The following is a 57671-nucleotide window of genomic DNA, read 5'->3' on the forward strand; positions in this document are numbered from 1 at the left end:
TTGCATAGGTTGCTTTTTTTCCGGTTTGGGTACCGCTGGCCTGTATTTCAGATGAGATTTTTCCTTCGTTCCAGGTATTGGTTTGGTTGCGGCGATAAGTAACTTTAAAGCTCAGATCGTTGTTGATTTTGTATTGTAAATAAATGTTTCCATACAAACGATCGCGGGTATTAAGGTTTTGCCATTGTTTTTGCCACATGTAAGGGTTGTACCAATAGTTACCGCCATAAAATGCACCCGGATTAGATGGATCATATGAGTTAGGGTTTTGGTGGTTCCAGCTTACATAAGTACCATCAGGCGATTGCAGATCCTGTAGTTCTTTCATGATGCCCATATCCAGGTCACGGTGGAACCATGAGTTGAATGAACCGCTTGATGCGCTTCCGTAAAGGTCATCAATTTGACCGTGAAGCTGCGTGCCCGAAAAGTTAACACTTGCACCTGCTGTGAGGTGTTTGTTAAGATCGAAGTTGGCGTTTAATGTAAAGTTGTTTTTGTTTATCCAGGTTTCAGGAACTATACCTGTAGTGTGCTGGTTATTGTATGACATCCTGATATTGTAGTCGTCAGATGCCTTAGTAAAGGCCACACTATTGTTTAAACTAACACCAGTGCGGAAGAAATCCTTAGCATTGTCTGGCTCTGGGGTCCATTTTGCTGTTTTAAATGAATATTTGGTACCCGGAACCCATGCATACCATGGAATATACTCCTGACCAACCATTTTAGGTCCCCAGCTGCTATCATCAGTATAATCAGGATAGAATTTACCATCTAAAGCTTTCCAGCCTTCAGGATCACCTGCTTTATAGTGATATTGGATGAAATCGGCAGATGCACCACCGCCGTAAGTGTTTTGGTAGTTAGGCAGGATATAAGCCTTGTCAAAATTTGCACCAAGGTTCAGCTCAACACCAACACCTTTTGTTTTTTTGCCTTTTTTGGTTGAGATTACGATTGCACCATATGCACCTTGTGAACCAAACTGTGCAGATGCTGCAGGTCCATTCAGGATACTGATGTTGTCGATGTCGTCATTGCTTAAATCGTCGGCGTTTGTTGTTATCGTACCGTCAATAACATACAGGGGGTTGTTGCCGCTTCCAAATCCTGTAGCACCACGCAGCCTGATGTTGGTGGCGCGGCCTAAAGCAGCAGATGATTGGCTTCGTACCTGAACACCGGCTACTTTACCTGCCAGTGCGTTGTTAACGTTAGGCTGGCGGATGGTGTTAAGTGCATCTGACTTTACAACCTGCGCAGCATAAGAAGCCGAACGTGATGACTGTTTGGTACCGTAAGCACCTGTAATTACTACCTCCGATAATTTATTAGCACTGCTTGCTAATTTAACATCTAATGGGGCTGAAGTAATTTCGACAGTTGAGGATGTAAAACCAATAAAGCTAAAGCCCAGAGATTTTGCGGAGGCGGGAACAGATAGAGAGAATTTGCCATCTGCATTTGTTTGCGTACCCACTGTGGTACCTACAACTCTTACCGACACGCCTGGCAGCGGTAGTCCATCGTCTTTTGAAGTTACCCGGCCGGTAACCGTTTTGTTTTGTGCTTGTACCACACTAATAAATAGCATGAACAAACACCAGCTTGCGAGTAGGAGTTTTTTCATTGTTAAAAAATCAGTTTTAGTTAATACCCAAAACTACAATTTTTGTAATAAAATGAAAAAAAAGTTGAAAAAAGTTTAAAGTTTTATGTATATATTAAAATATTTATAAAAAATCTGATAAAACGTTGTTGCAAATTCGATAAAATGCAATGTTTTTTAAATTCTTCATATAAAATTCACATAAATTTTATGTGAATTTTAATTTTTATAGTATTTGGATCAAAGCCTAAGCAAAAAACCTTTAAAATATTAATTATAAGTACCTGTTATGAGAAAATATTTGTGTAATAAGGCCCAATTTGCGTATATGTATTAAAAATTTGAGCTGGATCCATAACTAAAAGAACTAACCGCGATTCGATTTTTTAAAAATAATAATATTTTTGTAAAAAAAATGTGACAAATGTCTTTTTTGGTTATTTATTTCTGATTAGTATTTTTTAATAATAATATTAAATCGATTACTTTTAATTTAAATTATTGATTTTGAGCTGTTTGTGATTATTGTTATTTTTTATTTATATTATGATAGTGCTTTTATGTTTTTATATAAGTATAATAAAAGGTTAATAATAGAGTTGTCGATGATCAAAGGCTTAATTTAATAAAAATTAACCGGGATTTTTTCTAAAAAAAATCAGGTGAATTTTTTTAGAAAGCTTTAATTGATGGCAGTATAGTAATAGCTGCAGTTGTAAAATTGTTATCTCCTGATTTTGAAACTCCTTAAACTGTTGTTTATAACGGGCAATGGAAGGGCAAACAAGTTTAAATTACATTGTGAGCAAAAAATGTCTGCATAGTCGGCAGTTTTTTCAGTATTTGAATGAATATTGGGGTTCTGTGGGGTTATTACCACCGTCTTTCGGTTTAAGATTGAATGATTGACGTCTGCTTCCTTTAATAAAGCAGCTAATGCCTCCGTTTGAGCTTCATCTTCGGTGGCAATTAACTGAGGCTGGATTTTCGACGCTAAATAAGTTGATCGGTTGCATTTGTGTAATTGATTGTTTCTGGAGTAGGACGGCCTGGTTTGAGGCCTCGGTAAAATTACGCCGCTGTCATAAGATTTATCCTGTAATAATGCGATTATACAAATCAGCATTATTATAAATGTGCTAATAAAGTATTGCATTACTTTTTGGAGTTAATGAGTTTCGGTAAATATTGGCGTAGCATTCTTCTGCGAAGATTAATTTACATGCATAAGAAGTGTAACAGATTTTCATTTATTTAAGTTTGTTTTGGTAAACAATTTTATAAACAGAAGCCTGTTTGCACAATACAAAGCAGTTGGTATTTTTTTAAATAAAGATAAACTATAGATTTATCGCCAACCTTTAACGTAAAGAACACTGTGGAAAAACTATCGGTAATAATAGCAGATGATCATAATTTATTCATAAACGGATTGCGCATGTTGTTGGAGGGCGAGCCGGATATTGAGGTTGCAAACGTGGCTGCCAATGGTAAAGAAATGCTGCACCTGTTACATACCCACACTCCAAGCATGGTATTGCTTGACATAAATATGCCCGGCATAAACGGATTTGAAGTTCTTAAGCGAATAAAGGATTATTATCCTAAAATAAAAGTGATTATGCTGTCTACTTATAATGAAGTACACCTGATTGAAAAGGCTAAAGCAGAAGGGGCAGATGGTTATTTATTCAAAAATGCAGAAAAGGCCGAATTATTAGAGGTTATGCGGGCTGTAGGGCAGGGGCAATTGTGTTTTCCGCATAAACAAAGTGCGGTTAACGGAGTGCTTAATGAGCCGGACCCTTTTTTGAAGCAATTTCAGCTCACCAAAAGAGAAATTGAGCTGTTGCAGTTTATAAAACAGAATTTTACTAACCAGCAGATGGCCGATCATCTTCACCTGAGCATTTATACGGTGGAAACGCACCGCAAAAATATTATGCAAAAATTAAACCTGAAAAATCCGGTGGAGCTTAGCCGGTTTATATTACAGTATAATTTATAAGGGCTTATTGGTAAGCGGAATATAGATTGACACAAGGGTGCCCCTGTTAACCTGCGAATCGAATTCAACTTTGCCTTTTAAAAAGTTAATCCGCGAACGAAGGTTGTTTAGCCCCATTCCTTTAAAAACTTCAGGATTGGTTGTATCAAAACCTTTGCCATTGTCTTCAATAGTGAGGCTGATGTTTTCTTCGCTTCTGATAAGTGAAATATCAACCCTGTTTGCATTGGCGTGCTTCATTACATTATTTACACTCTCCTGTAATACCCGGTACAAAATGATTTCGATGGTATCATCAAATGGCGAGTCGAAGCCTCTGCTAAAAAGGTTTATTGCAATATTATCGTTCTTTATATTTTCAATAAATTGTTTAATTACCTGCTCCAGGCCGGTTTTATGCAGGGCCCAGGGCATCATGTTATGTGATATTGTCCTTACTTCTTTAAAACCGTAATCAACAAGGTTAATTACTTTCTCAAAACGAATTCTTTGATCGTCATTTATAAAAGGGAGTTCACCACCTATAACTGCCAGGTTAATTTTTGCTGCCGACATAGTTTGGCTCACACTGTCATGTAAATCCCGGGCAATTCTTCTTCTTTCGCTTTCTTCGGCGGCAATGATAGCTTGCATAGCAATATTGCGCTGTTTTAACTGGGTTTGTTTATAATAAAAAAAGCCTGTAAATAGCGTCAGCAGTAAAAAAATGCCAATGCCGGCCATCCAGTAGTTGCGTTTTGTTATTTCAAACTGTTGTTGCAGCACCTGATCTTCACGTTGTTTTATTTCGTATTTGGCCTGAAGTTCATCAATTGTATTGCTGCCCGATGATTTAACATTGGCATGTTGTTTTAAATAAACCAGGGATTGACGGTAATTTCCCATCTGTTCGTACAAGTCGGCCAATTCATTGGTGGCACTTCTTTGCATATCTGCATAATTTATTTGAATAGCGAACTGAAGGGAATTTTTTAGCGCGTCGAGTGATTGCTCATATTGTCGTTTGTTTTTATAAAGCACACCCAGGTTAAAATAATTGATTGAAAGCGCCAGCGTATCATTTAATGATTTCTTAATATCGATGGCTTTTAAAATCTCCTCAACCGATAGGCTTTGTTTAATACTCCCCATAACATCCCCCATAAACTGATGGCTATATGCTTCAGAAGTATTTTCGCTTGTTTGCCGGGCAAGTTTTAAAGAGTCTTTAATATCAAAAGCCTGCCTGAAGTAGTTTAAGGCTTGCCGGTAGTTATTTTTTGCCTCATATAATGATCCGGCCTGGTTTAGGGCATCTATCAGTTCTGTACGCTCGCCGGTTTGGGGAGCATATGAAATTGCCAGCTTGTTAAACTCAATTGCTTTATCGTAATTTTTTAATTGAAGATATGCCTTGGCCAACCTGTTGTAGTCACCTGTTAAAACATGCTGTTGGTTTGTTTTATTAAGTATATCTGCGGCTACGTTATAATAATGAGCCGCAGAATCATACTGGTTGTTTTCGTAATAGGCTTTTCCTAAAGTTTGCGATAACAAAGCAGTAGCTTTTTTATCGTTTAGCCTGTATGCAAGGTTCAAGCCCGCTTTTGCTACTGCAATAACTTTATCCGGATTTTGTTTGCCTGCGAACCCGGCTGCCCGGGTAGCGGCTGTTAAACGCTTTTGAGATGATGCTTTGCCAAAAACAATTTGTTTTAAACTGTCAATGTTTTGCCCGGCACAAGGAATTTTAGTAAAAATAAGCAGAAGAAACAAAAGGTACTTCATATCCGGTTTCTGGTCCCGGTTAAAGATAATGATTTGATACTTATTAACTATTGGAAGATTAATATTGACAACGCCGATGCAACCGCCAATACAAGAAATACAATTTGCTTGTTTTTTGCGCTTATAATGCTTGGTATGCGGCCGGTTCCCTGCAGCTTGTTGAATTTGAGTTTGTACATGGCGGATAATCCCATAAAGGTTAGGGAAATAAAGCCCACAACGTAATTTAAATAGCTCTCCATGATTTTTTAGTTTTTAGGTGAAATATGACGAATTAAAATATTCAAGGCAGCCCCGGAATTGTTGGTATTGTTTAACCGTTGTGCTTGATTGGTACAATTTTATGGAGTTGTTATAACGGGCACAATACAAAGCAGTTGGTATTTTGACGCATAACAATAAAGCCTATTTTTACAGATGTTTATTAATGATTGCACCAATACGCTATATTAAATGACGCAGGTACTCAATTAATAAAAAGGGTTAACTTTAATGGCTGCTTTGTCCGTATAAGTTGCCTGGGAAATTTTATTGGCAATTGATAAAGGTTCAATTAAAATCAAAGGAAATATTATTCACTAAATAAAAACTTACTGATTGTCTTGTTACGATAATCGCTTTCTGCAGAAAGATAATTAAATGGAAATGTCATACATCGTCCAAAAAAAGAAGAAAAACCGGCGACGGAGCAGGTTTATACCTGGTCTTGTTTGGCTAATAGTTATATCGGGCTGTTTGGATCATGCAGCAGCCCAGAACCGCAGTAACCAATCTGATTGGAATGTGCCGCCGCCGTTAACACCAGGCACAATAACTAAAGGTAACACACAGGGCGGTGCTACGGCAACTAAGCCGGTAGTACTTACACTTACAGATATTCCTATGGTTTCGCAGCCGTTTGTTTCGGCAACGCAAATGCCCGTTCTGGCCGCAATCGGATCAACGCCGCCGGTAGTTGATGCGCCCAGCCAACCCAATATCAACGGGGAAACCGTGGGATTGCCCGAAATTCCCTCACCCGAAACGCCTGAAACCCCTCAGCTACCAAAACAAACAATCCATGACTTTCAGTTTTCAGCTGTCGTGGACCTTCCTTTGCCCGAATCGCCAGAATTGCCTCCGGCACCTGTTGAGCCAACTGTATCGGGGCAGGTAACTATTGTAAAAGGCCCAATTCCGGTAATGCCCGATATAACAGGCACTGTGCCGCTTTTACAACCTAACGAAAGCCTGATTCCGTGGTCTATCCCGGAGGTTCCGGAAAACGAAAGTTTTAAAATGATATCGCCTGCCGGAACAAAGGACGATAAGTTGAAAGGCAAACCCCATTCAAACAGGAAAAAACAGTAGCTGTGACATAATGCCAAATTATGCGGCATTATAACAAGAATACCAAAATGAAAAGTACCCCAACTGAGTTAAAATATATATTAGTTATTGTAATAGCCTTTGCAAGCAGTTTTGCTTGCGCACAGGTGAAGTTTAAGCAGGGAGATGAGTTTCAGCGGCAGGTAGTTACCAAATCAAATTGTGTTTTACAGCGTGGCAGCCAAACACTGCACGTTGGTTCGGTTTCAACGGTTGTGAAAACTTATAAGATAACTGCGGTTTCTGAAAAGGGGGCCTCTTTAACTATTACCACCGATAAGCTCATTGACACTATAAACGCGATGAACCAAAACCTGGTATATAATTCAGGCAAGCCGGCAGATCCAAATTCTGTTATCCAGGTTGGTTTGCAAAAGATGGTAAATAGTCAGTCAATAGTTTCAATAAACAATAAAGGAGAGATCTTAAATTTAAAACGCCCCGTTGTTGCCAATGATACGCTTTTGTCGTTTGCAGGTATTCAGCCGGAGCATTTATCGCCCGGCACTAACCTGCAGTTAATGGTCGACTTTCCTGTTAGCCTCACAGTAAAAAAAGGCTATTCATGGAAAGTTGCTACGTCATCGGCCGAAACCAACTATACGGTTTACGCTATAAATGGGCCAACTACGGTTATTACCTATAAAACATCTGTTTTAGGTGGCAGTTTAAACAGCCGGATAAACGGATCAATACTTATTGATAACAACACCGGCGTAATATTAAAGCGATATGCGCAAAGTGTTTCAACCGGCTATGAAATGGTGAATGGAGTAGTTTACACAGCTACGCGCCGCACAGCTGTTACCGAAATCTGTAATAAGAAATAAGCCTATGGTTAAGCAGCCGATGATGCGCTGATAAAGTATTAGCTGGCTTTTGTGTTTATATAATTAGGCTAAAGACAGGAGAAGGAAAAGGGAGTGCGTTATAAATACGGCTATCAATATCACCTCAAAGCAGTTTCATCAAGTAATTACATACGTTCATGTAAAATACTATAGTAAAGGTTATTGTTTGTGTTGTTTAGTGATGTAATTCATTAAAATACAAACAATAACGTTATGAAGAATCACTTTCATGCTGATGAAAAAATAAATCACGATACCGGTAATGATGGAATAGACCGCCGTGGTTTCCTTGAATGTATGGCCTGGGCAGGCACCGGCGTACTTTGGATGATGACAGGTGGCGTGCTTAAATCATATGGTATGAGCCAAATGATTGACAGGGCTACCGGCGGGCTTAAGAAAGGGTTGATAGTGCCCAAATCTGATTTTAGCTTCGTGCAGATCAGCGATAGTCATATCGGGTTTAACAAGGCTGCCAATCCGGATGTTGTTGGTACGCTAAATGCCGCTATCGCTAAAATTAATGGTATGCCCAGCGCACCATCATTTGTATTGCACACGGGCGATCTCTCGCACCTGGCACAGGCAGATGAGTTTGATACACTTGAGCAATCGCTGAAAAGTATAAAAACCGAAAAGATTTTTTATGTACCCGGCGAACACGATGTGACGGATAATGGCAAACTATATCTGGAACGTTTTGGTAAAGGAACCTTAGGCGACGGCTGGTACAGTTTTGATTCAAATGGCGTTCATTTCATAGGCCTGGTAAATGTAACCAATCATGTTGATGGCGGCTTAGGATACATTGGCCCGGCGCAGTTAAAATGGCTGGAAAACGATTTAAAGCCGCTATCAAACAGCACGCCTATCGTGGTGTTTGCTCATATCCCGCTTTGGGCTATTTATCCGCAATGGGGTTGGGGTACCGACGATAGTGCACAGGCTTTAGCTTTGCTTAAGCGTTTTGGATCGGTATCGGTATTAAACGGGCATATCCACCAAACTATTCAAAAGGTAGAGGGTAATATTACATTCCACACGGCCAATTCAACAGCTTTTCCTCAGCCCGCTCCTGGTAGCGCGCCATCGCCGGGGCCGATGAAAGTTCCTGCAGAAAAGCTTCGTGGCTTTTTGGGGCTAACCAGCGTAAATTATGTTGAGCATGATCATTCGCTTGCTATTACTGATACCCCTTTGATAGAACCTGACAAAACTATAGAGCAGAAATAAAAATGATGGAACGCGATATGAAAAGAATGTTGTTATTGCTGATGATAGTTTGTTATGCAGCAATAAGTAAAGCTCAGTATAAACCGGTTGAACTGGGCTCAACTTTGAAGTTTACAATTAAAAACCTGGGGTTTGATGTTGGTGGGGTATTTACCGGTTTTGAGGGGAGTATCAATTTCGATCCGCAAAATGTGGCAGGGAGCAACTTTGATGTAGCTATCAATGCATCGACAGTAAATACTGATAATAGCTTGCGCGATGAGCATTTGCGTGGAGAAAATTATTTTGATATAAAGGATTATCCCAAAATCAGGTTGGTTTCGGGAAAAGTGGCCGTATTAAACAAAAGTGGAATGTACCAGCTAACGGGAGTGCTAACTATGAAAGGTAAGGCAAAGCAGGTATCATTCCCTTTTTCGGCCACGCCTGTTGATGATGGCTATATTTTTAAGGGGGCTTTTAAAGTAAACCGGAAAGATTTTGGCATAGGCGGCACAAGCACCATTGCCGACGAGCTTGAGGTAGCTATCAATGTAACGGTAAAAAAAGGCTAAGTGCGCCGTAAACTAAAAAGATATGAGGATGATAAACAGAAAGCTAACCGTTGTCATAGCATTATTGGCATCTGTAACGGCCACGGCAGCAACAGCTATTAACAAAGCTGACGTGGTACATTATGAAAATTTGAAAGTATTGCCAAAGGATATCAGCTCGCACGATTTGCAAAGTATTATGGCCGATGATTTTGACGATGGGCTTGGTGTTACCTGTGGCTTTTGCCATGCAAATGCAAAAAACGGACATGGGCTTGATTTTGCAAGTGATGCTAAACCTGAAAAAGAAATTGCCCGGCAAATGATGCGCATGACCATGGGTATCAATAAAAAATATTTTAAGCTTAAACATCCCCGGATTGGCAACCAGGCACTGGTGGTTTTGTGTACTACCTGTCATAAGGGACAGGCATTCCCCGATGGTGCTGCGGGTGATAATTAATTGTAAATTGCTTTGTAAATCGATGTTTAATAAACTAATTAAATAATCCTGAAATTGAAATTCAACAAAGTAGTATATCACATAGCGTTTTGGCTGCTGGCGTACCTTTTCTGGATTTTTATTTTCAGGAACGGTACGCTGGTGTTAACACACGCCATAACCATCCAGTTTTGTTACCTGGTGTTCATTTCGGCAAATTATTACCTTAATACATCCTACGCTATTCCGCATTTGCTTAACAAAAAGCGGTATATCACATTTGGTGCTGTTTTTTTGACGGGGATATTGATAACAGCTTTGCTGAGGGTGCCGGTATCAGCTTGGGTTACAGTTCATATATTTAAAACAAATGCCCGGTTCAACACAGTTTCTGTTTTTGCTGATTCGTTTGTTAATATCCTCTTTTGGGTGATTTGTATCCTTGGTGCCCAGATGATTGTTGAAAAAATGCGGTCGCAGGTTTATATTGAACAGATAGAAAAAGAGAAAGCTACCAACGAGCTTAATTTTTTAAGGGCCCAGTTTAATCCTCACTTTCTCTTTAACTCCATTAATTCAATTTATGGTCATATTGATAAATCAAATAAAGATGCACGGGATATGTTGCTGGTATTTTCGGAGATGCTGCGCTATCAGTTATATGAATGTAATGTTGAGCAAATTGACTTGAACCGCGAGATTAATTATATCCGCAATTATATAGCCATTCAAAAGGGGAGGATAGATGAAAGGATCATAGTGAATTTATGCGCAGATGATATTCATGGCCAGGTTTATGTGGCCCCCTTGCTGTTTATAGCTTTTGTGGAGAATGCCTTTAAATATGTTGGCTTTAACGAAGGACGGCTAAATAAAGTAGACATAAGCCTGAAGAAAGAAGAGGATAGCCTCTTTTTTAGGGTTTATAATACTAAAGACAATTTTGTTGGCCGGGATGAACGTTCTTCGGGTTTAGGAATTGTTAATACAAAACGACGGCTTGAGATCCTCTATCCCCAAAAACACAGGCTTCAGGTAACTGACAGCGGCGATAGCTTTGAAATAAATTTAGTACTGCAGGTATGATACTTAAATGCCTTATTATAGATGATGAACCTATAGCACGAAAACTGCTGCAGGAATATATTGAAGAAACCGACTTTTTGGTGTTATCGGGCACTGCCGAAAATCCGCTCAAAGCTACAGGCTTGATCAATAAGTTGGATATTGATCTTATATTCCTTGATGTAAATATGCCTAAGATGAATGGTTTTCAGTTTCTTAGGTCGGCAGTAAAATTGCCCATGGTGATCATGACAACGGCTTACGGCGAATACGCGCTTGAAGGGTTTGAAATGGCTGTGGTTGATTACCTGGTAAAGCCGTTCCCGCTTGCGCGTTTTTTGAAAGCGTCGCAAAAAGCACTGGAATTAAAAGCGTTAAGAGAAAAAGCCTCGCCTGAAAAAAATGAGGCCGATCACTTTTATGTTAAATGCAACGGCAAAATTGAGCGGGTGTTATACGATGAATTGGTTTATATCGAAGCTATGGCCAACTATGTAACACTGTATACCATTCATAGCAAACTGGTTGTTTATCTCACTATCAAGGGCCTGCAGGATAAATTACCTGCTGAAAAATTTATCCAGGTACACAAAAGCTACGTGGTTAATACAGGTATGATCAACAATATTGAAGGCAATATGCTTAATCTCAACGGTACTAAAATTAGTATAGGGTTAAGCTTTTATGACGATGTGATGGATAAGGTGCTAAAAGGCAGGCTATTCAAAAGATGATTATAGCCTGCCTTTAAAACTTAATTATTTTTTAGCCCGATTTGGTGGTTGCCGTAATCGGTTAAATATTCGTTGCTGATGAAAAAATCAAGACTGAAAATGGTACGGTAATCGCCCGTGTTATTGGGGTTTTGTACTTCTGTCAGGTTTCCGGTGCTTGATGTTGTATAGGTATATACAAAACCCTTGTTGGTAGTTATAGTTACGGTTGAATTTGCTGGAAGACTGCCAACTGCGTTGGTGGCAAGATGATCTTCGATAACGGTAGTTGATGGTGTACCGGTATCAAACAGGATCTGGCCGGAAATAGTGTTGCCATTGTATGTAATTGTTGCCGGGATATTAGGCGAATACCCGCCATTGTTTGAATAGGTAAGCGGGTGCATGATAAATCCCGACGATGAAAGGTCGCTGTTGTTTAACCCGATAGTTAAAAGATCGGTGACATAGGTGCCGCTGGTTGAAAACAAGCTTTTGTTTAATGTGGCCAGTTTAAAGCCGCTTGTAAGATTGGTGCCGGTGTTAAAATTCCTTAACGGACTTTGAATTAAGCTGGTTACATAACTTGTGCCCGGGCCAACACCAAAAACATCGCTGGCATGTGCCGGCAACTTTGCGCCGGTTTCGTCAACTATTTTGTAATACAAAAAGAATGGTACTCTTTTTAATGCAAGGTTGCCCTGGCTGTCGCCAATGGTGATATTGGCGTAGGCTAAATTGCCATATTCTTTGGTCGAACTTAATTGATCGCCAAAGCTAATTGTGCCTTTAGTACTGGTTACGGTAATGCCGTTTACTACTACCGAATCGCCGGTAAACTGGAAGCCTGATGATGTGATCATGGAGGCAGGCAGGATATCTGTTGCATCAAGCGTCATGCCCGATGACCCGGTATCAAATACAGTATAATAGGTTACCGCTTTTGTGCCAACTTGGGTAACAGGTAAAAAGATCCGTTTGTTTATTCCGCTGGCATATTCATATAAACCGAGTGTAACAGGTGATATTTGCGGAGTTGTTATTTTCTCTTTTTTACAGGAAAAAAATACAACAGTTATTGTTAAACAACCAATAATTTTGGATGTGAGGAGTAAATGTTTTATAGTCATATATATCCGTTGTAAAAGCGGTTGGTAATAATTACGATAAAAGAGCTGTTTTAGTTGGCTTTAAAATTAGAATAACAATTTGACAAGCCGGGCTAATGAATCGATAAATCAGAATGTTGAACCGATTAATTATCCGGACGTATAAACGGATTATGAACGCTGCTATTGTATCAGCTAAAGCAAATGATTGGTTTCTTTAATAATATCCATAACAAAAGTGCTTTTTGAATGGCCGATACCATCTACCTCGCTTAGCTTGTTAACAAAAAACGAATGGTAGCTATCCATGCTTTCGGATACAATTTTTAGCATAAAATCAAAATCGCCCGATATGTTATAGCATTCTATCACCTCATCAAATTCAAGTACGGCGTTAATAAAATGAGCACCTGCTTTGCGGGTATGTTCACGCAGGGTTACCATGCAAATAACCATGATGCGCTTGTTTAGCATTCGCTTATCTAAAATGGCGGTATAGTTTTTAATAACCCCGTTTTTTTCAAGGCGTTTAATGCGCTCATGCGTGGGGGTAGGGCTTAAATTGATCTTAACCGCAATTTCCCTTACGGTAAGCTTTGCATTCCGTTCAATCAGCCGTAATATTTCGTAATCCTTTTCATCAAGTTGGATGCCTGCTTTTTCTTGTTCTGTTTGAGATGGCATAATTAGGCGCTAATTGTGTAATTGTTCTGTTTAAATGTTTGGATTTTGATTTTTGTTCTAAAATTATAATAAATAATATTATTAATCTCTTCTTATATAATTTTGAAAGGACAAAATTTACAATTATGTCCTTTCAAAAGAACAAGATCCTCATTATTGCCTCGATGGCTATCTTTGTTGAAGCGCTGGATATTGCTATCATCAACCTTAGCATACCGGCAATACAAAAACAATTTTTGGTAAGCAACAACCAGGTTCAATGGCTGCAAACGCTTTATGTATTGCTTTACGGCGGTTTCCTGATTATAGGAGGTAAGCTATCCGATGTTTTTGGGCCTAAAAAGGTTTTTATTGCCGGGGCGGGCTTGTTCCTGCTAACATCACTGGGTGCCGGTTTGGCAGGCACTTTTGCATTTCTTAGTTTATCAAGGGCGATGCAGGGTTTAGCGGCGGCGTTGATCATGCCATCGGCTTTTTCTATCATAACTCACACGTTCACCAAAGAGCGGGAGCGGAGCAAAGCCATTGGTATCTTCAGCTCGTTTGCAGCGGTTGGTTCTGGAACCGGCCTTTCTGCCGGCGGAATCATCAGCACTTACATGGGCTGGCACTGGGTATTTTTGATCAACGTACCTGTACTTGCCATAGTTATTGTGGTGGGTTGGTTTTACCTGGCCAGCGATACGCCTGAACAAAAGCATCCCGCTCCTGATTTGTTTTCAGGTATTTTAGTAGTGATGAGCCTGCTGATGCTAAGTTATGGCGTACATCAACTGGCGGATATTAAACAACAATTTTCAATTATCATGCTTTGTGTTTTAGGTGTGGTGATTAGTGTCAGGTTATTATATGTTCGCTTAACACGCCGCTCAAATCCGCTTATTGACCTTTCAGTTTTTAAAGCTCCATCGGTTATTACAGCTAATGGTGTATTTGTTTTATTGGGGGGCTTTTTTACCGGGTATTTGTTTATTATATCTCAATTGCTGCAAAAAGATATGCATTACAGCGCTGCAAAAGCCGGGTTGCTGCTGGTGCCTTTTAGTTTATTATCGGCCCTGGTAGCTAAGTTTATATTGCCGGGCATCATGAAGCGTTTAACAACCGGACAAACGGGCGTACTGGGCATGAGCTTTATGTTAACCGGGGGATTGATTTTAATTTGTACCGTGTTTGTTGGTTACTCGCTTCCCTTAGTGCTTTTATCTGCCGCCTTTATTTCTGGTTTGGGTATGACTATCTGTTTCACAAGCTTATCTGTACTTGGTGTAAAAAACATTCCTAAACAGCACTATGGCCTGGCCTCAAGCCTTGGTAACACTACTTACTTTTTAGGTGCCGGTGTTGGCTTATCTATTCTCACCCTGTTTATGGAAAAGGGCAATGAAAAAGCTTCTGTTAGCAGTTTATCTCTTTTTATACTCAGCATATATGCTTTAATTGGTTTAGTATGGCTTATTGTTTATGTTGTAAATTCAACAAACAAAAATGCACCGGTGCCATTGCCGAAATCACAAAGACTGCCAGAGGTTTTTTAACTGGTGGATATGCTTTTGAGTATGATAACAAATAAGGTACAACCATTCCAGGCGGGTGAGTTCACCAAAAAATGGAACAACCAGCTCGGTACTGATTAGGTAAAGGTCTTTTGTATTAATGACTTCTCTAACCCCGGTAATGGCTGTTTGTAGCAAAGCAATTACTTCAGATTTATCATGTGGCCCGTTTGATGGCAATATGTTTGGAGCAGATTTAAATTTTGCCTCAAAATCAAGAAACAGGTCTTTGATCATTTTTACCTTTTCGGTGGCATCCCGTTTGGCTGGTTTTCCGGCTCCGTTAAGTACCGGAATGAGTTGTGTATTTGATTTAAACACATGTTCGGCTATTTGCCCGGCTGTCCAACTGTCATCAGATAGTGCAATGTTAATTTGCTGGTCATTAAATAAAGCAATGGTTGATAGCAGGTTATTGGCGGTATCTTCAAATACTGCCAATAAAGTGATACGCGAATCGTTTTGATGGGTGCTGGTTTGATTTTCCATGATGTTTTGGCGATTTATTTATACAAATCTCCATTCAAAATCAAATTTTGCACCTTGTCGTTTGCGCCATAATAAGGGTGCTTTTGCGCCAGGTTGGTGCGGTTTAAAACTTAGTTCCTGATTATTCGGCTCAGGTATAATATCAGTTTGTTATTTAACTACTTTACCTGTCAAAGCTGAATAACCGGGCATGATCGTTCTTTTTGCCGGTGATAAGATCATGGATAATATCGGCCGCAATAACACTAAAAGTAATACCGTTACCGCCAAATCCGAGCGCAAAATAGGTGTCCGGTCTTTCGGGGATGCAACCGATATAAGGCAAGCCATCTTTAGTGCTTGCAAAAGCCCCGGCCCAGCTAAAATCAATTTTTAACGGAATATGTGGCATCTTTTTTAGAAATGCGTGCTGTAACATTGCAGTCTTACGTTTAATAACGGATGGCAGTATGTGCGGATGATGAAATGGATCATCCCGGCCGCCTACCAATATCCTGTTTTCACTTACAGCCCTGAAGTACATATAAGGGACGGCCGTTTCCCAGATAAGGCTATCCTTATACCAAAAATGTATATCGGGTAAGGGCTCTGAAACCAGTGCGTAAGTTGAATTAATTTCGGCTACTTTTTTGGGTATGTATTTTAAGCTTTCGTAACCGCAGGCGATAACTAATTTTTTTGCATTGATAACAAAACCATTATCGGTGTGAAGCGTAATGCCATGTTTGCTATGCCCGATGGTTTTAATGCCTGTGTTATTATAAACCTTATGGCCTGCTTCGCCAAAGCTTTTAAATAAAGCGTGGGTAAGCAAATAGGCATCAACCTCACCGCCATCAGCAGAAAAAATTGCTCCGGAGGCTTCAAAACCGAACTTCTTTTCGATTTCATCAGCTTCAAGCCATTGTATCTCAAAACCGTGCTTTTTACGCAGGTCATATTCCTGCTTCAGCGTTTTTGTATGTGTTTTGAAACTGGCGTGCTGAAGGCTTGGCTTCAGGCTAAAATCAAAAGCTGGTTTCAATGACTTACACAGACCGGCGATATGATAAATGGCCTCGCGGCAAAGCTGATAGCTTTTTACTGCATTAATTTCGCCAACTAAATTTGTTAAAGATGTAAGCGGTGTATCAATTTCATATTGTAAGAAAGCCGTGCTGGCTGCAGTGCTCCCCATGCCAACGTGACGCCTGTCAAAAACGGCTATACTTAAACCCGCATTGCGAAGGTGCCATGCTGTTAAAGCTGCGCTAATCCCTCCGCCAATAACGGCTACATCCAGCTTCAAATTTTTTTGAAGAGAAGGGTAGGATGTAACTATGCCATTTTTCATTAGCCAGTAAGGCTGCTGTTCATATAAATTCATGAAATTGAACCAATGTAACAGAACAACGCGAAATCCACTTTTAAGTTTTTAACAGCAAATGAGGTGTGGTAACAGGTTTTGAAAAATCATGAAGAATTTATTTTAAGGCAATATTTTGTTAATGAGTAGATTATATGAATACTTGAAAAATCTTTCAAAAAAAATTTTGCAACTTGATTTAAAATCCTACTTTTGCACACCCAATCAGGGAGACGGGATGTAGCGTAGCCCGGTATCGCGCCACATTTGGGATGTGGAGGCCGCAGGTTCGAATCCTGCCATCCCGACAAAAAGCGATACCAAGCATCAAAACCCTCTAAATTGAAAGTTTAGAGGGTTTTCTTTTCTGATTGGGAACAATGCCATCTCAGCGCAGGCTGAGTTAATTTACGGGATGTAGCGTAGCCCGGTATCGCGCCACATTTGGGATGTGGAGGCCGCAGGTTCGAATCCTGCCATCCCGACGCCGGAAAATCAGAAGCCCTTGACTATAGTCAGGGGCTTTTTTTGTTTTTAGCTTAAGTTAATGCATCGGGCTAAGCCATTATATTATTTCTTAACATTGGCGGCTTGGTAGTCTTTCCAAAGCCACTCTAATGCTTCAGGAAGTGTTTGTTCTTTTACTTTATAATCAACGTGGCGGGCGTTGCGGGCAAAAACAAACTGATACTGATATTTTTTAGCAGCAAGCACCTTTGCCATATTTTCATTTGCAATTACCCAATCATGCATATTATCACGCATTATGTTGGGATTAAAAAGGTCCTGATCGCCCACTTCCATCCATATACGTATTGGTTTTTGAGGGTTTCCTGAAATCAGGTTGTCATGAAAGCCCCAGGCACCTTGTGGGGTTTTTGGATTGTATGGCCATTGCTGATTAATGTAAGTCCCCGAATAAGTGAGCACACGATGATATAATTCGGGGTGGTACCATGCCATAATCAAGGCGCATGATCCGCCCGAACTGCCGCCCATGGTAGCGCGGCTATCGGGGTTGTTGGTTAGTTTCACTCCGCATTTGGCTTCAACCAACGGCAATACTTCCTTTTCAACAAATTCTGCATACAAGCCGCTCATGGTATCATATTCCAGGCCCCGCTCGCTGCCTTGTGCATCGCCACTACCGTTACCAATAGATATGGCAACCATTGCCGGCACCTTGCCTGCAGCAATTAAGTTATCCAATACGGTGAAAAGTAATTTGTCGGGACCATCGGCACCAACTATGAACGGTGCTGCAGTACCAGGAACGTATTGCTTCGGGACATATACAGCCACCTGGCGGGTGTACGGAGCCGGATGGCTTGTGGTGACAATTAACCTGGCAGGGTTCGCAGGGTCGGCTGTGCCAAACGTATTTGGTTCCCGCGCAATGCCCGGATAAATTTTACTGTCACGGGAGTCCATAGTTAAATGGTATATGGTGCCTTGTGGTACGTTTGCCTGTATTGTTGATTCAGGCACAGGGCTATGTGTGGGGCCTATGATAAAATTTCCGTCAAGGCTGGGTGAAGGATTGGTTCCGTCCGGTAATTCGGTAGCTGTTACATAACCAGCAGTGTGCGGGTCGCGGATTGGTATTTGAGCCATAGCAGGCCTTGTATTTAATATGGTAAGAAACAACAGGCCGAGTGCCGCAATGTGATTGATTTTAATTGGTTTCATTTGGTTTTATTAAGCAAAATGATGTCAAAACCGGCTTACATAATCATACATAGCCTGTTCACAAGCAATATCGGCAATGATCCTGATATAACCTCCCATACCCTTCAAAAAACATAAGACCAAGGCCTGATTACTTTTGGTAACTTAAAAACGGAAGGTATTATAACTAAATTGCCGACCGGAAGAAAAATCTAAATTTGAATATGCAAATTATACCTTATAACAAAAATGGTATTCAAATAGCTGAGCTGGTTTCAGACAGTTTACTCATTTCAACAGCCGAAGATGGGGCACAGCTATTGGTCGATCTGTATTATCAAGGCTTTGACCAGGTAATTATACATGCCGGGCAACTTATCCCTTCATTTTTTGAATTAAAGAGTGGCCTGGCTGGAGAGGTTTTGCAAAAATGCTCTAATTGGCGGATGCGGATGGCTATTGTAGGCGATTTTAATGAGATCACATCCAAAAGCTTCCGCGATTTTATTTATGAAAGTAACAAGGGTAAAATGGTCAATTTTGTTGATTCGGTAGATACCGCTATTGCGCGTGCTTAGCGATCGTATCGTTTTTTAGTAACCGCTTAAGAAACTCTAAATTTCAACTTCTATCATTAAAAATAGCCTGCAATGCTTTCAAGCTTTTGATACAATTATATCATTGGCCGGAAGCTTTTATTTAAAGCTCATCTAAAATATCTGGCACAGCAGGTTCGTTAGCAATGCCTGTAATCATGTCAATATCGGCCAGGGTGTATTATAAATAAGTCTTCTGTGTTATCAAAAGCCTTCGGTTTTTGATTCTTTAGTCCCTGACTCAACAAAAAATATCAGGAACTGCAACATTTCGTTATCAGGTGCGTCTAATAGTAAATCTTACCCGTGAAAAAACTGATTTTGTTAATTGCTCCCTATTCAACAAACCGCTCGTTTGTTATAAGAGGCATTTGCTGGTAGCCCATGTTAAAACAGTTGGCATGCCTGTAATGGTCGATCAAATTTGCCATCTACATACCATTGGCTATTTAGTTTAAACCCGGGAGGTTTGCATTGCAATCAACGTTCTTTACAGAAGGTTTTTCCAACCTTTTCAATAATATTTCCCTATAGTTCTTTAGTATGTGTTTTTTTATTAAAAAATGCAGTTTTAGTTAATAAATAATGCGCCGGCCAGGGACGGTGCATTATTTAATCCATATAAAGCTGAAGATGTTAATTTCCTGGCGTTATGATACAAAAAAGCCTGATACATATTGTACCAGGCCGTTAATTAAATCAGGATAGCTCTTAATTGTTTCTATTATTTAGTATCAATTTTATTTAAGGAAGCAGTGCTCCCTGTTTTAAGCATTCCGTTTAAAATGCGTTGATTTATGTAAGCCGAATACCTTGACGCCCCCTTAAAATTCAAATGTCCCAAATCAGCAAATTCATCAGGGTTTAGTGGGAAATTATTGAAATCAAGAAATTCTACATCACTGAAATTTTGTTTCCGGACGGATGAAAACGTGGCCTCGTTGTCCAGGTATTCATATAAAGGGTGCTGCGGGCTTCTGATGAGGAAAATATTTTTGTGCTTACTTTTACAATAATCTACTATTTTTCTGAGGTATTGAATGTTGACAGTTGAGATGCTGTCTTTTCCTGCCATGGTTTGGGGCTTCATATTAGCAACATCACTTGCCCGTATATGTTTGTCGGTATCTATTTTGAGATAGCCTCCGGTTTTCCCTGTAAAATCATAATTAAATGAAAATGTTCTTCCCAAATTAGTACGTGCAGCTATACCTACACAATTCATAAAATATTTTGAATTATGCCTGGCCAATACCTCCCAATCAGATACGTCCATAAAAGATGCATATTGTGGAAACATGTTTGACATGTATGTATATCCCCATGTCCAGTCGTCCATTTTAGTGGCTATCTGGTTATTTGAAAATTCAACTAACACGGTTGAGATCTGCGGGTTTTGTGATAAGTACATTTTTACTTTTTGAAAAGTATAAAAATAAGACTCGGCCGAATGGGACAAATTAATGGACTGAGATATAAGGCTATCGTTGTAAGCACATTCAGAATGTGAATGACCAAAAATTGCGATAGTATTATTCTTGTTTATACGAAATTTTGAAAACTTGTTTATCACCAGGCCCGGAACCAAAACTACAACCGCTATAAGCAGGCAGCTTATCAAGGTGAACGATAGGGTTTTAATTAAAAAGCGATGCATAGCTTAAAACTGAAAATAAATGAACTGCTGTTCTTTACCTATAAATAAAAAGATCACCATTACCAGCATATAGTAAAATGCCAGTCTGTATCCTCGTTTTCTTAGCCAGATTAGTTTTTCTATGGCATACTGGTTTTCCCGTCCCTGCCACTCTACTATTATAAAGGCGATGATGAGTAGCATCACCTCAAGCAACTGGGCTCTGTTAACATCTAATTCGGGTATTGAGAAAAGGGATCTTGAAAAGATCCGGCCAATGTATTTAAAGGCTTGAGTAACACTATCAGACCTGAAAAAGATCCATGCAAAAACTACCTGAGTAAACGTTACTACCATCTGTATAAATTCGGTAGGCGTTGGCAAGGCCCTGCCTTTTGCTACAATTTCGAGATGGTTACGGTTTGTTTTTAACAGCATAGACGGCAGTATGAACAGCGCATTTAACAATCCCCAGATGATGAAGGTCCAGTTTGCCCCGTGCCAGAAGCCGCTAACTAAAAAAATTATTAAAGTGTTGCGTATTTTGAGCCAGATACCTGTTTTGCTGCCTCCAAGGGGAATGTAAAGATAATCCCTGAACCATGATGACAGCGAGATATGCCACCGGCGCCAAAACTCAGCCATATCCCTTGAAAAATAGGGGAACGCGAAATTTCTTAACAGCTCAAACCCAAAAAGTTTTGCCACCCCTAAAGCTATGTCTGAATATCCTGAAAAATCGCAATAAATCTGGAATGCAAATAATACGGCACCCAAAACCAGGGTGCTGCCTGCAGCGTGGGCGCTGTTTGCAAATATCATATTTGCATAGTCGGCACATTGATCGGCAATGACAGCTTTTTTAAACAAACCCCATAGAATTTGCCTTAAGCCGTTACTTGCTTCATAATAATCAAATTTTCTTGTTGTTTTTACCTGCGGCAGCAAGTGAGTTGCCCGCTCAATAGGCCCTGCAACCAAAAGTGGGAAGAAACTTACAAACAATGAATAATCAGTAAAGTTCCGCTCGGCCTTGATCCGGTTTTTATAAACATCAATTACATAAGATAAGCCATGAAACGTATAAAACGAGATGCCGACAGGAAGGATAACATTTAGCGTAAATGCGCTTAAATGGATACCCATACTTGCCCCTAAAGCAACCAGCGATGATGCAAAGAAGTTGTAATATTTAAAAACACCTAAAAAACCAAGGTTTATGGATATACTTAGCCAAAGCCAGAACGTTTTTAAGCCCTGGGTTTTTGCCTGATACATTTTTAGCCCGGTAAAATAGTCCAATAATGTTGAAAATATTAACAAAAGCAGGAAACGCCAGTCCCAGCAGGCGTAAAAGAAGTAGCTTGCAGCAAGCAGCAATAAATTTTGCAGTTGAAGCTTACGGTTAAAAACAAACCAATAAAGCACAAAAACTACTATCAGAAATATTCCGAACCCAAGTGAATTGAAAAGCATGGCAAGTATGATTACAAGAACGGCTAAAGCCGGTTCGACCTAAGAAAATTCGGTAAATGCAGATGTGGGAGGTAGGTAGATGTATAACTAAATACAATAATAAGTCAACCGCTTTTTTTGAAGCAGTTAACCTATTAGACGTACTAAAATGGAGTACAGTTTTTTATCAAAATTTAAGTTTGATGATTGGCAGGTAATTATTATTCGGGTTTTAATGTGTTTTCATTACGTAATGCTTCGTTGAATTTTTCAAGCAGTTTTATGTACTTGTCCATCCAATAATAAATGGCATCAAGCGGGGCATCTTTTGCTTCATGGGGTTCAACATCCTTATCAGGGTTAGGAGAGTTAAACCTTAATGCAAATTCATTTGGGAATTCTTTTGAAAAATCATGCTCTATGACTATACCAATCTGGCAAATGATATCAAAGCTAAGCTTTTTGGTATTGAACCAGTTGTATAAGGTTCTTCGGCTTACGTTTAGCTTCCGGGCGATTTCACTTATCCCCATATGGTCACGTCTAACAATTCGCTCTACAATTTTACCGAAATGTAAATCTTGTGTGTCGTTAATACCAACAGATCTCTGATCATTATTGATATATGAGCTAATAGGGTAATAAACTTTGCTGTGCATAAGATTAGATTGAAATTAGGTTGTCAATTTTAATTGGTTAGCATAAATTAAATTTAGGTTATAGTATAATGCAGGTTATTTATGGGATACTTAAGACCATAAATATCCTGTTAGGTTTTTTAGTCATGAGTTTAGATTTAGGCTGTTCATTGATTTTAATATTTCTTACCCTACGTTTCTATATCTGTAAACAAAATGTATTTTTTTGAAACCTTTAATTTCGTGTTTACGTAATAAAATTATACATACTTCCGTGTTATTTCAACCTATAAAAGGCCAAATTATACCTGTAAAGGGTGCCGATTGACGCTTGTTTAGAATGAATAAAAATATTGCGATTTTTTAGGCATCCATTTTGTTCATTTTTTGTGAGTGATAGTTAACTTATTCAACCTTTACCCTTGTAGTATAGTTTAGTTTCAATGGTATGTTGTTTAGGTGTAAAATTTTTCAAAATAAGATAAATTTAAAACTGCTCATCACCCCCGTAATTTAATTCGTAAGATGTCCCTGACCCTGATTTTTTTTAAAGGCCGGTAAGTAAGTTTTAGGATTGGAGGCCATATACATGGAAGAATTTCGGAAAGCAAGCGACTTTTTAGATTAAACAGGAGTAACATCAAAAAGGATTCCGGATAGTTTTTTGCACTTATTGTTTTGAAGTTCCGGGTACCCAATTATTCTTATTCGTTTTAAATTGCCTGCGGCCGTTATCATTTCAACTTCAATATCAAAGGGATTGCCGTGTTTCAAAGAGTTTTTTAGCGCCTTTTTTACTATGCCCTGGTTTTTGCCCTCTTTAACAGATTTCCAGATAGCCTTCATGTTGGGTATAAAATGATCAGGCACTTCGAGTATGTTTTGTATAATCCTGTCCCATTGCGTTGTATGGGTAATCATATCCCGTGTCCAGGTACCAACTTTAGAAATAGTATCTGCTTTTTTCAGGAGTTTAACCGCACGCTCGTTCTCTTTCTCGATTGCTTTGATTTTGGACATATCCTCTGTGTGAACACACAAGCCGCCAATTTCTCCTGATGGCGTAAACCAGGGGTAAATATTCCATTTCAACCAGCAGCGTATACCGTTGTTTTTTCTAAGCAATAACCCATCACATTGATATATATTCCCTTTTAAGCAATGAAGGTGCAGCTTTTCGCATTTCTTTTTGGTGGATGGTAATATTTCGTATACGCTTTTTCCTATAAAATTTGTGTTGTGAAGGTTGTATTCAGTTACCCAGCTTTTTGAAACAGTAACAAACTGCATCTGGGTGTTAAACATAGCTATAGTAATAGGAGCTTCTTCAATAAGGGTTTTGTAATGGTTTACATTTTCTTTTTGAGTCTGCTCTGTTTCTTTAACAGCTGATTTTTCTTCTAAATATTTATGGTAGCATGCCGAAAAGTTGGATGGATTGGAAAAATTGAGCATTACTGCCATTTGGTTTTTATTGCAGCGCTTTTCCCGGATATACCTGTCGGCTATTTCCATTTGCAGGTATCGGTAATATGAAAAAATTGTTCTTCCGAAATTTTGCTTAAAATCCCTTTTTAATTTTGATTCGGATACAAAGTGTTTTTTTGAAAGGGCAGCAATGCTTGGAAATCCGATAAACAGGTTTTCATTCAGCGTTTTAGCAACATTTTCAAGTAATAGGTCATTTTGCGTTAAAAATTCAGGCAGTTCTTCAATTCGTGGTGCGTCATCAATTACTTTTGAGTTCAGCGGACTTATGTCCGCCATATGTGCGTAAAACCCTTTTATATCACTGTTAATGTAATCGGGATGGTAAGTAACGCGCACGTTTTTTGCCTTGCCCGAATACAAGTGGATTACCTGGTCAAACACTTGTATCTTACCGGTCAGTGCGCCATTAATGTATGGAAGCTGTACATCAAACAAGGTTCCTAAAATATCCGAAAGATGAGATTTATTGATCATTTGGTCTGGCGTTATTCCAAACCAATCGGCCGTAGCTTTATTAGCATACCTGCAAATGAGGTTTTTATCCCAATATGCAAGCATAGCCTCCGTGTGCTCCGTGACATTGAACGCTATTTCAAAAAAATCAGAATTCAGGTTAAAGGACATCGGATCTCCTCTTAAAAAAATTATTTATCGGCGTTACCCATCGTAGGGGGAGATGAGTTTTTAGGTTATAATTTGCTTAAATCTGCAAATTATTATTGATAACATATAAGATAGCTCATATAAAAATTACAAAAAAAATTAGTTTGCCAATTGTTTGTCTATCAATTTGATGTCGAGTTTTTCATATTGCGAATTGTTACTAATGTAGTCGGGCAGTATGGTTTTCATTTTTGATACCATCAAATCAACTTCATTATGCAAATTAAGCTCTAAAAGGTCCTTTATTAAATTGTTGATCTTTGAGTAGCTAACAGGGATGTTTTTTGAAATTTTGATGTCTTTATTATAAGTTGGTATAACTTCCTCTTCGGCGTTCAGCAACTCTTCGTAAAGCTTTTCGCCGGGACGCAGGCCTGTATAAACAATTTGTATATCTTTTCCCGGAACAAGGCCGGCCATTTTGATCATATTGGCCGCCAGATCGGCAATTTTTACAGGTTCGCCCATATCAAATAAAAATATTTCGCCGCCTTTGCCCATCACCTCCGCTTCAAGTACCAGTTGTACTGCTTCGGGGATTGTCATAAAATACCTGGTAATATCAGGATGGGTAACGGTGACAGGGCCGCCTTTTTCAATTTGAGCTTTAAAACGGGGGATCACTGAGCCGTTTGACCCCAGAACGTTGCCAAATCGGGTTGTGATAAACCGTGTTTGACTGCCTTTTGACGGATCAGAATTGAAAAAATGTTCTTCAAACAGCAGGTTGTTTAACGATTGAATATACATTTCGGCAATACGTTTTGATGCTCCCATGATGTTTGTTGGGCGTACTGCTTTATCTGTTGATATCATTACAAATTTTTCAACATTAAATTCAATTGAGATATCAGCCAGGTTTTTTGTGCCCCATACGTTGGTTAAAATAGCCTCGGTTGGGTTATTTTCCATCATGGGTACGTGTTTATAAGCAGCCGCATGAAAAACTATTTGAGGCTTATACAAGTTAAACAATGTTTTTATACGTCCTGAATTTTGGATATCGGCAATAAATACCCGGGTACGGTTGCCGTACAGCCCATCTTCAATTTCCATTTGAATATCGTGCAGCGGGGTTTCGGCCCTGTCACATAATACCACAAACTCGGGGCTGTACATTAATACTTGTCTAACCAGTTCTGACCCTATTGAGCCTGCGGCTCCTGTAATCAAAATCCTTTTACCCTTAATTTCATCCAGGATATGTTCGTTAGAAATTTTTATGGGCTTTCGCTCAAGCAGGTCTTCTATTTTTAAGTCTTTAAACTGATTTAAATTTGGTTTGCCATTTATCCATTGGTCTGATGAGGGTACAACAATCACCTTTATGCCAAGCTCGATACATTTTTCAACAGCTTTTCTCTTTCCGTCGATTTTTATATCTTCAGATGTTATCAGCATTGACTTTATATCGTAGCGTTTTTTCAATGCATCAATTGATTTGATAGGGTAAACCTGCTTTTGCTCAATGCATTTTGATATTCTGTCAACCCCGGTATCAATAAACCCCTGAACATTGAGCATAAAACCTTTTTGTGCTTCAAGCGCATTTTTAATGAGGATAGAAGGTTCATTGGATCCGTATATTAATACATTTTCCATTTCAACTTTATAAGTTGTTGCCTCAATATATTTAAAAACATCTTTGATGATAATGCGCATGCACATTAGCATAGATGAAGTAATAAAGAAGTTAATCAGCAACACATCCACCAGCCCTTTAACATCTATTTTTAGATTGAATGCAAAAAACATATAATAAAAAAGCAAAAACGTAACGTTGCTTGCCAATACAGTTATTAAAATGCGCATCATATCCCTTGTATTGGAATATCTGATAATACAAGTGTGAATTTTCATGATCATGAAAATCAACACCGCATTAGCGCAGTAAAATAACATGTAATAAACACTGATGGGATCAAACTGAAGCCGGTTTTTAAAATATAGTGATGTCCACAACGATAACAAAACTACCATCAGGTCAATTACCAGGATCAGCCATCTTGAATGGAATTTATCCTGGAACAACAAATTTTTCAGGTATATCATAACTGGTGTATTTAGGTTATTATCTTAAGCGTATCTGTATAAGGGGAAGAAATCCACCTCTGTATTTTCTTCAATGCCTTTATCCTGTAAAAGCCTTTGGTATACCTCGGGGTTGGCTATGTACCTCCATGTCTGAAAATCAAAATGGAGATCGGAGAATGCACATTTCCAATCAAAGAGTTTGTCGTTTTTAAAGCCGAGACCACCTCCCAGGTTGTAATATTTCATGCCTTTTTCCCGTCCTATCTGGGTTATTGAATCGGCCAGGAATTTGGTTGGGCTATGATGCAGGAACTCTGCGCGGGTACCTACCAAATGGGCCTGAATAATGCCGTTGGTAAATGTTATTATGGTGCTTGAAATGGCAATATCCTTGTAGTAAACAGTTAATAAACGAGCTTCATATTCGGAAGTGTTTAATATTTCGGAAAAGTATTTTTCGTTAAATAAATAGTAATTGCTGGCACCTACACGCTTCATATTTTCTGTGTAAATCTCAACGAAGGTTTTTATGCCGGCCGGGTTGGTTTCGTCTTCTACTCTGAACCCTTTTTTCCAGGCATGCTTAACAGCATCCATGGTTGATTGCCTGTATTTTTTACGCTGCTCGTCAATAGTAAGTGAAAGATCAAGCACCACGGTTTTTCCGTTTTCATGAATACCCCCAAATTTTTCCAGCAGTTTTTGCTGTTTATAAAAAGGGTGTAACCTAACGAAAACAGATACGTACTTTTCATCTACCAGGAAATTACTGAAGGCAACTTTGAAGTTTTCCATCACACCTTCATCTATCTCATCAATCCTTTCGTTTGAAAAAGGGCCCGAAAAACCGTAAACACAGGTCAGGTCACTATAATCAGATCCAGGTATTTTTCGCTGCAGTAAAGGGAAGCCAATGTAGGTACCTAACTCCTCATATACGAACAGAACAGGATTGCCGGCTGTTTCAAGCGAGTGGTAATGCCACGTGTGATAAAAATCATATTCGGCCGAATTACCTACGTAAGAAATCCATTCCTCTTTATTGAGGAGCGTAAAGATCTTAATCATTGAATGAAATTTAGGGTGTAGATGGATTATGCCTCTTGCTTTTCAATACAAACAAATTTACTTTTTGTAATGGTCATCAAGATGCGGTCGTTTTTTTTGCCTGTAATTTCAAATCCAGCCTTTTCGTAAACGGTAATAGCTGAGATGTTTGCCGGGTGTACTTTTAAATAAATTTCATCCAGGTCTTTAATCAAAAAGCCGTGGCGTATCATTTGCACTGTTGCCTGGTACCCAATTCCTTTACCCCAGTAAAGTTTGTTACCGATAAACAGGTGCAGTTCGGCATCGCGATCAGTAATATCCAGTAACTGAATATTTCCTATATATGTGTTAAGTTCTTTAACGCAAATGGCAAATCTGAGTTGGTCGGGCTTTGCAAGTTTTTCGCGTAGCCAGGCCGTTTCAATATCTGAACTGATGTAATGGGTAGGTTTATAGTCGGTATATACCCATATAAGGGGGTCATTGCGCCATGCGTAAGATGTGGACGCATCTTCTATTACAAGGGGGCGTATGTAAACTGAAATGGTCATAAAAAAAGTCTTAGCGTATTTAACATATTGAACATATCCTGAAGGTCGTAACGTTGGTCTATTGGTAACGGAACCAGGCACTGGGCCAGGTAATTTTCGTCGGTGTTTTTTTTGGTCCATTTAAATACGTTTGGCCAATAGGTTGCAACATATATTTTTTTCTGTATCAAGTGAACCTTGAGGTGTCTGTCATTAGTTAAAAAAGGATAAACCATCGGAACAGTATGTTCATCTGTGGCTTCAAGCTTTAGCAGGTTATATTCGGCAAGGTGCTTGTGCAAAAAATTGAAATTTCGTTGGCGTACAAATACACATTCATTATAATTAATGCTTGAAAGTAGTTTACGGGTCAGCAATGACATCGACCGGATCTCGTTATTTTCAAGATCTTTATTATTGGTCATGTAATCTGAGTATCCGGATTCAATGCCTGATTCTATACTTTTAATCAGGTGCGAAAACCGGTGTACTGAGTTATCTACCGGTAGTTTTTTTACAAGCTTTCTTTTAATACTTAAATATGCGCCATCCGGGACACCAAAAAACTTACGGCAAGAGTAAAATGTATCAATGCCTGGAAGCGGTTCTGAAAAAAAAGCTTGCGAATTATCAATTACCAGATTTTTGATTTTACCGCTAAGCTCTAATATTTTTGCTTGTTTTATACCGAAATAGTTGGTGTATAAAAAGCAGGCATCCGGCTCGATCTCAAAATCGATAATGGGATCTAACTGGCGGTCAACATGGTAAAACTGATATTGAGTTCCTGTTTTTGTAATTGGTTCAAGCAACACATCGCAGGTAAAATAGGGGATGTGGATTTTTTTGTATTTTTTTTGTAAAAGTATGTATTCTAACGCGTTACGCCCCGTGTTTAAGTGAACCAGGTCGGGGTAATATTCGTTTCCTTTGGGCAGTTCCAGCTCTAAATACCCACCTATGGGTTTTACAGCGGCTTTATTTTTTTGCATGACTTGAAATTGAGAGTGAAAAATAAAGTTGTTATCCCTGGTCGCTTTTATACATTCTTAAATGAATGGGCTGATAATATTCATCCAGGCTTTCAGGGATACGCGCATTATAACCCAATACCTGCCGCTGATCAGCACTAAGCTTATCAATAAAATCGTATCCTAATACCCTGGGATAGTCCATCTGTGGTTTAATAAAGGGGCGGGTGAATCCCAGCGTTAATGCCCGTCGGGGTTTTATTGTTTTGTTCTCGCCGGCAGCGTGCCATATATTCGAGTCGAAAAGAATAATACTTCCTTTCGGAGTTACAGCCCTGTCGGCAGTTTCATAAAAATAGGATTCGTTGGGTTTGATATCCGTTTTGTGGGAGCCCGATAAAAAATAGGTAGCACCATTTTCCTCGGTAAAATCATCGAGCGTGACTATCATTTGCACCAATAATTTGGTATCGCCCATAAAAGTGCGCACATCACGATGCATGTTACTTAAATAAGGATGTTGCTGTTGCGTGTGTATCACAGCATTAAGGCCATTCAGTATGTAGTTCCCACTCAAAAAATAAGCTATCTCATCGGCACAATACATTTTTTGGATAAACGGCAGGCTGAAATTGTCTTTTTCAACGAGGTGATGAAGCGTACCGGCCATGTTTGCACTTATGCCATTTTTTTCCTGTATGGCTCGTCGTTTAACATAACCTTCCTTTAAGTCATCATTGATAGTTGCTACAAAATCGCTGTCTAAGGCGTTCTCAAAAATAACCCATCCGTAATCACGCATGGCAACGCGGAAATCTTCAAAATGCCTGTCTCCGTAATTAAGTTTATTTCTCATGTTGTATTATTGGTTTTCCGGTAATCAATTCAGCTCCATTATCTGCATCATTCTGGCGTTTACTTTGTGTACATCAAATTTTTCCTTCGCCAACGCCAACCCGTTAAGGCCGAAACGGCTGATAGCCTGGTTATTGGTTATGAAGTATTCCATTTTATCCACAAGCTCGGCTGCGTTTTTTACGGGTATCAAAAATCCATTGGCATTAGGCGTTGTTTCAACAGTTTCCCGGCAGCCGATAGAATCGCAGGTGATAATTGCGCGGCCCATGGCCATGGCTTCAAGTAAACACCGTGGAATTCCCTCCCTGTAATATGAAGGTAATACAACAACCGATGAACCACTGATATATGGCCTTACATCGTCAACGGCCCCCAGGTAATTGATCACACTCCTGTGCTTTATTTCCGAAAATAAGTCGGGATGAATGGCGTCAACATTATCATCGTAAGATCCTATGAGCTTAAAAGTTACCTGCGGGTGTTTTAAGAACACAATTTGCGCAGCTTCAAAATACTCGCGGATCCCCTTGGCGTTGATAAGCCTCGATACCATAATAAAGCTTACATTATCAATATCAGGCAGGGTTGGCGTATAATGGCTTAAATCAACTCCCGAACCGTTAACAACTGCTGTTTTATGTTTTGCAGATATTATTTTAGAATCAAGGAGTGTTTGAACATCATCTTTATTTTGAAATATAACAGATAACCCCGATTTGTTTCGGAGGCTGAACTTAAGGAGCATACGGGTAATTTTACTTGTTAAAGATGTATTACCTGTTACAAAGTTGTAACCAAGCCCCGAGAGCATAGGGGTTATCGTTTTTACGCCGTTTAACTTGGCCGCAATTGTTCCGTATATTACCGGTTTGAGTGTGTAAGGAAAAAAAACATCGGGCTTTAACTGCTTAATGAGCCTGTACAATGATAAAGCATATTTCAGATCAGATAAAACAGAAACGTTACTGCCATTTAGATCGTTTTCAAATACAACAATGTTTAACAACGCAAGTTTTGCACGCTGCTCGGGCGGTATTGCCGGGGTAAAAACATACACTGTATGTTCTTTCCGCATCAGTTCAACTAATTTGCCCCTGAAATCAATAAGCGATTTTGCCGAATCGCAGGCAATCAGCACTTTCTTGCTTGTCATAACGGTATAATAAGCAATGGGTTAGTAAGTGAATAAGGATTTTAACTGGAAGTATCAATGCCCCAAAGTAATGCGCAGGTATATAGGGGTATTAGTGAACAAGAACAGGCTCAGGTGCGGTTGGCGCAACGTTAAAGTACATTTTGTACCATTCAATAAATCGCTCAACACCCGTAGGAACAGAAACCTGAGGTTGGTAGCCCAGCATCTCATCTAAATTTGAAACATCGGCGCAGGTTTCTGCAACGTCACCATCCTGCATTGGCATTAATGTTTTAATAGCCGTTTTATTTACCTGTTTCTCAATTTCGGTAACAAAATCAAGCAGGTTTACAGGAGCGCCCCTGCCAATGTTAAATAGCCTGAATGGTGCAGATGAAGTAGCCGGGTCAGGATTTTTGGAGTTCCACAGATAGTTGCGTTCTGCCGGTTTGTCAATAGTATGGGTAATGCCGTTAACAATATCGTCCACGTAGGTAAAATCGCGCAGCATATTACCATTGTTGAATACCTGGATAGGTTTACCTTCCAAAATTGCTTTTGTAAAAATAAATAAAGCCATATCGGGGCGGCCCCAAGGTCCATAAACGGTAAAAAAGCGTAAGCCAGTAGTGCGCAGGTTAAATAAATGGCTGTAGGTATGGGCCATCATTTCGTTAGCTTTTTTTGATGCTGCGTATAACGAAACCGGATGATCGGCAATTTCGTGTTCGCTAAATGGCATTTTTTTATTTAAGCCATAAACGCTTGATGAGCTTGCATAAACAAGGTGATCGATGCTAAAATGCCTGCAGCACTCCAGTATGTTCAAAAAGCCTTTGATGTTTGAGTCGATATAAACCTCTGGGTGGGTGAGGCTATAGCGTACACCGGCCTGGGCAGCCAGGTTGCAAACAGCATCAAACTTATGCTCCTTAAATTGTTGTTCGAGGTTTTCTTTATCTGTTATATCCAGTTTTATAAATGTATAATTTGGATAACTGGTGCTGACAACCGGTTTGTTGTAATCAATTTCTGATATTTCGATACCGGTGTTCTGTAACCTGGCATATTTTAGCCTTACATCATAATAATCATTGATGTTATCGATACCTACAACGGTGTCGCCTCGTTTTAATAATTTTTGGGCTAAATGATAGCCGATAAACCCCGCTGTGCCGGTGATTAAAATTTTCATAAATGAGTGAAATTAGGTTTAAATGAAGCCTTTGAGAAGGCGTTTGATTAACTGGTTAATTGGTGGCGCGAACGCCTAAGCAGGTTTAAGGTAGATGCCTGCATGAAAAAGAATCAGAATAAAAACTGAAAAAGGATAGGTAGATGTATTAAGATTTATCTGAGTAAGATTATACCAAATTGCGAGAGTTTGAGCGTGATCAGATAAATTTTTACTTCATGGTATAAGTGTATTTTCTGCCGTTAGTTAGTGGATCACTATTATCTGACGTTGAGAAATACAGTGTGTTGCCCCAATGGCTAAATTGCCCAAGCCCAAAAGCGCGAATGTCATGGTGAATAGAGTGGGCCGGCCCCAGTTCAACACCGTTTTCAAATAGCCTGAGTTTTGATACTGTCGGCGAAGTATTTGAATCCCCGATTTCAGTCAAATCGTAACCAATTTTGTAACAGAAACCGCTATCGGTTCTCAATCCTATCAAATTTATTGATTTGATAGCCTCATCTTGTGGCGCAACATTGGTATTGTTGTTTACAATGGGGGTTGGCTGCTCGGCTTTTTTACAGCTGCTAAATACAGACACCATGGCTGCAGTTGTTAGTATAGGCAACACAACATTTCGGATGGATTTGATAATTGTTTTCATAAAATTTTATTTTAGTTAGTTAAAGTTGTTGCGCTACTATGTATAAGTTGGGGGCAGTTTATACCAGAGCATTCAGTATCGATTTGATGAATATTTCGGGGGTACGGTCTTGTACATATTGCATTACGAGGTCTTTATGATTTCTTTTTGTACTGAGGGCAAGGTTTATGGCTGTTGTTAAAGAGTTTATATTATCGGCTTCGGCAAGGTAAATTCCGGGGATCTCATCAATCCCTCCTGCACAATTGGTACTGATCACAATCGGGTTCAGAATCATCATTTGTAGTAATACGTTCGGGAACCCTTCTTTTATTGATGATACAACACATGCTTTTGCGTGTTTAAAATAAGGCATCGGGTTAGCAGTCCAACCTTTTAATATCACCCTGTCTGTCAATTTTAATTCGGTAATCAATTTTTCAAGCGAAGCTTGCTCCGGGCCTTCGCCCAAAATGAATAAGTGAAGATTGGGGCGTTCGGCTTTAATTTCATTGAATGCAGTAATTAGTATATCGAAGCCTTTTTCGGGTATTAAGCGTCCGGCTGCACAAATAAATTCAGTATTTATATCTGCTGCAGGCAAAGCTGCTTTGCCTTTTATTAGGTTTTCTTCAATATCAATCGGGTTTTTCTGAATGATAACTTTTTGCTTATCAATGTACGGCAGGTGTTGTAGAAAGGAATCACGCATACTGCCGGTTTGGCAAACAACAAGGTTTACGCCTGGGTAACCAAACAGGTATGCCACCTTATAACTCCATCTCTTTAATCCTTTATACCTTGTTAAAACAGATGAGCATTCCCTTACAATAAGTTTTGATTTTAAATATCCTATCCGCTTTAAAAAACCGAGATAAGCATTTAAATAAGGGTGGGTGCTGAAAATGATATAATCTGCGCGATAAGGCCTTAAGTTTTTTATTAATCTTAAAAAACCGCTTAGTACGCTTCCGGTACTTACATATTCAGCCTGCAGATCGCCCGGTACATTTAAGCCGCCATTATCAACTTTTTTTAAAAAAAGCAGGTTGGCGTTACTTGCGCGGGCAGCTTGCAATAGTATATTTTCGGCCCCGTTTGCCTGATCGGTAATCGAAACAAAAAGTAAGTTCGGTTTTGTATCTTGCTGCATTTAATTAGGCTTGTTAAGGTTTTTTAGCTTCCTGAATACTTTTTTAAAAGGCCCCATGGCACTAAATACTTTGCGCTTCCCATCCAAAACCAATAAACCGTTATCGAAGTTTATGGTGTGCAGGCCTTCGTTATAAGGTGCCTGCGGAAGTAATTCAAAAGCAGTATGGTATTGAAAATCTGTTTCGGTTATTGTGGTTATTTCATTGATCATTACCGAGCCGCCGTAGCACTTTTTAGGGTTTTGGCTTGGCATATAAAGCTTTTGCCCAACTATGAATAACCGGCCTGCCGACCGGCTTACGTTTGATGCTACCCTTATAGGGTTTTGTTTATGTGCCTTGAATGGCGAGTCAAGTTTATCGGCATAAAATAAGTACAGTACGCCTTGTTGACCTGATACACTTGTAAAAAGCCAGTATTTGTTGTTGTACTGTATGATTGAACTATCAACAAATGACTGACCTTCTAACAGTACCCTGATCTTTTCAAATTTATATGGGTTTTTCATATCTATTTGATAAAGTGCGACTTGTTTGGCTGATGCAGTTTCCGGGATGCAATACAACTGGTCGCTATCAGTGAACATGTAAGGATAGGAGAGGTGGATATCATCTTTCATGATGCCGTTTACTTTTTTTTTGTTTTTAAAATGCAAGTTATCTGTCATCATGATTTCTCCTTTGCCTTTCCAAAAATTAAGCTCTTCATAATAAAGATGTACACGACCATTGATATTGGCGGTAAACGGGTCGGCAGCGTAATCTGCTTTGTCTTCTGATAACCAGTTGATTTTCCCGTTAAGGCGTTTGGTAAGGATAAGGTTTTCCGGAGATTGCGATATGTAACCTATATTCCATTTATCGTAACAGAATAGTTTATTAACAATTGAATTAATTGCAGAGAGAAGATGCTTCATAGTCGGAATACTTTTTTGAGAAATGACAGCAATGTTAGCGATATCGGTATATAGTCGGTTTCCTGCAGCAAGCTGCCTCCAAAGCTATCTTTGAACTTGTTTATTTTTAAAAGCTCAGTATCTGAAGTGTTGTAAGCATAGCCCCCCAGATCATAAACTTTGAAGCCCAGTTGTTTAAAAAAACAGATATCTTCAAAATGCAGCAAACGGTTTGCCCTGCCTGTAACAGCTCTTAACTGGCTATCATTTTCATTTCTGAACAAGGATGCCGAATGTAAAAGCCTTACCCTTTGCGACGTATTATCCCTGATATAAGCATGCATAACAACGTCCTGGTTCTGATATATTGCTTTGGTGATAAACAGGTGCGGCTTGTATTTATAAAATTCTTTATTAAGTTTTTTAAGGCCTTTAGTAATTGCAAATGCGTTGTAAAAGTCAATGAATGGTTTAATACCGGTGCCCATTACAGTTGATACCCCATCTTTAATTGCCCTGCGTATTTCATATGATGTGTTTTTATCAAAATTGGCTTCAATGGCAGGTACCGGTGCTTCAATATCAATTACTTTGGTGAAAAAATCTTCTTTGCGGTATCCAGGAACTGCTTCGCTGCTTTTGCTCTGTTTATAATATTTTAAGAGGCAGCCCCATAAATTAGGTTTAGCGGCAAACCACACAACCGAATAAGGTAATATGCGCATGGCCCTGTTGTTAATCTGGATCATAAGATTTAAAATGTTTTAAGCTACCTGGTATGTTGAAATTGGTTTTGAATGCTGATCGTTTAGCCATTGGGTAAACACCAGTAATTTCCAGATCTGGGTTGCCCGGTTCCATTTACCGCTCATGTGATCATTTATCATGGCAAATGATTTTTGTACGTTAATACCGGGAATGTTCTTTAGCTCGCTGATTGAAAGATGATCCATTACGTGATCTTTCAATTCGTTTTTAAACCAATGATTAAGCGGCATAGTAAAGCCAGATTTTGGTCTGTCAAACAATTGTGCCGGGGCGTATTGGTATAAAATATCTTTCAAAATCCGTTTTTGAACGCCATATTTAAACTTGTAGCTGTCGGGCAGGGTTTGAGCAAAGGCTACTACACGATGATCCATAAACGGGGCCCTTGCTTCTAACGAAAAGGCCATTGTGCCCCTGTCAACTTTAGTATTTATATCACCGTTTAAATAGGTTTTAGTATCAAAGGCCGATAGTTTTTGAAAGATGCTTGTTGATTTTGATGACCAAATATCCATGAAAGGCACCTGCAGGCCAACATTAGGATTTTCGAGCCAGGAGTATTCAAGCCCTCCAAGCATAAGTCCGTAAAGTGATTTCAATTCGGGGTTGCAAATGCCTAATGCAATAAGTTTGTGGCGATAGTTAGGCGAGATCCTGATAATATCGGCAATCCTTTTACGTACAGACAGCGGACATTTAAACAGTTGGTCAACTATATTGAACCATTTGTAGCGGCTGTATCCCAAAAAGCTCTCGTCCCCGCCATCTCCGCTCAAAACTACTGTAACGTGTTTTTTAGTGTACTTGCTCAATAGTAAAGTAGGGATAGCACTTGAATCAGCAAAGGGTTCATCATAGTAACGGCCAAAGCTTTCAATCAGTTCAAGGCCTTCTTCTTTGTTACATTCAATAGTATGGTGATCTGTTTGCAGGTGGTTTGCAATTTTTTGTGCAAACACGCTTTCGTCAAAGCCCTTTTCCCTGAATTTAATGCAAAATGTTTTTACATTTTTATAATTTTTTGCCGCCAGTGAAGCTATGAGCGATGAGTCAATGCCGCTTGACAGATAAACTCCAAGCGGTACATCGGCATGCATCCGGATATCTACGGCATTTGAAATCAAATGTGTTAAATCTGTTTGCGCCTCAGCATATGTGCCTTTGTATAGCTCAGTATGGGCTAAATCCAGCTCCCAATATTTTTTGGACCTGAAGTTGCCTGTATTACAATCAAAACAGAATGAATGCCCAGCCTCAAGCTTTTTAATCTCGTTCCATGCTGACTTAGGCTCCGGAACATACCCCCAAATAAAATATTCATTAATTGCCTGCTCATCAAGGGTTACGTGCCTGCCTATGCATATTTGTGATGGCTGGCTTGCAAATTCAAAGTCCAAGCCGCTGTGTGCGTAATAAAATGGTTTTTTGCCAAGCCTGTCGCGGGCACCAAAAATTTGACGGGTGTGGACATTGTAAATTACAAAGGCAAACATGCCGTTGAAATGGTTAACACAATTTTCGCCATATTCAAGAAAGGCAGCGGTGATTACTTCGGTATCTGAATCAGTTGTAAACCTGTAACCCAAAGCTGTGAGTTTTATCCTCAGGGGTTTGTAGTTATAGATCTCGCCATTAAATACAATTTTAAGGTGATTGTATGTAAATGGCTGATCAGACCGATGATCCAGATCAACAATAGCCAGGCGGTTATGGCCTAATGTAACCGGCCCGCTACGCTCAAAGCCAGAATAATCGGGACCTCTGAAATTAGCCCTCGCCAGTTTTTGAAATATGATATCATCTTCATATCTCACTGTAGATCCATATATGCCGCACATACAAAAAAAGGTTATAGGTTAATTGTTGTTTAGTTAGCAAGCAGGGTTTCATAAGCCATGCCTATTTTGTTAAGCCCAAAGCGCTCTATTATATCTGCTTTGATATCGGTGTGCTGCCAGGTTTGATTGCAGGCGCGAATAATTTGCTGACGTAGTTTATCAAGGTCGTCCTGCTCTGCAATAAAGCCGTTAAACCCTTCTTTAATTATTTCGTTAACCCCGCCAACCCTAAATGTAACTACGGGCACACCAACTGATAGTGATTCAAGTACCACATTTGGAAATCCTTCGGTAAATGAACTTAGTACCAGCAAGTCGTGGTTTGATATAACTTCGGTAACATTTTTAATCTCTCCGATAAACTTTACACGCTCGTTAAGGCCAATATTTTCAACTTCTGCTTTTAATGTATTCATCAACGGGCCATTGCCTGCAACGGTTAAAACATAATCTTGAGGTAGTGTTTTCATCACTTCGAGCAGGCGAAACAGCCCTTTTTCTTTAATGAGCCGGTTAACAGCAATAAGCCTTTTTAAATCTGAAGTTTGATTTTGGGGCTTTAAAACATTTGTTGTTACTACCGGATTATGGATAACTATCAGCTTGTTCAGCTTAATGTTGTAAACCCTGGCTAATGACTGCCTCATTTCTTCAGACTGACATACTATCGCATTAAAACGTACAAACAAGAACCTTGAAAAGTAGTTATAGAAGCGGGCCTTAAACCCATAAAAGTGCTTCATTTGATGTGGGTTGTTTGAGGCCCTGCCTATTAAGTTGGTTGTTTTTACAAATATCGAAACAAGGGCAACCAGGATATTGATATGATCAGTAGTTGAAAAGACAGCGTATGGCTTTTCGTCTTTCAGCAACTTACGAAGTTTAAAAAATGAGCGTGATGCTTTTATTGTTCCCAGATCAAAAAACCTGATCCCTGCTATTTCTGTTGAGAAACTGCATTCGTTTCCGTTCAGAAGAACCACAACAACTTCATAATCGGGTTTATTAAAATATTGAGACAGCAACCAATAAACACGTTCAGAACCGCCTGTGCCAAGCGAACCGAGCACAAGGAAAATTTTCTTTTTCATTGTAAACAAAAATTGGGGTTGGGTTTTAGGCTACAGCTAATTCTTCCTGCTCTGATTCGGTTTCTTCCTGCTCTGGTTCGGTCTTCTTTATTGGATCAGTTAGTTTATTGTGGTGTAGTACTGCGAAATAAATAAATATAGTAGGGCCGTCTACACTCATCAGCCATCCGTTGTGCGATAGTGCGTTTAACGAAATTGCTATGAACGTGAAAAATATGGCTACATAAATCGCATTCTCTTTTTGCCTTATTTTTTTTATAGTTTGCCAAAACAAGCGTACCGTTTTGTAATATATGGCCCATAGTAAACCCAGCCCTAAAAACGGACCAAGCAGGGTTACAAACATCAAATAGGCGTTATGTGATGATAAGCCGAAGGTAAACAACGGGTTTCTGTAAGTTGCCTCATCCCAGGTTTTACCATAAAAAATTAACCCGAAAGGATAATCGGCATATATTTTCAGGTTTTCGGCCGCCATGTTGGCCCTGTTATAATCGTTTGCCTGTTTAGCTTCGTTTTTGGATAGGATATTGTTTTTCTCATCCATGTTGTCTTTTAACACATAGGTGTATAATCCAAAGCATATGATCACTGTGGCTGCAACCAGGAAAACCGCTTTGTAGCGATAATAAATAAAAAGAAACAGGATCACGCCGGCACCGAAGCTTATAAATGCCGACCGGTTCATGCCGAGATAAATACAAATGATGCAGGCTGCCAAAATCAAAACTCTTATTATGATGTATTGCCTGGTGGTGCATGATGCAATAAAGGCGAAAGTAGTAATTGCTACAACCTGGTATCCGAAGTTAAATTGTGTTACTGCCAATCCAGCGGGGCTTTGTTTAACCGTTTCGCCCAATAACATGCTTCTGAGCGGATCAATGACATCGGCCATAGTGTGATCTAAGATCATGATGACCATAGAGCCCGCCAGCAGGAAAAAAAACACTAATATGGAGGTGTAATAACGGACTTTATTTGCGCCTACGAAATAGTTAAAATATAACGAACAAGGTATTATAGTGAGTAGTATGGCAAAAAAGGTTATGTAGTTACTCATGCCCACTACCTGATATAAAAAAACCCCGATTACAAATACGATAAGCTCATTATAATAAGCAAAGTCCAATATTGGCTTTTGTACAAAGAATAGCAGCATGCAAAAAATTACAGGCGCAGGTATCCTTAAAGTATCTGTCATGAAAATGCCAAAGGCAAGTGTGTACAGATAGAAGAACATTAAACTATAAAAGAGGCCCTTTTTAAGTAACATGATAAATTGATAATGATACTATTGAAAAATTCGTTTAAGTGTAGAGAGTATTATTTTCAGGTCCATTAAAATGCCCTGGTTGTCAATGTATTCGAGGTTTTTGCTAATTTTTGATGGCACAATTACTTTAATGTACATGTCTTCAGGATCATCACTGCCAGCCAGGATATCGTTTTCATCGAAGTATTTGATAGATGCCCAGTCAGTTACGCCGGGTTTAACACTCAATACCTTTAATTGGGCCGGGGTATACATGTTTACGTATTTTCTTACCTCAGGACGCGGCCCAACAAAGCTCATATCGCCTTTTAATACGTTTAGCAATTGCGGTAATTCATCGAGTTTATATTTCCTGAGCCAGTAACCAACACCTGTAATCCGGTAATCTTTACTGCCTATGGTTAGTAATCCGGCTCTGTCTGAGTTTACATACATGGTCCTGAATTTGAAGAGTTCAAACTCATTGCCATCCTTGCCAACCCGTGCCTGCTTGTAAAATGCACTTCCCCTTGAATTTATTTTAATGGCTACGGCAATTAAAATAAATAGTGGCAGTAATATGATCAGCGCTATGAGTGATAGGCTAAAATCAAAAAGCCGTTTTGTCATAACTGTGTTTATAATTCAACTTTTGCAGGTTCTTTACATTCTTCCAATACGGTGTTAACCGAGTTTATCACAGTTGTAATTATGAAATCTATCTGCTCATCAGAAAGCTGCGGATAAATAGGAAGCGAAATTTCATTTGCGTAAAGTGCATAAGCAGATGGGTATTGAGAAATCTCGTATCCCATATCTTTAAAAAGGGTTAACATAGGCAGTGGGGTAAAATGCACATTAGCCATGATCCCTTCACTCATAATGATGTCGATAATCTGATCGCGCTGGGCTTCTGTTATACCTTTAATCCGCAGCGCAAACAGATGATAGGATGATTCCTTTTGCTCATTTTTTAATGGAGGTTCAATAAACCAATCCATTTCTTTAAAGCTGTCGCAATACATTAATGCAACACGTTTGCGCATTGGGAGCAAAGTGGCATCATAATTTTTGAGCTGGCCGAGACCAATTGCCGCGCAAATGTCGGGCATATTGATTTTGAGGCCCATAAACAGGATGTCATATTTCCAGCCGCCCCCGTTTGATTTGGTAAAGGCATCTTTAGTTTGGCCGTTAAGCGTATATAGCTTTAAGTACCGGTATTCATCGGCTGGGTTAAAACAAGCAGGAAGGTTGATGCAGATACAACCACCTTCGGCTGTAGTAATGTTTTTAACTGCGTGAAAAGAAAAGATGGAAACATCACTATACTTTGCTGCAGGTAATTCATTTATGGTTGCACCAATTGAGTGTGCTGCATCGGCAATTAAAAGTATCCGGCCTAAAGTTTCTTGTTTTATATTTTCGGGAACAAACAGTTTTTTAATTTCCGGTTTGTTAATGATAGCCTTTAATTCTTCGTAGTCGCAAGGCCAGCCTGCTATGTCAACAGCAATAATTGCTTTGGTTTTTGGCGTTATCGCTTTAGTTACGGCTTCTGTAGAAATGCTGCAATCATTATCTACGTCAACAATAACCGGGGTTGCTCCGCAATGCAGTACGCTTAAGGCAGTTGCACAATAAGTGTAAGCCGGAATGATAACTTCATCACCTTCTTTTACGCCAAACCATTTTAGCATCAAAATAGCTCCTGATGTCCATGAGTTTACGCAAACAGCAGCATCCGAAGCTGTAAGTTGCTTCATTTGCTGTTCAAGTGCTGCTACCTTGGGGCCAGTGGTTATCCAGCCAGAGTTAAGCGTGTCCATAACCTCGTTTATTACAGCCTGGTCAATGTATGGTGGTGCAAAAGAAATTTTCATATCAGGTTTAAATAATGTTAGTTTCCGGCGGGGATTCGTTCCATAAAGGCGATTAATTTTTGAGCGTAATCGCGGGCCAATCTTTTATAGATGCAATATTTTTCCATAATTGCATTTGTCCATGTGTATTGGGAAAAATCAAGGTTATCCAGCGACACAAAAAGATGGTGATTGTTTTCTATAAAAAGTTCAAGCTGTTTGAATGTCTTGTCTGAACAGGTTTCAGGATGATAGTTAAATGTCCAGGTATATTTTGTTTTTTGTTCAACTTCTGATAGCTGAACGGGCACCCAGTTAAAACCAAAACGTATATATGGAGATCTGAGCAAGCCGTCGCTAATTATTTTGATGTTCGTATACTCATGTAAAGCCAGGAGTGTATTACGGTCAAAAGTATGTGCAGGAGCTATAAAAACAGTCGGACGAATATTTTCGCGATCAAAGATTTCGGCTGCTTTTCTTATTTTTTCTTTTTGAGTTTGTAGTGGTAAGCCTGCAAATTCCGATCTCTTGTTCATCTTCAACAGGCCGGAATTGTGATTTATATAATAATGGTCAAAGCCATGCATGCCTATCACATAATTCTTATCCTGAAGTTCGCGCACCCGCTGCCAGTAGTAAGGGTTAAAATTGCCACAGGCTCTTAGTTTAGGGTCTTTATTGGCGGGGATCACCGCTATCATGGGTTTGATGCCATACTTATCAAACAGGTTAAAGAAACGGTCCCATTTTTGAAGGTTATTTGTTGGGCACAAATCATCCAAACGAATTAAATACTGTAGCATATTAACAGTGCGGTAAGTTTACAAAGCCGGTTGATTGCTGGTTAGTTGTGCTGCTGGTTCTGATGATGCAGCGTGTTTTTTAATTAAAGCCTCCCATTCTCCGAATATCTTATCGGGATGGTTAGTTTGTGATATGATGCGTGCCTGGTTGCCAAGATTGGTTTTCAATACCTCATCGCCAGCCAAACGTTGCATGGCGTCAGCCAAACTGCTTATTGATGCCCTGTTTACCAATATTCCGTTTTGGCCGTTGGTTATGATTTCTGCGGGGCCAAAATTGCAATCTACAGCTATTGCCGGACAGCCAAAGCTCATAGCTTCAACCAAAGCGTTAGGGTAACCTTCATTGCGCGATGGCAAAACAAACATTTCGGCCTGGCTGTAATAATCCTCAATGTTAGTCCTGCTGCCGGGCAGCAACACCCGTTCCCTCAATCCGAGGTTAAAGATCTGGCAAACCAGGTTGGCCCGTTCCTGGCCATCGCCAATAATTATAAGATCAATATCGTTGATGCCTGATTTTGCATAGGCTTCAATAAGTATGTCGAAGCCTTTTACGTAAGCCAGGCGGCCAACTCCTAAAATAAACTTCCGATGATGTACCTTCTGACCAGATGGTGATTTAAAAATGGTAACAGCATTGGCAACGCGTTCGATATTGTTAAGCGTTTTAAAATCTTTATCGTTAAGCAGGCAGTCCTGAACTCCTTTAGCACTTACAACAACCGCCGCCGCTCTTTTATACAGGTTTAAAGCCAGTTTCTTATGTAAATAATTAAAGCTGATAACACTTCTGTCGGGCGATGTTCGTTCTGAAACAATATAGGGCACACGGGTTAGCCAGCAAGTGATACCAGTCCAGATATTGGCCGATGTGATGAACGACAAAGCACACACTGGTTTTTCTGTTCGCAGCAATTTTATCAGTCTGTAAAAAGTTGCGACTATGTGATATAGCCTATAAACTAACCAGCTTTTTTGACGGTTTACGAGGTAAAAAACTTTAACATCGTTATCAATTTCATATGCCGGGGCATCATCGTTTAAAGAAATAAGTACCGATTGAAAGCTGTTTTTATTAAAGTAATTAGCGAGCGATATGATAACTCTTTCTGCTCCTCCGCCTCTGAGTGAAGGAATAATGAAAAACAGAACGGGTTTTGTAAAAGGATCAGCTTGTATTTTCATGTTGAAGTTAAATGCCTTGTTGGTTAAAGCAGGTATTTTAGTGTATCGTAAGCTTTGCGAAACCGTTTGTTTTGTAATTCAAATAGCAGATAGTTTTTAATGTAAAGCAGCAAAAGTCTTTTTTTGGCAATTGCAGAGTAGGTAAAGTTTTTTATGATCAGGTTGAAATCGCTTATAACCATTTCCATACGTACTTTGGTATTGATCATGCTCCAAACGCCGCCCTCATGTTTGCGGTAACAGCTCATTACCTCGGGCATCACATAAATTTTGCCGCCGGTATTATGTGTGGCAAATAGCTTAAACATTTTATCGCCGGCATAACAATCCAAAAACCAGGGGATTGAAAATACCTGCATTGTTTCGGGGATATTGCGATAAACTACAGTTGCTGTTTTTGTTTCCTCCTGTTTTCCGCCCAGCAAATCGGTATAGGTATGTATTAGCGGCGTTGGGTTAGGGTGTACATAAAGTGTTTTGCTACTGGCGTTTATTAATTTATGATAATGACAGCAAATAACGTACTCGGGATTGTTTTCTAAAAAATCAACCTGTTTTTGCAGTTTGTATTCATTTGTCCAATAATCGTCGCCCTCGCAAAGTGCTATATACTTACCGGTGCAGTACTTGATGCAATTGATTAAATTTTTATGCATACCTAAATTGGTAGGGGGGACTATAAGCTTTATCTTACCAGGATAGGTTTCTGAATAAAATTTTACTATTGATTGTGTTTTGTCTGTCGAACAATCGTCGCCGATGATGATATCAAACTTGAAATTTGTTTTTTGCATCAAAAAGCTCCTGATAGCTTCGGCAATAAATTTTTCATGATTGTAAGTGATGCAGCAAATACTTACCGTTATTTCTTCTTCATTCATACTGTTCCATTTACGTTCACAGTTGTCATATTTATTTCAGATTCAATTTTGTCGGTGATGATGGAGCCAAAATGTTTTGGTTTAACATTATTGTCAAAATTTTGCGCACGTAGCAACAGCCTGCAAATAAGGTCAAGATCTGAAAGTGAAAGCGTATGAAATAGAGGAAGGCAAACTACCCTTGAGGCTATAGAATCACAAACAGGCATCGGCTGTTTTTTTACGTATGGCAATGATGATAATGAAGGATAAAAATATCTCCTGCAATAAATCTGGGCCAGTTCTAATTTTGATTTACTTTGATGCATCAATTCCTCTGTTTGAAAAATTATGGGGAAGTACGCATAGTTGTAATCCTGTTCATTTTCAAGTTTTTGGAACTGTACATCCAGATTTTCCAGGCGTAACAGATATTGCTCATACAAATACTTCCGTTTTTTAAGTATTTCATCAACATGACGTAGGTTGCATAAGCCCATTGCTGCATGAAACTCGCTGTTTTTTGCGTTGATACCTTCTTCTGAGAAAGTATCAACCCCCGAATATCCGAAATTGCGCATCAGCGCCATTGTTTTCAGTAACTCCGGATCCTGGGTAAATACTGCGCCGCCTTCAATGGTGTGGTATAATTTAGTTGAATGAAAGCTTGTTACGCTGATATCGCCATATTCAAATACCGAACGGTTGTTGTAAAAGGTACCAAAGCAATGGGCCGCATCATAAATAACTTTAAGATTATGCTTATCGGCAATGGCCTGTATAGCTGTGATATCGCATGGGTTGCCAAATACGTGCGTTGCCAGTATAGCTGAAGTTTTTGGTGTGATGGCCGCTTCAATTTTACTTGGATCAATGTTTAGTGTTCCCGGATCAATGTCAACAAATACCGGTTCACAACCCTGCCAAACAACAGTGCTTGTAGTGGCAACAAATGAAAATGGCGTTGTGATGATTTCGCCGCTTAATTTAAGCGCTTTAATAGCCAGCTGTAAAGCTATTGTGCCATTTGTAACAAACAGCATATGGCTTACACCCAGGTATTGCTTTAGTTTTAACTCAAGGGTGTTTACAAGCGGGCCATTGTTAGTGAGCCATTGTCTTTCCCAGATGCTTTTTACGTAAGCTCTGAATTCCTTTTCGGCAGGGAGAAATGGTTTGGTTACAGGAATCATCGTTTTAGGATTAATTGGTTAAAATCTTTAATAGCTGAAAGCTTAATTAACAAGCTGGTTCCATAATAAACCACAGTGAATACTATGAGTAATATGCCAATTTGCATAGTGGGGATGAAAAAATCACTAATTAATAGCTTATCGAGAAAATAACAGCACAGGCCAATGCCCCCGGCCAATGCTACTGTAGGCAAAATATCCTTTACCTGTTCGGTAACCGGGTAGTTAATTAGCCGGCCGCTGTAAATGGAATTGATATAGTAGGCTACAACATTAAAAAATAGCTGGAAGTATAACAATCCATAAATACCGAAAGGAATAAAAAGCAGGATGCCGACAACGCTCAAAACTTTTTTAATCACCTCTAATTTTAAAAACAGCGCGCTTTGCCCCATTACCTTTAAAACATTTAAGTTATATGAATGCAGCGGGTACATAATGCCCCCAATACATAACAACTGAAAAAACGGAACGGCGGGCAGCCACTTATCTGTTAGTAAGATGTGAAACAGCGGCCTGGCAATAACACTAAGTAATATAAGCGCAGGTGCATTCCAAAAAACAACTTGCTGCATAAGCCTCCTGTACACATTTTTAAGCTGCACCGGGTCATTTGAGATCTCTGCAAACATAGGGTAAGTAACTTTATTTATAGCTGCCGAAATGTTGCTGATGGGCAACTGGCTGATTGAATCGGCACGGCTGTAATAACCAAGCTGCGTTACCGAAAAGTACTTGCCTATAATTATCAGGTAGATGTTTTGATAAATAGTATCTATTAAACCGGATAGCGTCATTTTATAACCGAAATGGATATGCTTTTTAAAGCTCGCTTTATCAAAAATCAGCGCCGGCCTCCAGTTGGAGGTGATCCAGTGTAAGGCTGTTGATAAAAAGGATGTACATAAACCCATCCAAACAAGGCTCCAAACCCCATATCCTAATTTTGCGAGTATAATGCCCAATATTCCGCCACCTATTGCCGATGGAATTTGAATATTGGTTTGTTTTTTAAATTTCAGCTCTTTTACCAGTAAAGTGCTTTGTACCCCGAAAAATGCATTTATGATCAAAACCAGTGTATAAACACGCACTACTGAGGTTAACAAAGGCTGGCTATAAAAGGCTGCAATGAGCGGCGCTGTTAAAAAAAGTAATAAGTACAGGATGGTACTACCAATGATATTGAAGTAAAATACTGTTGAATAATCGCGCTGGTCGGCATCGGTAGTACGGATCAGGGATGCTGTAAGGCCACCATCTAACAGGCTGTTACCTACCGAAATAAAAAGCGAAAGCATGGCTATCAAACCAAATTGCGATGGCTCCAGGATCCTGGCTAAAAATATGGAGATACCAAAGCTCACCACTTTTGAACCTAATTGCTGACACAGTGCCCATACAATGCCAGATACTGCTCTTTGTTTATAGCTCATGATTTAAAGCCGGGCGTTAACAACATCTTCAGGTAAAAATGCCTTCAAATCATACAGCACGGCATTAGGTTTACAAAGCGCCTTTACATTCAGTTCTTTAAATTCCTCGTGGGCAACTGCCAGTAAAACTCCGTCATAGGTGCGTGTTTTTGACTCGCCGTTTTCGCAAATGATACCATATTCTTTTTTGGCATGTTCTGCGTTGGCCCAGGGGTCGTGAATATGCACTTTAACCTTATATTCTTTTAAGCGTTTTACAATGTCGATTACGCGGGTATTTCTAACATCGGGGCAGTTTTCTTTAAAGGTGAAACCAAGTATCAGTACTTCGCTGTCGGTTACTGAAGTGCCGCGGCAAATCATTTGTTTAATGAACTGATCAGCAACATAGCCTCCCATCGAGTCGTTAATACGACGGCCGGCCAGTATAATTTCGGGGTGATAACCTGCTTCCTGGGCTTTTTGCGCAAGGTAATAAGGGTCAACACCGATGCAGTGCCCACCTACCAGGCCCGGCCTGAAATTTAAAAAATTCCATTTGGTGCCAGCTGCCTCTAATACCTTATGGGTATCGATGCCTAACTTGTTAAAAATCATTGCCAGCTCGTTAACAAACGCAATATTTATATCGCGCTGAGCATTCTCAATCACTTTGGCAGCTTCTGCTACTTTTATGGAATGGGCTTTAAATGTACCCGCAGTAATAACTGACTGGTAAAGTTTGTCTATGACGTCAGCAGCTTCAGGCGTAGATCCTGATGTGATTTTGCGGATCTTTGATACAGTATGCAATTTATCGCCTGGGTTGATCCTTTCGGGCGAATAACCGGCAAAAAAATCAACATTGTAGGTAAGCCCTGATACTTTTTCTAAAATGGGCATACATTCATCTTCCGTTACTCCCGGGTATACAGTTGATTCATAAACTACAATATCGTCCTTTTTTAAAACCTTGCCAACAACGCGGCTGGCACTGATCAGGGGAGATAGGTCGGGCCGGTTGTTTTTATCAACAGGAGTGGGCACTGTTACAATGTATATGCTACACTGCCTCAGTTTTTCAATTTCGTCGGTAACATATAAGCCGGTTGCAGTTGTACAAACCGGGGTTATTACCGCGTTTAATTGTTCGGAGTCGATCTCCAGAGTGTGGTCAATACCTGATTTTAGCTCATTAATGCGCTCTACATTAATATCGTAGCCAATAACCTTGTACTTTTTTGCAAATTCAACTGCCAGGGGCAGGCCTACATAACCAAGACCGATAATGCCTAATTTAGGTTGATAATTCTCAATTTTCATGATTTTCGCTAATGTTATGAACTGATAAGTTTTGGATTGAAACTCGTGTTACTAAAGCGCAATTAATGGTTTCAAAAACCATTAATACATTTTTGCCCTGTATCTGCAGCACTTTACCCATCTGGTTTACAAGAGCGCCATCTTTTATTTTTACTGTATCGCCAATAGTGAGGTTCTGAAGGCTTACAATTTCCATGTCATTGTAGCGGGCCAGGTTTATTCTGATTTCGTCTATCACGTTGTCGCGCACTACTGCCGGTTTACCCATATAGTAAACAAATCCTAATACGCCCATAACGTACAGTGCCCTTGATTGCTCGTAGGCATCAACATGAACAAATACATAGGAGCTAAACACAGGAACGCTGATCTCCTTTTTTCTGTCCGACCATTGATTTACTACATCTCTGACAGGGCAATAGCATTCAATGCCATTTTGCTTTAAAAGCTTGTCCACCTTTTTTTCCCACCGGGGCTTGGTGTAAATAACAAGCCATTTTTTTTCACGATAGTTTGTCATGCGAAATTGAGGTACTCTTAATTGGGTTTCCATAAAGTGAATAAAGTTGGGTCGGGATACTAACGGACTACTATAGCTTCGTCAACATACTCACATTGTGCAGGGTGACGATATTTTGAAGAAGTATAGTATTGGAAAATTATTTGCCCGGCAGCTTCAATTATATGCTGCAACCTGCGTTGGCTGTGGCTCCGCCAATCCAGTCACATAGTTGGGCGGTTGGTGAAATAATCGAACTAAAGGTTTATAATATTCTCCGGTTTACCCGGTTATTTTGTTTGTTTTAATTGCAGCCTGGGCTGCCTGTGGCTCCGCCAATCCAGTCACATGGTTAAGCGGTTGAAAAAATAGTTTAACTAAATATTTAAGCACATTTTCCGGGTTTTAGCCGGCTTTTGTTTTGCAGCACATATATTGTGGGCTGCCTGTGGCTCCGCCAATCCAGTCACATGGTTAAGCGGTTGAAAAAAATAGTCGAACTAACAGTTTATAATCTCTCCGGTTTTACCCGGTTATTTGGTTCACAACAGCTGCAACTTAGGTTGCTTGTGGCTCCGCCAATCCAGTTACATGGAGCCTTGGCATTTTCTATATCAACAATCAAACAAAAAGTTCATATAGCCTTATGTCGGTGTAAAATGGCTGCTATCAGCTACCATAAGCCGATGCATATCCATAGCCGCCGTAGGCATAAGCCTGCCGGTTTTCTTTTTTAGCATCGTTAAACACTACCATCAGGTTATTTAATTTATTATTATCGTAAATATCTCTCAGGATACTTAATTGCTCGGTGTTGGTGTAGTTGTAGCGTACAATGTAAATGCTCAGTTCGGCATATTTTGCCAGGCTAAAAGCATCGGCAACAGCACCAACCGGTGATGTGTCAAGCACGATATAATCAAACTGGGTTTTACACCAGTTAAAAAGCAGGTCGAGCCGTTTATCTGATAGCATTTCTGCAGGATTTACAGTTCTGGTGCCACTGCCCATTACAAACAGGTTTTCTGAATCATTATAGGCCTGTATACATTCGTCCGGCGAATTGGTATCTCCAGTCAAAAAGTCATTAATACCTTTTTTGGGCTCCATGTTGATATTTTTGAGCAGATCGGGTTTGCGCAGGTCAAACTCCATGATCAATACTTTTTTATTAAGCATTGCAAGTGTTAAACCGAGGTTGATGCTGAAAAAAGTTTTGCCCTCGCCTTTCATAGACGATGTTACCAGTATGGTTTTATGCTGCGTTCCCTGGTTTAGGAAGCCAATATTACTCCTGATATACCTGAAAAGTTCGGAGATATTGGTATTAACTCCGTTGGATATAACTACCGAATTTTGATCTTCATTATTATGGCACAGCTCACCCAGGATCTTTACACCTTTTATGTTCAGCAAGCTTGACTGGTCTTTAATTTTTAAGCTTAATTTATCTTTCAAAAACAGGAAGATACCAGGCGCAAACAAGCCCATTATGATAGCGAACAAATAGGTGAGTTGTTGTTTTGGAGATTCTGGTATAGGGTTCGCAGCAGGTTTATCAATCAGCTGCGATGACGGTATTGTGGCTGATAAAGACAAAGCTGTTTCCTCCCTTTTTTGCAGCAGGTACTGGTATAAATTGGTTTTTACCCCCTGTTCACGGCTTCGTTGTAAAAGCCCCCTTTCAATTGTTGGAACAGACCGGATGCGGGAATCATACTGTGCAGAGTTTTCACGGAGTAATTTGTGCCCGATGGAAAATCCTTTTTTGATGTTGATCAGGTTTTCAAGAATGTTGACGCGGAGCGAGGCTATCTGGTTACTCAGGTTCTGAACAAGTGGATTGGCAAGGTTTGCGCTACTAAGCATCCGGTTTCTTTCAAGTTGAAGATCATTGAAACGGCTAACCAACGTGTTTAATGCCGGATCTTTTAACCCCATGGTGCTGGGAACAGCATTATATTGGTTAGCCGAGCTTTTTAAATACGCTTCGATAGATTTCACGACACCTAACTGGGCGTTTGATTCTTCAAGCAATTGATCATACTCTGCAGATTTTGTCAGGTTTACCTGTGTACTTGTATTTATTTCTGCAGCTCCGTTTCTTTGCTTAAAGGTTTCAATATCACCTTCTGTAAATGACAGGTCTTGCTCTAAATCATGTAGTCTTTTATCGATAAATAATATGGTATTTACGGCAGTTACATTTTTCTTAACAACGTTTTCAGCATTGTAAGTAGATATAACGTTGTTTAAAATATCAATTCCTCTTTCAGGTACGGCATCAACCAAACTCAGGGTTAAGGTATTTGATTCTTTGATAATACGGTTAACTTGTAACAATGATGCACTGTAGGCGGCGGCCAGCCTGGTCAGGTTTATAAACTGGATCAATATGGGCGTTTCGCTGTTGGTATAAGCCGGGCCTTTTTCTACTTTAAATGAGTAATCTTTGTGATTAATTACCTGGTTGTAATTATAGATCCAGGTTTTATCTCCTTCTTTAAGTAAAAATTTGTCGTGCGTGTAAGACTGAAGATATAATTGTTTCAGATATGCAGCTTTACCGAGCCGTTGTATGGATACTTTGAAGGGGCGCTCATCGCCATAAAGCTCTTTTGTTGAGAAACCACTTTCGTCAAAATAAGAGGTTTCCATATTAAGCTTTGTTAGCACCTTATAAATGAGGTCTTTTGAGCGCAGTACTTCCACTTCGTTATCTACTGTTTTGGTTTCCTGAAACATATTCAGGTCGCTGAATGCAGTAGCTTTCAAAATTCCGTCACCTTTTTTATCGTCGGGTATTTGAAGGGTACTTGTTACTTTATACAAAGGGGTAACATAGTTTAGATATGTCCAGGCGGCGGCTAAGCATATGATCATGCTTATCAGGAATAAATACCAGCCATTTAAGTAAGGTATAAGGTTATTCCTGAAGTTATTGCCTGGTAGGGGCTCTTTTAAAATAAAATTGTTATTCATATCAACCGATCTTAGGTATCTCTAAAACTGTATCTTATCTTTTAAAAAGTACTGCTGCCAATACAGCCAATGCCGAAATGGAAGCTACTACTATTGGTGCCAGCCTTGTATTTTGGCTGAATTCAACAGCCTTTGATTTATCAGGCTCAACATATACTATATCATTTTGCTTAAGGTTAAAATAGGGCGAGTCCATCGATTCGATTTTATTAAGGTCTAACCGGTTCATTGTTCTGCGCCCGTTTTCGGTACGGATCACCAGCACATTGTTTCTTTTTCCGTAAACCGTCATATCTCCGGCCATGCCCAAAGCTTCAAGTAAGTTTACATTCTCATCAGTTATCGTAAATGTCGACGGCCTGTTAACTTCACCTATAACACTTATTTTAAAGTTTAAAAGCTGGATATCAACAACCGGGCTTTTTACAAAAGCTGCCAGCTTTTTTGCTATTTCAATCTGAGCTTCTTCAATGGTTTGGCCTTCAACTTTATAGTCGCCTATAAGTGGTAAATTCACAAAACCGTTTTCATTTACTTTGTACCCGCTACGGATTGCAGGATTATTTAAACCACTATTTTTATTGCCATTGAATAATAAGTTTGATTCGGGATTTAGGCTGTTAACGGTTATACTAAGTATATCCTTTTGGTGAATAATTACTGCCCCGCCAATATTAGTATTTGAAGCGCCTGCATTGGTCATATTGCTGAAGTAAACAAGATTGCGGCTACCTGCGCAGCCGGTGATCAGCAACACAGCTATGACGAAAAAGTATGTGGTAATTTTTTTCATTATCAATAATTTAGAAGGTTAAAAACCTGGTTTCAATTGGTTTAATTGATTAATCAAATTTATCTATTTGGGTATTGATAGCATACGGTTTTGGGCAATTGTCGCTTTTTTGTAAACCTGTATCTTAGTCTTTACAGAACATGTAAAGTGGTAAAGCAGACATGTGTAAAAGGTTGAGAAAAAAGTGTCTTATTTATGTTGTTTTGGCCATATTTTCACATAATCGGGGTTACAACTGCAGAAGGCAGCACATAAAAAAAGCAGGTTTTAAGGCCTGCTTTTTTGTATTTAATTTGTTTAATTGATACATGTTATTCTACCGTAACTGACTTCGCGAGGTTACGCGGCTGATCAACATTACAGCCTCGTTTTACAGCTATATGATAGGCGAGAAGCTGCAGCGGAATGGTGGCCAGCAGTGGCAAAAATGCCTCGTCGGCGTCGGGGATTTCTATGCAATAATCTGCCATGTTTTTTACCTTTACGTCGCCTTGTGTAACAATAGCTATCACTATTCCCTTTCGGGCTTTAACCTCCTGTATATTGCTGATCACCTTCTCATATGACGAGTTTTTGGTGGCGATAAATATCACGGGCATCTGCTCATCAATCAGCGCAATGGGCCCGTGTTTCATTTCGGCGGCAGGATAGCCCTCGGCGTGGATATAGGAGATCTCTTTTAATTTTAAGGCACCTTCCAGCGCAACCGGGAAGCCAAAGCCCCGCCCTAGGAACAAGCAATTAGGAGCGTTTTTTATTTTAGATGCAATGTCTTCAATCAGTTCGTTGTCCTGCAGCAGGGTTTGAATTTTATCTGGTATAGTATCAAGTTCGGTTAACATATTGCTAAGCTTGCCCGGCGTTAACGTACCTTTGTGCTGTGCTATGTATAAAGCTATTAAGGTTAAAACAGTTACCTGCGCTGTAAAGGCTTTGGTAGACGCCACACCAATTTCCGGGCCCGCATGTGTGTAAACCCCTGCATCAGTAGCACGCGGAATTGAGGCCCCTACAACATTACAGATACCTAAAATGGTAGCGCCCCGTTCTTTCGCTATTTCAATGGCCGCTAAAGTATCAGCAGTTTCGCCCGATTGGGAAACCGCCATCACAATATCCCTGTCAGTAATTATGGGGTTCCTGTACCTGAATTCGGAGGCGTACTCAACTTCTACCTTAATGCGCCCGTATTCTTCAATAAGGTACTCACCTGTTAATCCTGCATGCCATGAAGTTCCGCAGGCAATGATAATTATCCGCTCGGCATTTTTTAGCTTATCGCTGTATTGTTTGATACCGCCCAGCTCCACCTTGCCTTCAAGTGGGAATACGCGGCCGCGCATACAATCCCTTATTGAACGTGGCTGCTCAAATATTTCTTTCATCATAAAATGCTCAAAGCCTCCCTTTTCTAATGATTCAAGCTTCAATTCCAGTTCCTGAATCAACGGGGTTTGAACAACATTGTCCAACTTCTTTATCAAAAGTTCGTTTGGCTTTACCAGCACTATTTCATTGTCTTTTAAATACACTACGTTTTTAGTGTACTCAATGATAGGGGTAGCGTCTGACGCGATAAAATATTCGCCCGTACCAACCCCAATAACCAGCGGGCTGCCCTTCCGGGCGGCAATAAGTTGATCTGGAGTTTCCCTGTCGAGTATCACTATTGCATAAGCACCTATAACGGTATTTAATGCCAGGCGTACAGCCTCCAGCAAATCAGTTTGTTCAATGTTTTGAATTTCCTCAATTAGGTGGATCAGTACCTCGGTATCTGTTTCGCTTTTAAAGGTGTGCCCACGGGCAAGCAGTTCTTCTTTAAGGATCAGGTAATTTTCAATAATACCGTTATGGATAATGTGCAGGCGGTTGTCATTTGAGCTATGAGGGTGTGAGTTTGCGTCAGAAGGGGCACCATGTGTGGCCCACCTGGTATGCCCAATGGCAATATGGCCGCTTTTGTCCTGGTCGGCGGTGTGAGCTTCAAGACAGGCTACCTTTCCGGTTTTTTTATACACATTGAAACCTGCATTATTTATAATAGCAATACCGGCGCTGTCATAACCACGATATTCTAATCGTTTGAGGCCGTTTAATACAACGGGCCACGCCTCTCTTGATCCGATGTAACCAACAATTCCGCACATAGTTTTAGGGCTTTAAATAGTAAATAAAGTTTATTTGTTACTTGATGAGTAAAATTATTTAATTGACTATCAATAAAGTATGAGCCCCGCTCAATTGCCCGTAAATTGTAAATCTGATACCGTTTTACACGTTTAAATTGTAAAAGGATATAAATTACTTTACATTTTAGCCGGTTATGAGGCAATGAAGGGCGGGGCGTTCTAAATAGCAGGAGATTTGCTTATAACGGGTGTTTGCGCTTCTCTTCTTGCTTATGCCGGGTTTTGGGCTGTGAATTTTATTTCGTGATTTTACAGAATGATATACGATTACAGTGACACTATTTTATATCATTTTATTTTCAGTTAGGTTTAATTAACCAAAAAGAACTGACAATGATATTCAACTCATTTACTTTCCTTCTGTTTTTTCCTGTAGTAACCGTTTTATATTTCTTGTTGCCTCATAAATTCAGATGGCTGCTGCTGCTTGTTGCAAGCTGTTATTTTTACATGTTCTTTAAGGCTATATACATTCTTATCCTGTTTTTTACAATAATTATTGATTATACAGCCGGCATCTACCTTGAAAAAGTTGCTGATCCGAAAAAGAAAAAGCTCCTGTTAATATTGAGCCTTGCAGCAAATATTGGGGTACTGGCTGTGTTTAAATATTTTAATTTTTTTAATACCAATTTATCAGGACTGCTATACTGGATGGGGTACACCAATCCAATCCCCTTTTTACAGATCCTGCTCCCGATAGGGTTGTCATTTCACACATTTCAGGCCATGAGTTATACCATTGAGGTTTATCGTGGCAATCAAAAGGCCGAACGTCATTTTGGTATTTATGCCCTATACGTGATGTTTTATCCGCAGTTGGTTGCAGGCCCAATTGAACGGCCCCAAAACCTTTTACATCAATTTAAGGCACAGCATCACTTTAATGAAATAGATGTCTCTGAAGGATTAAAAAGAATGCTGATTGGCTTTTTCAAAAAAGTTGTTGTTGCCGACAGGCTGTCTCTATATGTAAAAACTGTTTTTAGCAATTACCCTGAACATGGATCGGCCTCTATTGTGCTTGCTTCACTGTTTTTTGCTGTTCAGATTTATTGCGATTTTTCGGGTTATTCGGATATAGCCATTGGCAGTGCCAGGGTGATGGGCTTCAAATTAATGGAAAATTTCAGGAGGCCATATTTTGCCAAAAGCATAAGCGAGTTTTGGAGCAGGTGGCATATTTCACTCTCAACCTGGTTTAAGGATTACCTGTATATTCCCTTAGGAGGCAACAGGGTAAGCAAAGGACGTTTGTATTTTAATCTTTTTACAGTGTTCATGATCAGTGGATTATGGCATGGTGCCAACTGGACATTTATTGTTTGGGGTGCCTTGCACGGGTTTTATTTAATCTGCGGTATGGCTACACAAAAATGGAGGGCCACGGTGGCAAATAAATTGGGTTTCGGAAGCGGCGTAGTAGCTAATTTTTTAAATATCTCCTTCACGGTAATATTGGTCACCGTAAGCTGGATCTTTTTCAGGGCTGTTTCATTAGAGCAGGCCTGGGGTTTGCTAAAAGGGATTTTTATTTATAAGCCAGGCTTTTTTATAGGTGAACCTACATATTTTCTGTATGATTTTATGGCTATAGCTACGCTGTTTTTTTATGAATTTAAACAGGAGTACAGTTTAAACTCATTACGTTTTTTACATAATGAAAATTGGGGAGTGCGCATGGCTTCTTATTTAGGATTGATTTTTATAATCCTGTTGTTTGGAGTTTTTGATGGTGGACAGTTCATTTATTTTCAGTTTTAAATTATGAAGCAGTTGAAAGGGAATAGCAGTAAATTTTTTACCAGGTTCTTAATAATGCTGGTGAGTTTTGTAGCAGTTGATCAGTTAATAGGGGCCACGCTTTATTATTTTTTCACCCACCAGGTTTCGGGCGAGTATGCTGTTGCCAACCACGTTGTATATGATCTGAATGAGGATGTATTAGTTTTGGGCAGTTCAAGAGCTTCGCACCATTATAACTCAACGCTTATAAAAGACAGCTTGAATTTGACCTGTTTTAATGGCGGCAGAGACGGCGAAGGGCTTTTATACAGCACGGCAATATTTGAGCTGGCACTGCAGCGCCATGTTCCCAAAGTGGTTATTTTAGATGTAACCAGTGATATACTAAGTGAAAAGGAGGATGAAAAGAACAGGCTTTCGATTTTGCTTCCTTATTTAAAACAATCGGATATTGTTGAAAATATGATAGTAAAGAAAGGCCGGCTGGAAT

The 57671-nt window shown here is 39.6% G+C and carries 50 protein-coding genes and 2 tRNA genes (2 of these 52 running past the window's edge); 14 read left to right on the forward strand and 38 right to left on the reverse strand.

What is annotated here, in order from left to right; genetic code table 11:
- Positions 1 to 1633 carry the 5' portion of a SusC/RagA family TonB-linked outer membrane protein gene (locus MTO98_RS11230; protein WP_243486742.1) on the reverse strand. Its footprint begins 1613 nt before the window's first position, so only the first 1633 of its 3246 coding nucleotides appear in the window; its start codon is at positions 1631 to 1633; the stop codon falls past the left edge of the window.
- A gap of 1357 nt (positions 1634 to 2990) precedes the next feature.
- Here MTO98_RS11230 and MTO98_RS11235 point away from each other — a divergent pair.
- The gene (locus MTO98_RS11235) at positions 2991 to 3620 is read left to right on the forward strand and encodes a response regulator transcription factor (protein WP_243486743.1); all 630 of its coding nucleotides are present in this window, start codon (positions 2991 to 2993) and stop codon (positions 3618 to 3620) included.
- Here the strand turns inward: MTO98_RS11235 and MTO98_RS11240 are convergent.
- Together MTO98_RS11240 and MTO98_RS11245 are read right to left on the reverse strand one after the other, a co-directional pair.
- Entirely contained in the window at positions 3615 to 5387 is a 1773-nt protein-coding gene (locus tag MTO98_RS11240) for a sensor histidine kinase (protein ID WP_243486744.1), read from the reverse strand. The two genes, MTO98_RS11235 and MTO98_RS11240, sit on opposite strands and share 6 nt — an antisense overlap.
- A 47-nt stretch (positions 5388 to 5434) precedes the next feature.
- Positions 5435 to 5629: a hypothetical protein gene (locus MTO98_RS11245; protein ID WP_243486745.1), complete on the reverse strand. Its 195-nt coding sequence runs from the start codon at positions 5627 to 5629 to the stop codon at positions 5435 to 5437.
- Between the two features lie 397 nt (positions 5630 to 6026).
- Between MTO98_RS11245 and MTO98_RS11250 the strand changes: the two genes are divergently transcribed.
- The 7 genes from MTO98_RS11250 (at position 6027) to MTO98_RS11280 (ending at position 11613) form a co-directional block, all read left to right on the forward strand.
- A complete protein-coding gene (locus tag MTO98_RS11250; RefSeq protein ID WP_243486746.1) occupies positions 6027 to 6737 on the forward strand; it encodes a hypothetical protein in 711 nt (236 codons plus the stop codon).
- 47 nt (positions 6738 to 6784) lie between these two features.
- Positions 6785 to 7585, forward strand: a complete 801-nt coding sequence (locus MTO98_RS11255) for a hypothetical protein (RefSeq protein ID WP_243486747.1) — start codon at positions 6785 to 6787, stop codon at positions 7583 to 7585.
- A 234-nt stretch (positions 7586 to 7819) separates the two neighbouring features.
- A complete protein-coding gene (locus tag MTO98_RS11260) occupies positions 7820 to 8839 on the forward strand; it encodes a metallophosphoesterase (protein ID WP_243486748.1) in 1020 nt (339 codons plus the stop codon).
- A 2-nt stretch (positions 8840 to 8841) separates the two neighbouring features.
- A complete protein-coding gene (locus MTO98_RS11265; RefSeq protein WP_243486749.1) occupies positions 8842 to 9393 on the forward strand; it encodes a YceI family protein in 552 nt (183 codons plus the stop codon).
- Positions 9394 to 9421: 28 nt separating this feature from the next.
- Positions 9422 to 9835: a c-type cytochrome gene (locus tag MTO98_RS11270; RefSeq protein ID WP_243486750.1), complete on the forward strand. Its 414-nt coding sequence runs from the start codon at positions 9422 to 9424 to the stop codon at positions 9833 to 9835.
- Positions 9836 to 9889: 54 nt separating this feature from the next.
- On the forward strand, positions 9890 to 10900 hold the full coding sequence (locus tag MTO98_RS11275; RefSeq protein ID WP_243486751.1) for a sensor histidine kinase: 1011 nt from the start codon (positions 9890 to 9892) through the stop codon (positions 10898 to 10900).
- Positions 10897 to 11613: a LytTR family DNA-binding domain-containing protein gene (locus MTO98_RS11280; protein ID WP_243486752.1), complete on the forward strand. Its 717-nt coding sequence runs from the start codon at positions 10897 to 10899 to the stop codon at positions 11611 to 11613. The genes MTO98_RS11275 and MTO98_RS11280 overlap by 4 nt, the downstream gene beginning before the upstream one ends.
- A 20-nt stretch (positions 11614 to 11633) precedes the next feature.
- Here MTO98_RS11280 and MTO98_RS11285 read toward each other — a convergent pair whose 3' ends face one another.
- Positions 11634 to 12722: a hypothetical protein gene (locus MTO98_RS11285; protein ID WP_243486753.1), complete on the reverse strand. Its 1089-nt coding sequence runs from the start codon at positions 12720 to 12722 to the stop codon at positions 11634 to 11636.
- A gap of 174 nt (positions 12723 to 12896) precedes the next feature.
- On the reverse strand, positions 12897 to 13385 hold the full coding sequence (locus MTO98_RS11290) for an Lrp/AsnC family transcriptional regulator (protein WP_243486754.1): 489 nt from the start codon (positions 13383 to 13385) through the stop codon (positions 12897 to 12899).
- A gap of 125 nt (positions 13386 to 13510) precedes the next feature.
- On the opposite strand from MTO98_RS11290, the gene MTO98_RS11295 reads away from it, so the two are divergent.
- On the forward strand, positions 13511 to 14923 hold the full coding sequence (locus tag MTO98_RS11295) for an MFS transporter (RefSeq protein WP_243486755.1): 1413 nt from the start codon (positions 13511 to 13513) through the stop codon (positions 14921 to 14923).
- Here the strand turns inward: MTO98_RS11295 and MTO98_RS11300 are convergent.
- Both MTO98_RS11300 and MTO98_RS11305 read right to left on the reverse strand, forming a co-directional pair.
- On the reverse strand, positions 14897 to 15430 hold the full coding sequence (locus MTO98_RS11300) for a DinB family protein (RefSeq protein ID WP_243486756.1): 534 nt from the start codon (positions 15428 to 15430) through the stop codon (positions 14897 to 14899). The two genes, MTO98_RS11295 and MTO98_RS11300, sit on opposite strands and share 27 nt — an antisense overlap.
- Positions 15431 to 15593: 163 nt before the next feature.
- Positions 15594 to 16796: an FAD-binding oxidoreductase gene (locus MTO98_RS11305; protein WP_243486757.1), complete on the reverse strand. Its 1203-nt coding sequence runs from the start codon at positions 16794 to 16796 to the stop codon at positions 15594 to 15596.
- Between the two features lie 213 nt (positions 16797 to 17009).
- On the opposite strand from MTO98_RS11305, the gene MTO98_RS11310 reads away from it, so the two are divergent.
- Together MTO98_RS11310 and MTO98_RS11315 are read left to right on the forward strand one after the other, a co-directional pair.
- Positions 17010 to 17083: transfer RNA gene (locus MTO98_RS11310), tRNA-Pro, on the forward strand.
- A gap of 103 nt (positions 17084 to 17186) precedes the next feature.
- Positions 17187 to 17260: transfer RNA gene (locus MTO98_RS11315), tRNA-Pro, on the forward strand.
- Between the two features lie 85 nt (positions 17261 to 17345).
- Here the strand turns inward: MTO98_RS11315 and MTO98_RS11320 are convergent.
- Positions 17346 to 18464, reverse strand: coding sequence for an esterase family protein (locus MTO98_RS11320; protein ID WP_243486758.1), 1119 nt, complete (start codon positions 18462 to 18464; stop codon positions 17346 to 17348).
- A gap of 203 nt (positions 18465 to 18667) precedes the next feature.
- Here MTO98_RS11320 and MTO98_RS11325 point away from each other — a divergent pair, with 203 nt between their 5' ends.
- Entirely contained in the window at positions 18668 to 19021 is a 354-nt protein-coding gene (locus MTO98_RS11325; protein WP_243486759.1) for a DUF4180 domain-containing protein, read from the forward strand.
- A 742-nt stretch (positions 19022 to 19763) separates the two neighbouring features.
- Here the strand turns inward: MTO98_RS11325 and MTO98_RS11330 are convergent.
- The 30 genes from MTO98_RS11330 to glmS all read right to left on the reverse strand — a co-directional run bounded on the left by MTO98_RS11330 (position 19764) and on the right by glmS (position 55393).
- Positions 19764 to 20450 (reverse strand): hypothetical protein, encoded by a 687-nt coding sequence (locus tag MTO98_RS11330; protein ID WP_243486760.1) that lies wholly within the window; start codon positions 20448 to 20450, stop codon positions 19764 to 19766.
- A gap of 249 nt (positions 20451 to 20699) precedes the next feature.
- Positions 20700 to 22151, reverse strand: a complete 1452-nt coding sequence (locus MTO98_RS11335) for an MBOAT family protein (protein ID WP_243486761.1) — start codon at positions 22149 to 22151, stop codon at positions 20700 to 20702.
- A 200-nt stretch (positions 22152 to 22351) separates the two neighbouring features.
- Positions 22352 to 22789 (reverse strand): helix-turn-helix domain-containing protein, encoded by a 438-nt coding sequence (locus MTO98_RS11340; RefSeq protein WP_243486762.1) that lies wholly within the window; start codon positions 22787 to 22789, stop codon positions 22352 to 22354.
- A 603-nt stretch (positions 22790 to 23392) separates the two neighbouring features.
- A complete protein-coding gene (locus tag MTO98_RS11345) occupies positions 23393 to 24883 on the reverse strand; it encodes a PAS domain-containing protein (protein WP_243486763.1) in 1491 nt (496 codons plus the stop codon).
- Between the two features lie 138 nt (positions 24884 to 25021).
- A complete protein-coding gene (locus tag MTO98_RS11350; RefSeq protein WP_243486764.1) occupies positions 25022 to 26974 on the reverse strand; it encodes a nucleoside-diphosphate sugar epimerase/dehydratase in 1953 nt (650 codons plus the stop codon).
- Between the two features lie 24 nt (positions 26975 to 26998).
- Positions 26999 to 28024 (reverse strand): GNAT family N-acetyltransferase, encoded by a 1026-nt coding sequence (locus tag MTO98_RS11355; RefSeq protein WP_243486765.1) that lies wholly within the window; start codon positions 28022 to 28024, stop codon positions 26999 to 27001.
- A 26-nt stretch (positions 28025 to 28050) separates the two neighbouring features.
- The gene (locus MTO98_RS11360) at positions 28051 to 28557 is read right to left on the reverse strand and encodes a GNAT family N-acetyltransferase (protein ID WP_243486766.1); all 507 of its coding nucleotides are present in this window, start codon (positions 28555 to 28557) and stop codon (positions 28051 to 28053) included.
- The gene (locus MTO98_RS11365) at positions 28554 to 29528 is read right to left on the reverse strand and encodes a hypothetical protein (RefSeq protein ID WP_243486767.1); all 975 of its coding nucleotides are present in this window, start codon (positions 29526 to 29528) and stop codon (positions 28554 to 28556) included. Before MTO98_RS11365 ends, MTO98_RS11360 begins: the two co-directional genes overlap by 4 nt.
- A 31-nt stretch (positions 29529 to 29559) precedes the next feature.
- The gene (locus MTO98_RS11370; protein WP_243486768.1) at positions 29560 to 30363 is read right to left on the reverse strand and encodes a phytanoyl-CoA dioxygenase family protein; all 804 of its coding nucleotides are present in this window, start codon (positions 30361 to 30363) and stop codon (positions 29560 to 29562) included.
- 24 nt (positions 30364 to 30387) lie between these two features.
- On the reverse strand, positions 30388 to 31518 hold the full coding sequence (locus tag MTO98_RS11375) for a glycosyltransferase family 4 protein (protein WP_243486769.1): 1131 nt from the start codon (positions 31516 to 31518) through the stop codon (positions 30388 to 30390).
- 91 nt (positions 31519 to 31609) lie between these two features.
- A complete protein-coding gene (locus MTO98_RS11380; RefSeq protein ID WP_243486770.1) occupies positions 31610 to 32695 on the reverse strand; it encodes an NAD-dependent epimerase in 1086 nt (361 codons plus the stop codon).
- Between the two features lie 211 nt (positions 32696 to 32906).
- The gene (locus MTO98_RS11385) at positions 32907 to 33341 is read right to left on the reverse strand and encodes a hypothetical protein (protein WP_243486771.1); all 435 of its coding nucleotides are present in this window, start codon (positions 33339 to 33341) and stop codon (positions 32907 to 32909) included.
- 58 nt (positions 33342 to 33399) lie between these two features.
- The gene (locus tag MTO98_RS11390) at positions 33400 to 34473 is read right to left on the reverse strand and encodes a glycosyltransferase (RefSeq protein WP_243486772.1); all 1074 of its coding nucleotides are present in this window, start codon (positions 34471 to 34473) and stop codon (positions 33400 to 33402) included.
- On the reverse strand, positions 34474 to 35391 hold the full coding sequence (locus MTO98_RS11395) for a hypothetical protein (RefSeq protein ID WP_243486773.1): 918 nt from the start codon (positions 35389 to 35391) through the stop codon (positions 34474 to 34476). It lies immediately after the preceding gene.
- Positions 35388 to 36119, reverse strand: coding sequence for a hypothetical protein (locus MTO98_RS11400; protein ID WP_243486774.1), 732 nt, complete (start codon positions 36117 to 36119; stop codon positions 35388 to 35390). The genes MTO98_RS11395 and MTO98_RS11400 overlap by 4 nt, the downstream gene beginning before the upstream one ends.
- 15 nt (positions 36120 to 36134) lie before the next feature.
- Entirely contained in the window at positions 36135 to 37976 is a 1842-nt protein-coding gene (gene asnB, locus MTO98_RS11405; protein WP_243486775.1) for an asparagine synthase (glutamine-hydrolyzing), read from the reverse strand.
- Between the two features lie 29 nt (positions 37977 to 38005).
- Complete coding sequence (locus MTO98_RS11410) at positions 38006 to 39067, reverse strand: glycosyltransferase (protein ID WP_243486776.1); 1062 nt, start codon at positions 39065 to 39067, stop codon at positions 38006 to 38008.
- 25 nt (positions 39068 to 39092) lie between these two features.
- The gene (locus tag MTO98_RS11415) at positions 39093 to 40343 is read right to left on the reverse strand and encodes an O-antigen ligase family protein (protein WP_243486777.1); all 1251 of its coding nucleotides are present in this window, start codon (positions 40341 to 40343) and stop codon (positions 39093 to 39095) included.
- An 18-nt stretch (positions 40344 to 40361) separates the two neighbouring features.
- Positions 40362 to 40952 carry a sugar transferase gene (locus MTO98_RS11420; protein ID WP_243486778.1) on the reverse strand — a complete coding sequence of 197 codons (591 nt, stop codon included), beginning with the start codon at positions 40950 to 40952 and terminating at the stop codon, positions 40362 to 40364.
- A gap of 8 nt (positions 40953 to 40960) precedes the next feature.
- A complete protein-coding gene (locus MTO98_RS11425; protein ID WP_243486779.1) occupies positions 40961 to 42205 on the reverse strand; it encodes a DegT/DnrJ/EryC1/StrS aminotransferase family protein in 1245 nt (414 codons plus the stop codon).
- Between the two features lie 17 nt (positions 42206 to 42222).
- Positions 42223 to 42990: a DUF2334 domain-containing protein gene (locus MTO98_RS11430; RefSeq protein ID WP_243486780.1), complete on the reverse strand. Its 768-nt coding sequence runs from the start codon at positions 42988 to 42990 to the stop codon at positions 42223 to 42225.
- 18 nt (positions 42991 to 43008) lie between these two features.
- A complete protein-coding gene (locus MTO98_RS11435; RefSeq protein ID WP_243486781.1) occupies positions 43009 to 44178 on the reverse strand; it encodes a glycosyltransferase in 1170 nt (389 codons plus the stop codon).
- Between the two features lie 23 nt (positions 44179 to 44201).
- Complete coding sequence (locus tag MTO98_RS11440) at positions 44202 to 45059, reverse strand: glycosyltransferase family 2 protein (RefSeq protein WP_243486782.1); 858 nt, start codon at positions 45057 to 45059, stop codon at positions 44202 to 44204.
- The gene (locus MTO98_RS11445; RefSeq protein ID WP_243486783.1) at positions 45056 to 46231 is read right to left on the reverse strand and encodes a DegT/DnrJ/EryC1/StrS aminotransferase family protein; all 1176 of its coding nucleotides are present in this window, start codon (positions 46229 to 46231) and stop codon (positions 45056 to 45058) included. The genes MTO98_RS11440 and MTO98_RS11445 overlap by 4 nt, the downstream gene beginning before the upstream one ends.
- Entirely contained in the window at positions 46228 to 47667 is a 1440-nt protein-coding gene (locus MTO98_RS11450; protein WP_243486784.1) for a lipopolysaccharide biosynthesis protein, read from the reverse strand. Before MTO98_RS11450 ends, MTO98_RS11445 begins: the two co-directional genes overlap by 4 nt.
- Positions 47668 to 47670: 3 nt before the next feature.
- Entirely contained in the window at positions 47671 to 48969 is a 1299-nt protein-coding gene (locus MTO98_RS11455; RefSeq protein ID WP_305852744.1) for a nucleotide sugar dehydrogenase, read from the reverse strand.
- Complete coding sequence (locus MTO98_RS11460; RefSeq protein ID WP_243486785.1) at positions 48959 to 49522, reverse strand: UpxY family transcription antiterminator; 564 nt, start codon at positions 49520 to 49522, stop codon at positions 48959 to 48961. The genes MTO98_RS11455 and MTO98_RS11460 overlap by 11 nt, the downstream gene beginning before the upstream one ends.
- 615 nt (positions 49523 to 50137) lie before the next feature.
- The gene (locus tag MTO98_RS11465) at positions 50138 to 52450 is read right to left on the reverse strand and encodes a polysaccharide biosynthesis tyrosine autokinase (RefSeq protein ID WP_243486786.1); all 2313 of its coding nucleotides are present in this window, start codon (positions 52448 to 52450) and stop codon (positions 50138 to 50140) included.
- A gap of 34 nt (positions 52451 to 52484) precedes the next feature.
- A complete protein-coding gene (locus MTO98_RS11470; protein ID WP_243486787.1) occupies positions 52485 to 53243 on the reverse strand; it encodes a polysaccharide biosynthesis/export family protein in 759 nt (252 codons plus the stop codon).
- 311 nt (positions 53244 to 53554) lie between these two features.
- Positions 53555 to 55393 carry a glutamine--fructose-6-phosphate transaminase (isomerizing) gene (glmS, locus tag MTO98_RS11475; protein WP_243486788.1) on the reverse strand — a complete coding sequence of 613 codons (1839 nt, stop codon included), beginning with the start codon at positions 55391 to 55393 and terminating at the stop codon, positions 53555 to 53557.
- A gap of 375 nt (positions 55394 to 55768) precedes the next feature.
- On the opposite strand from glmS, the gene MTO98_RS11480 reads away from it, so the two are divergent.
- Together MTO98_RS11480 and MTO98_RS11485 are read left to right on the forward strand one after the other, a co-directional pair.
- Positions 55769 to 57199 (forward strand): MBOAT family protein, encoded by a 1431-nt coding sequence (locus MTO98_RS11480; RefSeq protein WP_243486789.1) that lies wholly within the window; start codon positions 55769 to 55771, stop codon positions 57197 to 57199.
- 3 nt (positions 57200 to 57202) lie between these two features.
- A protein-coding gene (locus MTO98_RS11485) for a hypothetical protein (protein ID WP_243486790.1) crosses the window boundary here: on the forward strand, positions 57203 to 57671 show its start. Its footprint extends 515 nt past the window's final position; 469 of the gene's 984 nt are visible here — the first part of the coding sequence; the start codon lies at positions 57203 to 57205; its stop codon lies off the right edge, out of view.

The sequence above is a fragment of the Mucilaginibacter sp. SMC90 genome (genome assembly GCF_022811725.1).
Lineage (GTDB): Bacteria > Bacteroidota > Bacteroidia > Sphingobacteriales > Sphingobacteriaceae > Mucilaginibacter.

What these genes read in the sequence shown, in the direction of transcription:
- MTO98_RS11240 (WP_243486744.1), bottom strand. Translation starts at nt 5,387, where the DNA reads ATGAAGTACCTTTTGTTTCTTCTGCTTATTTTTACTAAAATTCCTTGT.
- MTO98_RS11245 (WP_243486745.1), bottom strand. Translation starts at nt 5,629, where the DNA reads ATGGAGAGCTATTTAAATTACGTTGTGGGCTTTATTTCCCTAACCTTT.
- MTO98_RS11250 (WP_243486746.1), top strand. Translation starts at nt 6,027, where the DNA reads ATGGAAATGTCATACATCGTCCAAAAAAAGAAGAAAAACCGGCGACGG.
- MTO98_RS11255 (WP_243486747.1), top strand. Translation starts at nt 6,785, where the DNA reads ATGAAAAGTACCCCAACTGAGTTAAAATATATATTAGTTATTGTAATA.
- MTO98_RS11260 (WP_243486748.1), top strand. Translation starts at nt 7,820, where the DNA reads ATGAAGAATCACTTTCATGCTGATGAAAAAATAAATCACGATACCGGT.
- MTO98_RS11265 (WP_243486749.1), top strand. Translation starts at nt 8,842, where the DNA reads ATGATGGAACGCGATATGAAAAGAATGTTGTTATTGCTGATGATAGTT.
- MTO98_RS11270 (WP_243486750.1), top strand. Translation starts at nt 9,422, where the DNA reads ATGATAAACAGAAAGCTAACCGTTGTCATAGCATTATTGGCATCTGTA.
- MTO98_RS11280 (WP_243486752.1), top strand. Translation starts at nt 10,897, where the DNA reads ATGATACTTAAATGCCTTATTATAGATGATGAACCTATAGCACGAAAA.
- MTO98_RS11285 (WP_243486753.1), bottom strand. Translation starts at nt 12,722, where the DNA reads ATGACTATAAAACATTTACTCCTCACATCCAAAATTATTGGTTGTTTA.
- MTO98_RS11290 (WP_243486754.1), bottom strand. Translation starts at nt 13,385, where the DNA reads ATGCCATCTCAAACAGAACAAGAAAAAGCAGGCATCCAACTTGATGAA.
- MTO98_RS11295 (WP_243486755.1), top strand. Translation starts at nt 13,511, where the DNA reads ATGTCCTTTCAAAAGAACAAGATCCTCATTATTGCCTCGATGGCTATC.
- MTO98_RS11300 (WP_243486756.1), bottom strand. Translation starts at nt 15,430, where the DNA reads ATGGAAAATCAAACCAGCACCCATCAAAACGATTCGCGTATCACTTTA.
- MTO98_RS11305 (WP_243486757.1), bottom strand. Translation starts at nt 16,796, where the DNA reads ATGAATTTATATGAACAGCAGCCTTACTGGCTAATGAAAAATGGCATA.
- MTO98_RS11320 (WP_243486758.1), bottom strand. Translation starts at nt 18,464, where the DNA reads ATGAAACCAATTAAAATCAATCACATTGCGGCACTCGGCCTGTTGTTT.
- MTO98_RS11325 (WP_243486759.1), top strand. Translation starts at nt 18,668, where the DNA reads ATGCAAATTATACCTTATAACAAAAATGGTATTCAAATAGCTGAGCTG.
- MTO98_RS11330 (WP_243486760.1), bottom strand. Translation starts at nt 20,450, where the DNA reads ATGTACTTATCACAAAACCCGCAGATCTCAACCGTGTTAGTTGAATTT.
- MTO98_RS11335 (WP_243486761.1), bottom strand. Translation starts at nt 22,151, where the DNA reads ATGCTTTTCAATTCACTTGGGTTCGGAATATTTCTGATAGTAGTTTTT.
- MTO98_RS11340 (WP_243486762.1), bottom strand. Translation starts at nt 22,789, where the DNA reads ATGCACAGCAAAGTTTATTACCCTATTAGCTCATATATCAATAATGAT.
- MTO98_RS11345 (WP_243486763.1), bottom strand. Translation starts at nt 24,883, where the DNA reads ATGTCCTTTAACCTGAATTCTGATTTTTTTGAAATAGCGTTCAATGTC.
- MTO98_RS11350 (WP_243486764.1), bottom strand. Translation starts at nt 26,974, where the DNA reads ATGATATACCTGAAAAATTTGTTGTTCCAGGATAAATTCCATTCAAGA.
- MTO98_RS11355 (WP_243486765.1), bottom strand. Translation starts at nt 28,024, where the DNA reads ATGATTAAGATCTTTACGCTCCTCAATAAAGAGGAATGGATTTCTTAC.
- MTO98_RS11360 (WP_243486766.1), bottom strand. Translation starts at nt 28,557, where the DNA reads ATGACCATTTCAGTTTACATACGCCCCCTTGTAATAGAAGATGCGTCC.
- MTO98_RS11365 (WP_243486767.1), bottom strand. Translation starts at nt 29,528, where the DNA reads ATGCAAAAAAATAAAGCCGCTGTAAAACCCATAGGTGGGTATTTAGAG.
- MTO98_RS11370 (WP_243486768.1), bottom strand. Translation starts at nt 30,363, where the DNA reads ATGAGAAATAAACTTAATTACGGAGACAGGCATTTTGAAGATTTCCGC.
- MTO98_RS11375 (WP_243486769.1), bottom strand. Translation starts at nt 31,518, where the DNA reads ATGACAAGCAAGAAAGTGCTGATTGCCTGCGATTCGGCAAAATCGCTT.
- MTO98_RS11380 (WP_243486770.1), bottom strand. Translation starts at nt 32,695, where the DNA reads ATGAAAATTTTAATCACCGGCACAGCGGGGTTTATCGGCTATCATTTA.
- MTO98_RS11385 (WP_243486771.1), bottom strand. Translation starts at nt 33,341, where the DNA reads ATGAAAACAATTATCAAATCCATCCGAAATGTTGTGTTGCCTATACTA.
- MTO98_RS11390 (WP_243486772.1), bottom strand. Translation starts at nt 34,473, where the DNA reads ATGCAGCAAGATACAAAACCGAACTTACTTTTTGTTTCGATTACCGAT.
- MTO98_RS11395 (WP_243486773.1), bottom strand. Translation starts at nt 35,391, where the DNA reads ATGAAGCATCTTCTCTCTGCAATTAATTCAATTGTTAATAAACTATTC.
- MTO98_RS11400 (WP_243486774.1), bottom strand. Translation starts at nt 36,119, where the DNA reads ATGATCCAGATTAACAACAGGGCCATGCGCATATTACCTTATTCGGTT.
- asnB (WP_243486775.1), bottom strand. Translation starts at nt 37,976, where the DNA reads ATGTGCGGCATATATGGATCTACAGTGAGATATGAAGATGATATCATA.
- MTO98_RS11410 (WP_243486776.1), bottom strand. Translation starts at nt 39,067, where the DNA reads ATGAAAAAGAAAATTTTCCTTGTGCTCGGTTCGCTTGGCACAGGCGGT.
- MTO98_RS11415 (WP_243486777.1), bottom strand. Translation starts at nt 40,343, where the DNA reads ATGTTACTTAAAAAGGGCCTCTTTTATAGTTTAATGTTCTTCTATCTG.
- MTO98_RS11420 (WP_243486778.1), bottom strand. Translation starts at nt 40,952, where the DNA reads ATGACAAAACGGCTTTTTGATTTTAGCCTATCACTCATAGCGCTGATC.
- MTO98_RS11425 (WP_243486779.1), bottom strand. Translation starts at nt 42,205, where the DNA reads ATGAAAATTTCTTTTGCACCACCATACATTGACCAGGCTGTAATAAAC.
- MTO98_RS11430 (WP_243486780.1), bottom strand. Translation starts at nt 42,990, where the DNA reads ATGCTACAGTATTTAATTCGTTTGGATGATTTGTGCCCAACAAATAAC.
- MTO98_RS11435 (WP_243486781.1), bottom strand. Translation starts at nt 44,178, where the DNA reads ATGAAAATACAAGCTGATCCTTTTACAAAACCCGTTCTGTTTTTCATT.
- MTO98_RS11440 (WP_243486782.1), bottom strand. Translation starts at nt 45,059, where the DNA reads ATGAATGAAGAAGAAATAACGGTAAGTATTTGCTGCATCACTTACAAT.
- MTO98_RS11445 (WP_243486783.1), bottom strand. Translation starts at nt 46,231, where the DNA reads ATGATTCCTGTAACCAAACCATTTCTCCCTGCCGAAAAGGAATTCAGA.
- MTO98_RS11450 (WP_243486784.1), bottom strand. Translation starts at nt 47,667, where the DNA reads ATGAGCTATAAACAAAGAGCAGTATCTGGCATTGTATGGGCACTGTGT.
- MTO98_RS11455 (WP_305852744.1), bottom strand. Translation starts at nt 48,969, where the DNA reads ATGAAAATTGAGAATTATCAACCTAAATTAGGCATTATCGGTCTTGGT.
- MTO98_RS11460 (WP_243486785.1), bottom strand. Translation starts at nt 49,522, where the DNA reads ATGGAAACCCAATTAAGAGTACCTCAATTTCGCATGACAAACTATCGT.
- MTO98_RS11465 (WP_243486786.1), bottom strand. Translation starts at nt 52,450, where the DNA reads ATGAATAACAATTTTATTTTAAAAGAGCCCCTACCAGGCAATAACTTC.
- MTO98_RS11470 (WP_243486787.1), bottom strand. Translation starts at nt 53,243, where the DNA reads ATGAAAAAAATTACCACATACTTTTTCGTCATAGCTGTGTTGCTGATC.
- glmS (WP_243486788.1), bottom strand. Translation starts at nt 55,393, where the DNA reads ATGTGCGGAATTGTTGGTTACATCGGATCAAGAGAGGCGTGGCCCGTT.
- MTO98_RS11480 (WP_243486789.1), top strand. Translation starts at nt 55,769, where the DNA reads ATGATATTCAACTCATTTACTTTCCTTCTGTTTTTTCCTGTAGTAACC.